The sequence below is a fragment of the Pseudoalteromonas sp. M8 genome, from assembly GCF_018141365.1.
Taxonomy (GTDB): Bacteria; Pseudomonadota; Gammaproteobacteria; order Enterobacterales; family Alteromonadaceae; genus Pseudoalteromonas.
This window is the reverse complement of the sequence record NZ_CP047240.1, coordinates 3,213,042-3,270,712: the sequence shown is the minus strand read 5'-3', so window position 1 is coordinate 3,270,712 and position 57,671 is coordinate 3,213,042. Positions and strand designations below refer to the sequence as shown.

52 protein-coding genes and 5 tRNA genes (2 of these 57 cut by a window edge) are annotated in these 57,671 nt (G+C 43.7%); 32 read left to right on the top strand and 25 right to left on the bottom strand.

Annotated features, from left to right (window positions below; all coding sequences use genetic code 11):
• The 7 genes in view from mrdA to leuS are tightly spaced (at most 52 nt apart) and all read right to left on the bottom strand, a layout consistent with a single transcriptional unit that may run on beyond the window.
• Nucleotides 1-554, bottom strand: the start of a protein-coding gene (gene mrdA, locus GSF13_RS19565) for a penicillin-binding protein 2 (protein ID WP_206472260.1). The gene continues 1,315 nt to the left of window position 1, outside the view; the window shows 554 of its 1,869 coding nt (coding positions 1-554); it begins with the start codon at nt 552-554; the stop codon falls past the left edge of the window.
• A gap of 2 nt (nt 555-556) precedes the next feature.
• Complete coding sequence (gene rlmH, locus GSF13_RS19560; RefSeq protein WP_010372039.1) at nt 557-1,027, bottom strand: 23S rRNA (pseudouridine(1915)-N(3))-methyltransferase RlmH; 471 nt, start codon at nt 1,025-1,027, stop codon at nt 557-559.
• A gap of 1 nt (nt 1,028) precedes the next feature.
• Nucleotides 1,029-1,346 (bottom strand): ribosome silencing factor, encoded by a 318-nt coding sequence (gene rsfS, locus GSF13_RS19555; RefSeq protein ID WP_088532235.1) that lies wholly within the window; start codon nt 1,344-1,346, stop codon nt 1,029-1,031.
• 52 nt (nt 1,347-1,398) lie between these two features.
• Nucleotides 1,399-2,034, bottom strand: coding sequence for a nicotinate-nucleotide adenylyltransferase (gene nadD / locus GSF13_RS19550; protein WP_211866775.1), 636 nt, complete (start codon nt 2,032-2,034; stop codon nt 1,399-1,401).
• Nucleotides 2,031-3,074 carry a DNA polymerase III subunit delta gene (gene holA / locus GSF13_RS19545; protein WP_130163569.1) on the bottom strand — a complete coding sequence of 348 codons (1,044 nt, stop codon included), beginning with the start codon at nt 3,072-3,074 and terminating at the stop codon, nt 2,031-2,033. The genes nadD and holA overlap by 4 nt, the downstream gene beginning before the upstream one ends.
• Nucleotides 3,074-3,586 carry an LPS assembly lipoprotein LptE gene (gene lptE, locus GSF13_RS19540; protein ID WP_010606155.1) on the bottom strand — a complete coding sequence of 171 codons (513 nt, stop codon included), beginning with the start codon at nt 3,584-3,586 and terminating at the stop codon, nt 3,074-3,076. The genes holA and lptE overlap by 1 nt, the downstream gene beginning before the upstream one ends.
• Complete coding sequence (leuS, locus tag GSF13_RS19535; protein ID WP_206472266.1) at nt 3,570-6,158, bottom strand: leucine--tRNA ligase; 2,589 nt, start codon at nt 6,156-6,158, stop codon at nt 3,570-3,572. The genes lptE and leuS overlap by 17 nt, the downstream gene beginning before the upstream one ends.
• A 281-nt stretch (nt 6,159-6,439) precedes the next feature.
• Here leuS and GSF13_RS19530 point away from each other — a divergent pair, with 281 nt between their 5' ends.
• The 5 genes from GSF13_RS19530 to GSF13_RS19510 all read left to right on the top strand — a co-directional run bounded on the left by GSF13_RS19530 (nt 6,440) and on the right by GSF13_RS19510 (nt 13,356).
• A complete protein-coding gene (locus GSF13_RS19530; protein WP_248298705.1) occupies nt 6,440-7,483 on the top strand; it encodes a PepSY-associated TM helix domain-containing protein in 1,044 nt (347 codons plus the stop codon).
• Nucleotides 7,484-7,663: 180 nt separating this feature from the next.
• On the top strand, nt 7,664-9,799 hold the full coding sequence (locus tag GSF13_RS19525; protein WP_029215847.1) for a TonB-dependent receptor: 2,136 nt from the start codon (nt 7,664-7,666) through the stop codon (nt 9,797-9,799).
• A gap of 134 nt (nt 9,800-9,933) precedes the next feature.
• The gene (locus tag GSF13_RS19520; RefSeq protein ID WP_017216346.1) at nt 9,934-10,392 is read left to right on the top strand and encodes a hypothetical protein; all 459 of its coding nucleotides are present in this window, start codon (nt 9,934-9,936) and stop codon (nt 10,390-10,392) included.
• A gap of 71 nt (nt 10,393-10,463) precedes the next feature.
• The gene (locus GSF13_RS19515; protein ID WP_211866773.1) at nt 10,464-12,890 is read left to right on the top strand and encodes an ATP-binding protein; all 2,427 of its coding nucleotides are present in this window, start codon (nt 10,464-10,466) and stop codon (nt 12,888-12,890) included.
• A complete protein-coding gene (locus GSF13_RS19510; RefSeq protein WP_211866771.1) occupies nt 12,877-13,356 on the top strand; it encodes an FKBP-type peptidyl-prolyl cis-trans isomerase in 480 nt (159 codons plus the stop codon). The genes GSF13_RS19515 and GSF13_RS19510 overlap by 14 nt, the downstream gene beginning before the upstream one ends.
• Before the next feature lie 98 nt (nt 13,357-13,454).
• Here the strand turns inward: GSF13_RS19510 and GSF13_RS19505 are convergent, their stop codons facing one another.
• From GSF13_RS19505 to GSF13_RS19470, 8 genes are all read right to left on the bottom strand, one after another.
• Nucleotides 13,455-13,781 carry a hypothetical protein gene (locus GSF13_RS19505; RefSeq protein ID WP_211866769.1) on the bottom strand — a complete coding sequence of 109 codons (327 nt, stop codon included), beginning with the start codon at nt 13,779-13,781 and terminating at the stop codon, nt 13,455-13,457.
• Nucleotides 13,778-14,416, bottom strand: a complete 639-nt coding sequence (locus GSF13_RS19500) for a DUF4178 domain-containing protein (protein ID WP_211866767.1) — start codon at nt 14,414-14,416, stop codon at nt 13,778-13,780. The genes GSF13_RS19505 and GSF13_RS19500 overlap by 4 nt, the downstream gene beginning before the upstream one ends.
• A 65-nt stretch (nt 14,417-14,481) precedes the next feature.
• Entirely contained in the window at nt 14,482-15,171 is a 690-nt protein-coding gene (locus GSF13_RS19495) for a PspA/IM30 family protein (protein ID WP_211866765.1), read from the bottom strand.
• Nucleotides 15,172-15,186: 15 nt separating this feature from the next.
• Nucleotides 15,187-15,600 carry a DUF2170 family protein gene (locus GSF13_RS19490; protein WP_010606165.1) on the bottom strand — a complete coding sequence of 138 codons (414 nt, stop codon included), beginning with the start codon at nt 15,598-15,600 and terminating at the stop codon, nt 15,187-15,189.
• 81 nt (nt 15,601-15,681) lie between these two features.
• Nucleotides 15,682-17,334, bottom strand: coding sequence for a polyamine aminopropyltransferase (locus tag GSF13_RS19485; RefSeq protein WP_238536732.1), 1,653 nt, complete (start codon nt 17,332-17,334; stop codon nt 15,682-15,684).
• Nucleotides 17,335-17,421: 87 nt separating this feature from the next.
• Nucleotides 17,422-18,321: a DUF350 domain-containing protein gene (locus GSF13_RS19480; protein WP_010606167.1), complete on the bottom strand. Its 900-nt coding sequence runs from the start codon at nt 18,319-18,321 to the stop codon at nt 17,422-17,424.
• 23 nt (nt 18,322-18,344) lie between these two features.
• Entirely contained in the window at nt 18,345-19,283 is a 939-nt protein-coding gene (locus GSF13_RS19475; RefSeq protein ID WP_010606168.1) for a hypothetical protein, read from the bottom strand.
• A gap of 289 nt (nt 19,284-19,572) precedes the next feature.
• Entirely contained in the window at nt 19,573-20,355 is a 783-nt protein-coding gene (locus GSF13_RS19470) for a sporulation protein (RefSeq protein ID WP_211866763.1), read from the bottom strand.
• Nucleotides 20,356-20,641: 286 nt separating this feature from the next.
• Here GSF13_RS19470 and GSF13_RS19465 point away from each other — a divergent pair, with 286 nt between their 5' ends.
• Nucleotides 20,642-21,583 carry a sensor domain-containing diguanylate cyclase gene (locus GSF13_RS19465; RefSeq protein WP_249122712.1) on the top strand — a complete coding sequence of 314 codons (942 nt, stop codon included), beginning with the start codon at nt 20,642-20,644 and terminating at the stop codon, nt 21,581-21,583.
• A 241-nt stretch (nt 21,584-21,824) separates the two neighbouring features.
• On the top strand, nt 21,825-23,183 hold the full coding sequence (gene yegD, locus GSF13_RS19460) for a molecular chaperone (RefSeq protein WP_211866751.1): 1,359 nt from the start codon (nt 21,825-21,827) through the stop codon (nt 23,181-23,183).
• Between the two features lie 55 nt (nt 23,184-23,238).
• On the opposite strand, the gene GSF13_RS19455 is transcribed toward yegD, so the two are convergent.
• The 3 genes from GSF13_RS19455 to putA all read right to left on the bottom strand — a co-directional run bounded on the left by GSF13_RS19455 (nt 23,239) and on the right by putA (nt 28,456).
• Entirely contained in the window at nt 23,239-23,697 is a 459-nt protein-coding gene (locus tag GSF13_RS19455; RefSeq protein WP_102057321.1) for a methylglyoxal synthase, read from the bottom strand.
• 16 nt (nt 23,698-23,713) lie between these two features.
• Nucleotides 23,714-24,349 carry a LysE family translocator gene (locus GSF13_RS19450; protein ID WP_211866749.1) on the bottom strand — a complete coding sequence of 212 codons (636 nt, stop codon included), beginning with the start codon at nt 24,347-24,349 and terminating at the stop codon, nt 23,714-23,716.
• Between the two features lie 303 nt (nt 24,350-24,652).
• The gene (putA, locus tag GSF13_RS19445; protein ID WP_211866747.1) at nt 24,653-28,456 is read right to left on the bottom strand and encodes a bifunctional proline dehydrogenase/L-glutamate gamma-semialdehyde dehydrogenase PutA; all 3,804 of its coding nucleotides are present in this window, start codon (nt 28,454-28,456) and stop codon (nt 24,653-24,655) included.
• A 406-nt stretch (nt 28,457-28,862) separates the two neighbouring features.
• Here putA and GSF13_RS19440 point away from each other — a divergent pair, with 406 nt between their 5' ends.
• The 4 genes from GSF13_RS19440 to GSF13_RS19425 are packed head-to-tail and all read left to right on the top strand — an operon-like array spanning nt 28,863 to nt 31,183.
• A complete protein-coding gene (locus tag GSF13_RS19440; protein WP_010606176.1) occupies nt 28,863-29,351 on the top strand; it encodes a winged helix-turn-helix transcriptional regulator in 489 nt (162 codons plus the stop codon).
• A gap of 27 nt (nt 29,352-29,378) precedes the next feature.
• Nucleotides 29,379-30,125: an SDR family oxidoreductase gene (locus GSF13_RS19435; RefSeq protein WP_102057318.1), complete on the top strand. Its 747-nt coding sequence runs from the start codon at nt 29,379-29,381 to the stop codon at nt 30,123-30,125.
• A gap of 6 nt (nt 30,126-30,131) precedes the next feature.
• Nucleotides 30,132-30,581 carry an adenylyltransferase/cytidyltransferase family protein gene (locus GSF13_RS19430; RefSeq protein WP_010371961.1) on the top strand — a complete coding sequence of 150 codons (450 nt, stop codon included), beginning with the start codon at nt 30,132-30,134 and terminating at the stop codon, nt 30,579-30,581.
• On the top strand, nt 30,578-31,183 hold the full coding sequence (locus GSF13_RS19425) for an SDR family oxidoreductase (protein WP_010606178.1): 606 nt from the start codon (nt 30,578-30,580) through the stop codon (nt 31,181-31,183). The genes GSF13_RS19430 and GSF13_RS19425 overlap by 4 nt, the downstream gene beginning before the upstream one ends.
• A 9-nt stretch (nt 31,184-31,192) precedes the next feature.
• Here GSF13_RS19425 and GSF13_RS19420 read toward each other — a convergent pair whose 3' ends face one another.
• Together GSF13_RS19420 and GSF13_RS19415 are read right to left on the bottom strand one after the other, a co-directional pair.
• Entirely contained in the window at nt 31,193-31,810 is a 618-nt protein-coding gene (locus tag GSF13_RS19420; RefSeq protein WP_211866745.1) for a GNAT family N-acetyltransferase, read from the bottom strand.
• On the bottom strand, nt 31,794-32,021 hold the full coding sequence (locus tag GSF13_RS19415; protein ID WP_174169882.1) for a helix-turn-helix domain-containing protein: 228 nt from the start codon (nt 32,019-32,021) through the stop codon (nt 31,794-31,796). The genes GSF13_RS19420 and GSF13_RS19415 overlap by 17 nt, the downstream gene beginning before the upstream one ends.
• Nucleotides 32,022-32,414: 393 nt before the next feature.
• Here GSF13_RS19415 and GSF13_RS19410 point away from each other — a divergent pair, with 393 nt between their 5' ends.
• From GSF13_RS19410 to GSF13_RS19400, 3 genes are read left to right on the top strand one after another with little or no spacing between them, the layout of a single operon-like run.
• Entirely contained in the window at nt 32,415-32,726 is a 312-nt protein-coding gene (locus tag GSF13_RS19410; RefSeq protein ID WP_010371949.1) for a 2Fe-2S iron-sulfur cluster-binding protein, read from the top strand.
• A gap of 4 nt (nt 32,727-32,730) precedes the next feature.
• Nucleotides 32,731-34,137, top strand: a complete 1,407-nt coding sequence (locus tag GSF13_RS19405) for an NAD(P)/FAD-dependent oxidoreductase (protein ID WP_211866743.1) — start codon at nt 32,731-32,733, stop codon at nt 34,135-34,137.
• On the top strand, nt 34,124-35,329 hold the full coding sequence (locus GSF13_RS19400; RefSeq protein ID WP_174169884.1) for an FAD-dependent oxidoreductase: 1,206 nt from the start codon (nt 34,124-34,126) through the stop codon (nt 35,327-35,329). The genes GSF13_RS19405 and GSF13_RS19400 overlap by 14 nt, the downstream gene beginning before the upstream one ends.
• A gap of 370 nt (nt 35,330-35,699) precedes the next feature.
• On the opposite strand, the gene GSF13_RS19395 is transcribed toward GSF13_RS19400, so the two are convergent.
• Nucleotides 35,700-36,689 (bottom strand): rhomboid family intramembrane serine protease, encoded by a 990-nt coding sequence (locus GSF13_RS19395; RefSeq protein ID WP_211866741.1) that lies wholly within the window; start codon nt 36,687-36,689, stop codon nt 35,700-35,702.
• A 306-nt stretch (nt 36,690-36,995) separates the two neighbouring features.
• Here GSF13_RS19395 and GSF13_RS19390 point away from each other — a divergent pair, with 306 nt between their 5' ends.
• The 3 genes from GSF13_RS19390 to GSF13_RS19380 all read left to right on the top strand — a co-directional run bounded on the left by GSF13_RS19390 (nt 36,996) and on the right by GSF13_RS19380 (nt 40,622).
• Nucleotides 36,996-38,030: a S66 peptidase family protein gene (locus tag GSF13_RS19390; RefSeq protein WP_211866739.1), complete on the top strand. Its 1,035-nt coding sequence runs from the start codon at nt 36,996-36,998 to the stop codon at nt 38,028-38,030.
• Nucleotides 38,031-39,644: 1,614 nt separating this feature from the next.
• On the top strand, nt 39,645-40,196 hold the full coding sequence (locus GSF13_RS19385; protein ID WP_010606187.1) for a hypothetical protein: 552 nt from the start codon (nt 39,645-39,647) through the stop codon (nt 40,194-40,196).
• A gap of 81 nt (nt 40,197-40,277) precedes the next feature.
• Entirely contained in the window at nt 40,278-40,622 is a 345-nt protein-coding gene (locus GSF13_RS19380) for an energy transducer TonB (protein ID WP_211866737.1), read from the top strand.
• Nucleotides 40,623-40,860: 238 nt separating this feature from the next.
• On the opposite strand, the gene srmB is transcribed toward GSF13_RS19380, so the two are convergent.
• Nucleotides 40,861-42,087 carry an ATP-dependent RNA helicase SrmB gene (gene srmB, locus GSF13_RS19375; RefSeq protein ID WP_010606189.1) on the bottom strand — a complete coding sequence of 409 codons (1,227 nt, stop codon included), beginning with the start codon at nt 42,085-42,087 and terminating at the stop codon, nt 40,861-40,863.
• A 67-nt stretch (nt 42,088-42,154) separates the two neighbouring features.
• Here srmB and GSF13_RS19370 point away from each other — a divergent pair, with 67 nt between their 5' ends.
• Complete coding sequence (locus tag GSF13_RS19370) at nt 42,155-42,859, top strand: methyltransferase (RefSeq protein ID WP_206472292.1); 705 nt, start codon at nt 42,155-42,157, stop codon at nt 42,857-42,859.
• A gap of 129 nt (nt 42,860-42,988) precedes the next feature.
• On the top strand, nt 42,989-44,587 hold the full coding sequence (locus tag GSF13_RS19365) for a response regulator (RefSeq protein WP_211866735.1): 1,599 nt from the start codon (nt 42,989-42,991) through the stop codon (nt 44,585-44,587).
• A 49-nt stretch (nt 44,588-44,636) separates the two neighbouring features.
• Here GSF13_RS19365 and fldB read toward each other — a convergent pair whose 3' ends face one another.
• Nucleotides 44,637-45,161: a flavodoxin FldB gene (fldB, locus tag GSF13_RS19360; protein ID WP_010375981.1), complete on the bottom strand. Its 525-nt coding sequence runs from the start codon at nt 45,159-45,161 to the stop codon at nt 44,637-44,639.
• Nucleotides 45,162-45,241: 80 nt separating this feature from the next.
• On the opposite strand from fldB, the gene xerD reads away from it, so the two are divergent.
• From xerD to GSF13_RS19300, 12 genes are all read left to right on the top strand, one after another.
• Entirely contained in the window at nt 45,242-46,165 is a 924-nt protein-coding gene (xerD, locus tag GSF13_RS19355) for a site-specific tyrosine recombinase XerD (protein ID WP_211866733.1), read from the top strand.
• A 97-nt stretch (nt 46,166-46,262) separates the two neighbouring features.
• Nucleotides 46,263-47,000, top strand: a complete 738-nt coding sequence (dsbC, locus tag GSF13_RS19350) for a bifunctional protein-disulfide isomerase/oxidoreductase DsbC (protein WP_010606194.1) — start codon at nt 46,263-46,265, stop codon at nt 46,998-47,000.
• A 101-nt stretch (nt 47,001-47,101) separates the two neighbouring features.
• On the top strand, nt 47,102-48,832 hold the full coding sequence (recJ, locus tag GSF13_RS19345; RefSeq protein ID WP_211866731.1) for a single-stranded-DNA-specific exonuclease RecJ: 1,731 nt from the start codon (nt 47,102-47,104) through the stop codon (nt 48,830-48,832).
• Between the two features lie 173 nt (nt 48,833-49,005).
• A protein-coding gene (gene prfB / locus GSF13_RS19340) for a peptide chain release factor 2 (RefSeq protein ID WP_099030198.1) occupies nt 49,006-50,104 on the top strand; the annotation gives its coding sequence in 2 pieces (ribosomal slippage) (nt 49,006-49,080 and nt 49,082-50,104; 1,098 coding nt in all).
• A gap of 27 nt (nt 50,105-50,131) precedes the next feature.
• Nucleotides 50,132-51,682 carry a lysine--tRNA ligase gene (gene lysS / locus GSF13_RS19335; protein ID WP_010375973.1) on the top strand — a complete coding sequence of 517 codons (1,551 nt, stop codon included), beginning with the start codon at nt 50,132-50,134 and terminating at the stop codon, nt 51,680-51,682.
• 238 nt (nt 51,683-51,920) lie between these two features.
• Nucleotides 51,921-52,103 carry a hypothetical protein gene (locus tag GSF13_RS19330; protein WP_010375970.1) on the top strand — a complete coding sequence of 61 codons (183 nt, stop codon included), beginning with the start codon at nt 51,921-51,923 and terminating at the stop codon, nt 52,101-52,103.
• Nucleotides 52,104-52,222: 119 nt separating this feature from the next.
• Nucleotides 52,223-52,315: transfer RNA gene (locus GSF13_RS19325), tRNA-Ser, on the top strand.
• A 21-nt stretch (nt 52,316-52,336) separates the two neighbouring features.
• Nucleotides 52,337-52,413, top strand: a tRNA-Arg gene (locus GSF13_RS19320).
• Nucleotides 52,414-52,550: 137 nt separating this feature from the next.
• Nucleotides 52,551-52,627 (top strand) — tRNA-Arg (locus GSF13_RS19315).
• A 136-nt stretch (nt 52,628-52,763) separates the two neighbouring features.
• Nucleotides 52,764-52,840: transfer RNA gene (locus GSF13_RS19310), tRNA-Arg, on the top strand.
• 136 nt (nt 52,841-52,976) lie between these two features.
• Nucleotides 52,977-53,053 (top strand) — tRNA-Arg (locus GSF13_RS19305).
• Nucleotides 53,054-53,682: 629 nt separating this feature from the next.
• Entirely contained in the window at nt 53,683-54,843 is a 1,161-nt protein-coding gene (locus tag GSF13_RS19300; protein ID WP_211866723.1) for a DUF1343 domain-containing protein, read from the top strand.
• A 55-nt stretch (nt 54,844-54,898) separates the two neighbouring features.
• Here the strand turns inward: GSF13_RS19300 and GSF13_RS19295 are convergent, their stop codons facing one another.
• A complete protein-coding gene (locus GSF13_RS19295; protein WP_174169897.1) occupies nt 54,899-55,747 on the bottom strand; it encodes a MurR/RpiR family transcriptional regulator in 849 nt (282 codons plus the stop codon).
• A 212-nt stretch (nt 55,748-55,959) separates the two neighbouring features.
• On the opposite strand from GSF13_RS19295, the gene GSF13_RS19290 reads away from it, so the two are divergent.
• Nucleotides 55,960-57,336 (top strand): Na+/H+ antiporter NhaC family protein, encoded by a 1,377-nt coding sequence (locus GSF13_RS19290; protein ID WP_010606198.1) that lies wholly within the window; start codon nt 55,960-55,962, stop codon nt 57,334-57,336.
• A gap of 13 nt (nt 57,337-57,349) precedes the next feature.
• On the opposite strand, the gene GSF13_RS19285 is transcribed toward GSF13_RS19290, so the two are convergent.
• Nucleotides 57,350-57,671, bottom strand: the 3' portion of a protein-coding gene (locus tag GSF13_RS19285) for a hypothetical protein (protein WP_206473240.1). 284 nt of this gene lie beyond the right edge of the window; only the last 322 of its 606 coding nucleotides appear in the window; its start codon lies beyond the right edge, outside the window; the stop codon is at nt 57,350-57,352.

The following is a 57,671-nucleotide window of genomic DNA, read 5'->3' as shown; positions in this document are numbered from 1 at the left end:
TTATTGAGCTTTGCGACATAGCCTAGAGCGTGTGTGAGGGTATCGCCATAAGGATAATAACGGGACAATCGAGCTTCAACGCTAAAGCCTGGCAAACGGTGTTGGTTAACCGACAAAATTGCGACTTCTTCTTCATTCAAGCGGCCCTTTAGTACTTGACTTTTGAAGCGGCGGTTATGCTTGATTTCCTTTTTGAAATCTTCTACTTCTTGCTCAGAAATCTTGATGAGTTGACGTACCGCAGCTAATGAAGCTTCGAGATCTTCAACATCTTCTGGGATCACTTCAAGGTTGTAAACAGGGCGGTTTTCGGCGAGCAAGACACCATTGCGGTCGTAAATCAGACCACGATTAGGGGCGACCGGTATGACTTTTATACGGTTATCGTTGGAGCGGGTACGATAGGTCTCGTGCTCAGTCACCTGAAGTTTGTAGACATTGTGAAACAAGATCCCAACAATAATAACGACAAAAACAAAGCCGACAAAGGCCCGTCTCGCAAAGAGGTTAGCCTCGGCAGAATGATCCCTAATCGTCGGCCGTTTTTTTATCATTATTATTCTCTGTGGTAAGGGTGATTGTTATTTAAACTCCAGCCACGATACAAGCTCTCGGCAACCACTATACGCACCAAAGGGTGGGGTAGGGTTAAGTTTGATAATGACCATTTTTGTTCAGCCGCAGCAATACATTCTGGTGCAAGCCCTTCAGGGCCGCCAATCAGTAAGCTAACATCGCGACCGTCCAGCTGCCACTTTTCCATATTGCTCGCAAGTTGGTGTGTATCCCATGGCTTGCCAGTCACTTCTAAGGTTACGATCCGATTGCCTTTTGGAATAGCGGCTAAGGTTTTTTCACCTTCTTGTTGCAAAATGCGTTTAATATCTGCGTTTTTCCCCCGTTTGCCAGCGCTAATTTCAATTAACTCCAGTGGCATATCTTTGGGAAAGCGTCTTTGATATTCAGTGAAGCCAGTTTCAACCCACTTCGGCATTTTGGTACCTACTGCAATGAGTTGGATCTTCACATCAGCCCCACAGCTTTTCTAAGTCATAAAAGTCGCGGGTTTGGTCTTGCATCACGTGTACAACAACGTCACCCAAATCAACCAATACCCACTCTCCGATGTCTTGACCTTCTTGGCCAATCGGTGTTTCTCCAGCATGACGTGCTTCTTTTGCGACATGATCTGCAATTGATTGTACATGGCGTTTTGAGGTGCCTGTACAGATCACTAAGTAATCGGTGATTGAAGAAGTTTCGCGAACGTCGAGCTTTACAATATCACGCGCTTTCATATCATCTACTTTGTCTAGCGCGAAATCTAATAACTGTTGTGAATCCAAGTTTTTGTCTCTGTATTTCAAATAATCGGCAATTTTAACATGCTTTATGGGGTTAATCAGCATACAAGCCATGGCTATTTATATAATCTATGACAGAAGCGGGCAGCCAATGTTCCAAATATTCTTTATCTCGCTGTGCAATTGCAGCTCTTATTGTACTCGATGCAATGTCTTTTTGCTCACCGTGAAGGAAATAGCAATGTCCAGCCTTGGTGGTTTGGAGCTTATTTAAGTTATCTGTGCGTGCTTTGGCTAAATAAGCCGAGACTTTAGCATCTGGTGAGCAATGTTCTTTTGGGCGTTGATACACCACCAGATGACACAGCTTTGTGATTTCTTGCCATTGATACCAAGTGTGCAGGCTATTAAATGAGTCCATACCCATTAAAAATAAAACTGGCTGATCCTGATATTCGTTACGCAGCTCTTGCAGTGTTAGCAGGCTGTAAGAAGGTCCTTGTCGGTCAAGCTCACGTCTATCAATAACCAGCTTTTGTTGCCCTGCTAGCAAATTTGCAAGCATCGCTAGGCGATGCTCGTCACTGATGCTGGGCTTTTGTTTATGAACCGGTATGGCACAAGGTAAAAACTTTAACTCAGCCAGACTTAGCTCGTCGACGCAGCGCATCGCCATATTTAAATGGCCTAAATGCGGAGGATCGAAAGTACCACCAAACAAAGCAATCATACATGCTCACTCTGGCTAATTGGTAACGGCATTGCGATGGGGGTGGCAAAGGCCAGCGCGATGTGTGCTAGAGCTTGATATGGCGCAGTGAGCCTTGCTTCTTTATATGCGGTATCAAAGTCTGCCATCATACAGAGCAACTGTTTCATCTGCTCTAGCGTTAATCTGTCTAACGCTTGTTGCGTAATGGTTTGCTGATTTTTCCAGACATTATGCTTTTTATAGGCATCCGCAAGCGTAGTGCCGGTTTGCCACAAGGTTTTAACACCCAGTAGGGTGCGTGCTTGGTTTTGCAAGGTCCAGAGAATACTCGCGGGCTCTACATTATCGCTGGCGAGCTTATTCAATACTTTGATGATTTGTTTAGGGTTGCCACTTAGCAATCCGGTATTTAAATCAAAAATATCGAACTTAGATTGATTTAATAAGCCGCTCAGCAATTGCTGTTCATCAACCGGGTTTTTACCAAATAGTAAGGAGAGCTTTTCGAGCTCCTGATGCGTTGCAAGCAAGTTGCCTTCTGTGGCGACGAGGAGGGCGCGCTTGCCTTGTGGTGACACAGACAGCTTCAGCCGCTTACATTCATCATCAAACCAGCGCTCAAGATGACGGCCCGTTAACGCATAGCAAGGGACGAACAGGCCTTTAGGCTCTAATGCTTTGAACCAAGCGGTTCGTTGAATGTCTTGACCCGCGCCCAGCCCTTTAAAAATAACAACGACATCTGGATTGACCTGTTCGGCCAAAGACTTTAAAACCGCAACACCTTGGGTAGGAACTTTTTGCTCGTTAAAGTCGAACTCGATGAGCGTACGTGCACTGAACAAAGACATACTGTTGTACTGTGCACTGAGCTCTTGCCAGTCAAATCCCGGAAGTAGAGCAAATTTAATGACTTCGTCAAAGCCTTGTTGCTTGGCTGCGGTTCGTATGGCAAGTACACATTCGCCTTGCTGAAAGGGTTCTTCACCAAAGACCAGATAAAAAGGGGCAAGCCCTTTACTTAGGTAATTGGAGAGTTGATTGGCATAACAACGCATTACAGTTGCGACAACTCTCGAATAATACGTTGGCTTGCAAGACGGCGCATCTCGGTTAGGATCAGCTCAAGCTCTTTTGCCTTTGCTAGCGCGTTGTCTGGGTCGTCCTGATAGTTACGATACAGCTCGAACATTTGTTTAACGGGTTCTTGGCCCGGACGACTCAATCGGTACGACACGCGATACGCCAGTTCATACTGAGCAACCTGACCATTTTTGAACAAACTGAGTGTTTGACGTTCAAGTGAGTCATTGTACAAGTACAACTCAGCAGCTTGTTTGGTATTTTTTGGTGTAAGGGATACCTGAGCGCGCTGAAGATCGGACTGTAGCTGTTCAAACAAGGCTGAACGCTTGTCGTCACCGCTTAAGGTGATTTCTTTTAGATCGTCAGGAAGGTAAGAGGCTTGCTTGAGGTGAAAACCGCAGCTCGCCACGAAGAAGCAAGCTAGCAAAACTGCTAGCTTGCTGGTGTGCCAAAATAGGCTACGCATCTTAGTTTGCAACCACATTAAGTAGCTTACCAGGAACATAGATCACCTTACGGATGGTCTTGCCGTCAGTAAACTTAGTGACGTTTTCTTCGCTAAATGCAATCGCTTCAACTTGTTCTTGCGTTGCATCTGCCGCCACGGTGATTTTAGAGCGCAGCTTGCCGTTGACTTGTACAACGATAAGCTTTTCATCTTCAACTAGTGCGCTTTGGTCGATAACAGGCCATGCCGCATCAAGGATATCGCCAGCTTTGCCAAGCTCAGCCCATAGCTCGTGACACATGTGCGGTGTGATAGGTGCAAGCATGATCACCATGGCTTCTAGTGCTTCGTTGGCTAGTGCAATGTCCTGCTCATCGCTCAGTGGCGCTTTGATAAGCTTATTTGAAAGCTCCATCACCGCCGCAATTGCCGTGTTGAACGTTTGACGACGTTCGATATCGTCTGTCACCTTTGCAATGGCTTTGTGGATGTCGCGACGTAGCGTCTTTTGCGCTGCATTTAGTTTGCTTAAATCAAGCTCGGCAGTACCTGCTTGCTTTACGTCAACCGCGTATTTCCAAATACGACGAAGGAAACGGTGCGCACCTTCAACGCCTGAGTCAGACCATTCAAGCGTTTGTTCTGGTGGAGCCGTAAACATCATGAATAAGCGAACGGTGTCAGCGCCGTATTGCTTGATAACCGTTTGCGGGTCAATACCATTGTTCTTCGACTTAGACATTTTGCTCATGCCTGCAGAGAATACCGGCTCGCCGTCTTCTTTATGCCACGCTTTAGTGATGCGGCCTTTGTCGTCAGTCTCAGTTAATACGTCAGTTGGTGCGATCCAAATATCGCCGCCTTTCTCGTCTTTGCGGTAGTAAGTGTCCGCAAGTACCATGCCTTGACATAGTAGACGCTCAAATGGCTCATCAGAATTCACTAAACCGAAATCACGTAGCAACTTGTGGAAGAAGCGTGAGTACAACAAGTGCAAGATAGCATGCTCAATACCACCAATATATTGGTTTACTGGTAGCCAGTAGTTTGCAGCACCTGGTTCAAGCATACCTTCATCGTAGCGTGGGCTACAGTAACGTGCATAGTACCAAGATGATTCCATAAAGGTGTCGAATGTATCGGTTTCGTGGAATACCGCTTCACCGTTTATTGTTGCTTTTGCCCATTCAGGATCTGCTTTAATCGGTGAAGTTACCCCATTCATGACTACGTCTTCAGGTAGACGAACAGGGAGCATGTCTTCAGGTGCCGCAAGCTCAGAACCATCTTCTTTGTTTAACATTGGGATTGGCGAACCCCAGTAACGCTGGCGGCTCACACCCCAATCGCGAAGACGGAAGTTTACTTTGCGCTTACCTACGCCAAGTGATTCTAATTTAGTCGCGATGGCGTTAAAGGCGCCTTCAAAGTCTAGGCCATCGAACTCGCCAGAGTTGATAAGCGTGCCTTTTTCGGTAAACGCTGCTTCAGCCAGATTGGCTTCTACTTCTGCGCCGGCTAGAGGCTGAATAACTTGTTTGATCTCAAGGCCATAAGCGGTTGCAAACTCATAGTCACGTTGGTCGTGACCTGGTACTGCCATCACGGCACCTGAGCCGTAATCCATCAGTACAAAGTTAGCTACCCAAATTGGCACCTCTTGTCCTGTGAGTGGGTGGATAGCAGTAAAGCCTGTCGCGATGCCTTTTTTCTCCATCGTTGCCATATCCGCTTCGGCAACTTTGGTGTTCTTGCACTCTTCAACAAAGCGAGAGATTGCTTCGCTGTTTTTCGCCGCTTCTTGAGCGATCGGATGACCTGCCGCAACTGCCACATAAGTCACGCCCATAAAGGTATCAGGGCGGGTAGTGTATACGGTGAAGCTTTCGTCGTTGTCGGCACGTTTAAAGTCGATTTCAACGCCTTCTGAGCGACCAATCCAGTTACGCTGCATGGTTTTAACTTGCTCAGGCCAGTGGTCAAGCTTGTCTAAGTCATCCAGTAACTCTTGTGCATAATCGGTGATCTTAATGAACCATTGTGGAATTTCTTTTTGCTCGACAATGGCACCTGAGCGCCAACCACGGCCGTCAATTACCTGCTCATTTGCCAGTACCGTTTGGTCAACAGGATCCCAGTTTACCGTTGACATCTTTTTGTATACTAAGCCTTTTTCGTAAAGCTTAGTGAAGAACCACTGTTCCCACTTATAATATTCAGGGTGACACGTTGCGATTTCACGATCCCAGTCGTAACCAAAACCAAGTAACTTAAGCTGGTTGCGCATGTAGTCGATATTTTCGTAGGTCCATTTCGCCGGTGCGGTATTATTTTTAATTGCCGCGTTTTCAGCTGGAAGACCAAACGCATCCCAACCCATAGGTTGCATAACGTTTTTGCCTTGTAGGCGTTGGAAACGAGAAACCACATCACCAATGGTGTAGTTACGTACGTGACCCATGTGGAGGCGACCACTTGGGTATGGGAACATTGAGAGACAGTAGTACTTCTCTTTACTTTCGTCTTCGACAACTTTGAAGGTATTGTTTTCTTCCCAGTACGACTGTACTTTGGCTTCGATATCTTGCGGGTTATATTGCTCTTGCATCTAGGTTTCCAAACATCTGGCAAAATTAATAGAAAATTGCTCGATAGCATACCCGAAATTGGCCAGCAATCACAGCACCTAAAGTGGAATTATTTTAGTCGATTGCCGCGGACTAAAGGTGGTGTCGAAGTGGAGATAAACTACGCGAAGATCTGCAGCGGTAAAAGGGGAAATTTTGTGCTGTTGCAAGTAAGAGTTATTATCACTTACTATTGCTAAATATCGAAAGAAGTTTGAGAATTCCCTTGATAAAATTGTGGTTACGCCGTGCTCACCTAGTAATGGCGCTAGTGGCTGGTGCATTTATTATTTGCTTAAGCTTAACTGGGGCACTGCTTATATATGCCAAAGATATTCAATATCTTACTCAGCCTCAGTTGTGGCGAGTTGAGCCACAGTCTGAGCCTCTTGGGGTAGAGCAAATAGTAACCTTTATTGAATCTACAACCGCTGAAAAAGTTTCACTGTTTATGCCTGAGCAGCAACCGGATTTGGCGTGGCAACTGAAGTTGTCTAGCGGTGATTATGTTAGCGTTAACCCCTACAGTGGCGAGATCCTTCATCGCTACGAGTATTATTCTACGATATATGGCTTTACGATGGCGCTACACCGTTGGTTGTTGTTTGAAGATGCTGACAACAAAAAGCCGCTTAGAGACTGGGTATCTATTTGTGCACTTGTACTCATTATTGAGTTAGTGTTGGGCTTTTATCTTTGGGTAAAGCCTAAAAATTGCTTGAAACGGTTAGTGATAAAACCAAAAGCTAAGCTAAGGATCCTACTTTATCAGTTACACACCGTATTGGGGGTATATTTGCTTTTACCTATACTGCTCATTGCCTTCAGTGGTATGGCGTTTAACTGGCAGCCGCAAACTAAGGCTGTGGTTGAGTGGTTAAGCTTTGATGAGGTCGAAGTAAGGCCAAAACCACCCACTATTGCGGTTAATTTTCACGGCTTACCCTACGATTTAAATAGCGCTACAAAGCGCGTAAAATCTATCTTCCCAGACGGTCAGTTGTTCCGTATTTACATGCCTGACAAAGCGTCCGACAGCGTCGCTTATAGAGTTCAAAACCCTGGTGAAAGTCATGCCTACAGCTGGGTTTGGGTAAATCCTTATAATAGTGAGGTGGTAGCGCAATATGATGCATCAAAAGCCGGAGTCGCTACGCAAATATGGAACTTTAAGTACAAGTTTCATATTGGTGATTTTGCCGGTCCCATCGTGCAATTTGTTTGGTTAATGCTTGCCTTAGTTCCGACTTTTTTCACGGTATCCGGCCTGTATTTTTGGCTGCAACGTCATCGTAGGAAGCGGTAATTAACTTCACTCTAAGTTACTGTTATGTGTATATAATTGCAAAAATCGATGTAAAGTAAGGTGGTCTTGCACTAAAAGGTAATGCAAACCATTCACATTCATCTTGTTTTTACTGAGGTTTGGCAATATTATATTGCCGCTTTTTACATCATTATTATTCTAAATCCAGCAAGGATAACCATGTTAAAAACTACTCTCAGTATGGTAGCGTTGGCTGTTAGCGCAGCAGCCATTGCAGACGATACCAATGTTAAAGATCTTCAAGCTGCAGATATGGAGCATATCGTGGTCTCGGGCAGTCGTGTGTTTGAAAGCATCGATGAAGTGCCTGCCTCCATTACGATTATTAATCAAAAGCAAATCGAAGATCATTTAAAAGTAAATCCAGAACTACAAAGTTTGTTATCTCAAATTGTTCCTGGTCTTGCTCCGGATACGGGTAGTTCAAGTAATACTGGGCAATCGTTGCGTGGACGTGCGCCTCTGGTGATGATTGACGGTGTACCTCAGTCTACACCACTGCGAAATGGTTCTTTGGGTGTAAAAACACTCGATCCAAGTGCCATCGCTCGTATAGAAGTTATCAAAGGGGCAACCTCAATTTATGGTAATGGTGCTTCAGGCGGGATCATTAACTACATCACCAAGCAGGCTAAAAGCGATGGCAAACCAGAAGGTGAAATTAGCCTATCTAGCCGCTTTAGCGCAGTAAAACTTGCAGAGAGTGCGGGTGCTCGAATTGCGGGCGCGATTAATGGTCGCGTTGACCAATTTAGTTATTTAGTCACGGCAAGCTATGAAGAAAATGGTGTTCAGCGTGATGCAGAAGGTGATATTCTGGGTTTACAGTATGGTCTGTCGGATACCGTGACAGAAAACTACTTCACTAAGCTGGGCTATGACTTTGACGAAGACAAGCAACTGCAATTTAGCTATAACTTCTACAGTTCACAGCAAAAAACGGACCTAGGTGATGTATTTGGTAACATCAATTTAGGTGAAAAATCTTACGCTATTCACGTGCCACCAGCTCAGCAAAAACAAGGTAAGCCACAAGGTCCTGAAGGTAATGAAAACATTACTTTGAAATACACCGATATAGAAGTTTTTGCTAATACACAAATGACGCTTGATGCGTATATGCAAGACATTGAGAACGTGTTCTTCTTCTCTCCAAGCTTAGCAAACCCTGATGAAGGATACACTGGCGGTCAATCTATCATCCGCTCTGAAAAAAAGGGCGCGCGTGCGACATTTAATACCTTGGTTGATTTTGACAATGTCCAAGCTACCTTCATTTATGGTATTGATGCGTTGAATGATGTGACCTCACAGCCACTTGTTGATGGTCGTATTTGGGTGCCGGAAATGGACATGGAAAGCATCGCAGGTTACCTACAGACCAAGTGGATTGTTGCCGATGACCTAGTGTTAAAAGCGGGAGTGAGACAAGAAAGTATTGATCTTGCGGTAGCTGATTACCAAACACTAAAACTTTGCCGCTCAGCGGATCAGTGCTCTGTGCCACTTAACGTGAAAGGTGACACCATTGACTATGACGCCACAACTTACAACGTGGGTATTAAATATAACGCAAATGAAAAGTTCAGCCCATTCGCCAGTTACTCGCAAGGCTCTGATATCTCTGATATTGGCCGTCTGCTGCGCAGTGCAACGGTAGAAGACATTGGTCAAATTCAAACAGAAGCATCAATTGTTGATAACTACGAAATCGGCTTTAATTCTCAATTTGAGACGCTACGATTTGAATTTGCGGCATATAGAAGTACATCTGAGTTTGGCACAACGAATAAATTCAATGAAGTAACCGGAGTTTATGAGCCTGTTCGAGCACCACAAAAAATTTGGGGTTATGAGGCACTTGTCGATTACAAGATCAACGACACGCTAAAACTTATTGCGACATATAGCTATGTAGAGGGTAAAGATACCGAAGCCGATACTTATCTTGGCTCTAGACAAATTAGCCCACCAAAGCTTACGGCAAACCTAAATTGGCAGCCAGTTGATGCGTTATCGATGACATTAAGCTGGTTACATGTCGGCGACCGTAAACGTTTCGAGCGAGACGATAAAGGCAACTATGTTGGAGATCAAGGTCCAATTGACAGCTATAACGTGGTTAACTTTAGTGGTCAATATCAATTCGGCCAAAGCTGGCAAGCGTTTGTTGGTATTGAGAACTTATTTAATTCAGACTACTTCCCAGCTCGCGCACAAGCCTATACGTACGGTGGCTACAATATTAAAGGCCTTGGCACGACGGCAACCGTTGGCGTGAAGTATCGTTTTTAAGCTAATAGCAATGACTTTTGGCTTCATAATCTGAAGCCAAATGGGTTTGCTGAGCACCAAGTTCAGCAAACCCTAATACAATGAATGGTATATCTGGTCTACACTTAATCTATTGGCGAAACAGGAGTGTAGCAATGGCGGATTATCAAAAATGGCTGGATCAATTTTCCGATTGGCTCAAAGACGTCAAAGAACATGAAATTGACGATTTATCTAAACGATTCTGGGAAGCGCAGAGCGCACTGAAAGACTACACCAAACAAACCTATGATGATTATAGTTACTATTTAAAACGTGACTTGGAACATCTTCTCGAAAACAAATCCTTCTATGATGAAGCGGCTTGGAGTGAGCTCAAAGCCAACATCTTATTTGAAATATCCCAATTAGAAGATAGAACTCAACTTGAGTGGTCCGCACTTTTAAAAGATTTTGAACACCAAGGCATTTATAAAGAAGGTGAATGGATAGCTTTGGGACAATTAGTGTGTAAGAATTGTGGCTATAAATTAGATGTTTATTATGCCATCAAGATCCCAGCTTGCAGCGAGTGCGGGCATGGGGAATATACTAGAAAAGCATTAGCGCCCTAAAGTGTGGGCGCTCAGCTTGGAAGCACCAAGCTGAGTAGACTAACGTATGCGAATAATACAAAGAAGTTAGAATGACCAAATCTAAATTGTCGTCTGAAAAAGCACTGCCTGCGAGCCAGCTCGCGCCATCAGTTTCGTTGACTCACATAGAAAATTGTATCCAAAACCCTTACCCAGAAGCGCTGCCATTTATTGGCCAGCAGCGCGCTCAAACCGCCCTAGACTTTGCCTTGGGAATGGAGCTTCCCGGTTATAATGTGTATGTCATGGGAGAAGCGGCGCTGGGTCGTTTTACCATGGTGAAAGACAAGCTCGAGGCGCACAGTAAAACTAAGCCAACGCCCAAAGAATGGTTGTACGTTAATAACTATGACGACCATCGTGAGCCTATCGCGCTATTTATGCAGGCGGGCGAAAGTAAGCAGCTTGAGGCCGATATTGACGCCTTTATTGATGAGATCTTAGATACTTTTCCTGCAGCTTTTGACAACCCGGGTTATCAACGCAAGAAAAAGTCGCTAGATAAAGAGTTCGAACAAAAATACGATGCTGCGATCACCGCTGTTGAGCAACAAGCTATGAATATGAGCGTTGCACTGATAGAAGATACGGGGACAGTTGGCTTTGCTCCTGTGGTCGATGGTAAACAGCTCAGCGATACGGAGTTTTCGGCACTAGACGAGCATGTTCAGGCACACTTCTTAACGGCAATTGAAACATTAGAAGATACTCTCATTGAGTCGCTTATTGAACTGCCAAGGTGGAAGCGTGAATCTTCTGAGCGCTTGCGTAATCTTAAAAAAACCACCATCGAAGTGGCGACCAAACCGCTATTAAAAGCACTTGAGCATAAGTATGCTGCACACATTGGCGTGCTGCGTTATCTTAAAGATCTTAAGGTTGAAATTGTCGATGCGGTATTAGATTGGCTAGACGACGATAGTAGCAACGAAGAGAACAAAGATGACTTTGACTCAAAGGGAATGCTCACGGACTTTTTTGCGCCCAATATTCTGGTTGAGTTTAAAGAGGACGACCCTGCGCCTGTGGTGTATGAGCCAAATCCGACCTTTGGTAATATCTTTGGTAAGGTGGAATATGCAACCTCTCAAGGTAATTTGATCACTAGCTATCGCTCTATTCAAGCCGGTGCATTGCACCGCGCCAATGGCGGCTATTTGATCATGGATGCGGAAAAGGTCATGGCTAACGCCCAGGTGTGGGATGGCCTTAAACTGTCGTTAAAAACCCACCAAATTAAAAATGACCTACCGTACCAAGATAATTCGGTGGGCAGCAGCTTTACCTTAAAGCCGCAGCTAATTCCGTTGGATGTCAAAATTATTCTTTTGGGTTCGCGAGACCTGTATTACACCATTGGTGAATACGATGAAGAGTTTGCAGAACTATTTAGAGTGCTGGCCGATTTTGATTACTATTTACCAAGCTCGGACAAAATGCAGTACCAATTTATCACTAAGGTGATGGAATACTGTAATGATACTTTGAAGATTGAGCTTAGCTCAGCTGCGCTGGCGCGTATGCTTAAATTTAGCTACCGCCAAGCGGAGCATCACAGTAAGCTTTCAGCGCGCTTTGCTGATGTTTTGGAGCTGGTAGCAGAAGCCAGTTTTTATGCCAAGCAAGATGGCGTAAACCAAATTGCCGCTAATCACATCGATGAAGCGATAGCTGGAAAAGAATACCGGACAGGGCAGTTAAGTGAAAACATGCTCAGCGATATTCAAGAAGGGCATACCTTGATTGCAACTGAAGGCACCGCAATTGGTAAGGTAAATGGCCTGACGGTACTGCATATTGGTGACACCGCATTTGGTACGCCTGCGCGTATTACCTCTACGGTATACGCAGGTGCTGACGGGGTGATTGACGTTGAACGTGAGGTAGACTTAGGTAAGTCAATTCACTCAAAAGGTGTGATGCTGCTTACCGGTTACCTAGGTAACAAGTATGCGCAAGACTTTAGCCTGACACTCAGTGCAAATATCGCCATTGAACAAAATTATGGTTTTATTGACGGTGATAGCGCATCACTTGCAGAGCTTTGTGCGCTGCTATCGGCGGTGACGCAACTCCCTGTGGATCAATCTTTAGCGCTCACCGGCTCAATAAACCAACACGGTGAAGTACAAGCTATTGGTGGTGTAAACGAAAAAATCGAAGGCTTCTTTAAACTCTGCAAAATGCGAGGCCTCACAGGTAAGCAAGGGGTGATCGTCCCTGAATCTAACAAGGTCAACTTAGTGTTAGATGATGAAGTGATTGCAGCTGTTGAAAAAGGCTTATTCCATGTCTATGCCGTTGCCACAGTAGATGAAGCGCTTAGCTTGTTAATGGATAGACCAGCAGGAGATCTAAGTGATGAAGGCTATCCCGAAAACAGTATCAATGCAGTTGCAATGGCGAAACTTGAGCGTATTGCAAAAGTAGTAAACGGCGATGACGACAAAGGAGAAGAAAGCCATGACGACCACTAATATTATCCTCGTTATTGTTGCACTGGTGATTGCGGTGGTGTTTTTTCGAGGTGGTCAGAAACAAAAGCAGCTTGCGCAGTTTAATCGAATTCAAGCGGCAGACTTTTTGAAAGAAAACGAAAAGCGCGCAGAGGTACATAAAACTGACTCAGGTCTTCAGTACGAAATAATTACTCAAACTGACGGTGGCAAACAGCCAAATGCAACGAGCAAAGTTAAAGTGCATTATCATGGCACTTTACTTGATGGCTCCATATTCGACAGCTCGGTACTGCGTGACCAACCTATCAGCTTTGGACTTAATCAAGTGATCCCTGGTTGGACCGAAGGTGTGCAGTTGATGAGCGAAGGGGATAAATACCGCTTTTGGATTGGTCCAGACTTAGGCTATGGTGACCGTGCTGCAGGTAAAATCGAACCGGGTTCGTTATTAGTGTTTGAAGTTGAGCTGCTCGCGGTAGAGTGATCGGTGTTATTGTTGTGTAGGGCGCTACGGCATATAGCTTGAATAAACGTAGCGCCATACGCAGTTAATGGAGTAACAACCTACATAAATACAGCCAATTATTTTCCTTTATTTTCTGTATAGCGACTAAGTAGCATATTGGCGACTTGTTGCTTTACAGCCCGTTTGTCATTAGGGTCAACGCCAAAACGTTCCGCCAGTAGCGCGATTTCTTCATCGGTTAGATTGAAGGATAAGCGTTGCCGAGTTTTCTTCGATTTAACTTCTAAATCAAGGATCTTTCTTATCATATCGGATGGCGTTAGCTCTTCGTCTATCGCCTGTTTTTTAATGTTTTTTTGTACTTCCGTGGTTAAGTCGAAGGCCATTTGTGTGGCCCTCAAAGCCACTTCTTGACGTTTCCACTTGTCTTCTCTTGTGGTCACGAGTTAGCTCCAGGAAATAGGTCAACAATATCGCTCAGTGGGCGACACATGGTTAGTGACACGTCAGTTTCCCCCCCATCCCAGATCTCGATATTGATAGCGAACTTTTCGTCAGGACTAAGTAACTCGATAACTTCACATACTTCGCCACTTTCATCTTGATAGCGTGGCAAGGCGCGACCGCGATAATCGCTATCGTAAAAATAGCAAACGTAGGGCGCTTCATTTTGTTGATAGCTTTTACCTAAAAATCGCTCGAAAATCTCTGGAGTAGCGTGGGTGTCGATGTGGGTCAGTGCTTCTTCATCGAAAATACGCGCAAATTCATCAAGCGTAAAAATAGCGTCGACGTCTTCTCTTTGGATTTTGATAGAAAAATTCGCATATTCCTCACCGTCACTTTGTTCAATTTGCAAAAAAGTAATGTTACCTGAATCACTTTCGAGAACAAATTCATATGCAGCGCTGCGCTCAAATTGGTAAGTTTGTACGCCAACAACTTTTAGGGTTTGCCCCTTGAGCCAGCTAGGGTAAGCAAATGAATCAATGATGGTGAGCATATCCCCAACTTTCAGATCTTTTGCATGAGTAAGTTGTCGCTCAGGAGTTTTTTTTGATTTAAAAAAGCCAAACATAATGCACCTACATAATCAAAAAGGGTAAAAAGGAGGCGAGGCCTCCTTTTTCTATTCGGCAAATATTAGTTGCTTTGTTTCGCTCTAATACGTTCAAGAATATCATTACTCTTTTGCGTAGAGCCAATTCCAGCTTCTGCCATTTTGGCTTTTAGATCTGCACCCGTTGCAGCGGCTTCAAGCTCTTTTGCTGCAGCCAGTTGATCTTGCCTATCTTGCTGGCGTTGCTTGATACGCTCAAGCGACTGACGTGCATTTACCATAGATGACGTATTGGTATTTAGCGTACTGTTTACTGCCATGGTTGCTTTTTGAACGCTGTCTGTGGTTTTTACCATTGTTAGTTGGCGCTGGTTTTCTTTAATCGTTTTTTCAGCTTCTTTAATTTGCTGTTTTAACAGGATCACATGTTTACTAAAACCGTCTAGCACTTGCTGGTGCTCTGCGCGCTCAACTTCAAATTCACCGATTTTCTCTGCAATTTCTACCGCTAAAGCTTCGTTACCTTTTTCCAGCGCTTGTCCAGCATAGTTTTCATGCTCGATAATGCTTTCGTCAAGTGCAGCTAATTTGCGTTTTGTCTGCATCTCTTTCGCCATTACTTCTGTTAAGTTCTTTTTGGCTTTAGCTAATGCGTTTTGTGCGTCAGTAATTTCTTGCTCAAAAATACGAATGCCATTTGCGTCAACAATTGACTCACCAACTTCTCTAGCGCCACCACGAACAGCAGTAAATAATTTCTTTAAAATACTCATTTCACAACTCCAATATTATTCATTCAAATACACAGTCACGGCTTCCAATGCTTCGATTGCATTGTCCGCGAGGGTGACCAGTTCGTGCGTGATCTCATCAATTGAGGAGGAAACGGCTAGAGCACCAAATATCGCATACTGCTCATCAATTTTAGCAAACGCACTCAGCGGGATCGGCACATTCAGTTTTAATAGTGCTTCATTTAACTCGTTTAGCAACTCAGGCTTTACCTCATTCTCTTTAAATAGGTAACTAATGCATACAAGTTGTTCTTCAGTCTGAGTCACAAAAATTGGTAATTCGTCATTTCCGTCAACAATCACTTGCAATACATCTTGCTCGCCTTCATTGGCGATTAAGAAAGATTCGAAGTTAGCACCTTCTGTTTCAAATGATGCTAATTTGATTGATAGTTCATTTAATTCCATCTTCATTTACCTTTTTTATTTTGACATATTATGTCTGAGTTAAGAGTTGCACGTAAGACATAATATGTCAATGGCCGTGCGCTAATTTTTATACAACTCATCTTCTGTTTGCCATGCTTGACGATAATAATCGTATAGTCTGCCCGTTCCTAACTGGTTGACTTCAATATCTTTTGCTCCGTCAAAAAAGCGATTTGGGAAAGCGAAAGTAGCAAGTAAATACTCTTTATTTATCCAGTTACTTGGGACTGGTAAAGACTCGACCGACCGGATCCTAGCACTTGCCGATTGTCCTGCTCTCGTTGCGATTGTCCATCCCCACTGGCCAAATGAGGGAATATTCTGTTGGTATTGCTCAACATGCGTAAACCCGGCATGTTTTACCGTTTTAGCTATGCTAATAAACGCTTTTTTGGCGTGATAGGGAGACGTTGACTGAATAGCGAGTGCACCATCAGGTGCCAGTAATTGACGCACATGATTATAAAAGTAATCGCTATATAGCTTATTCAAATCAGGGTGATTAGGGTCAGGTAAGTCGATAATAATAGTGTCAAACTGTCTACCTTGGTCGAGCATTTTTTCTACTTCTAAAAATGCATCTGCAACGATAACCGTTGCTCTTGGATCGTTTAAGGCGTTGCCATTCAAGCGGGTTAATTGACTGGTGATATGTGGTCTAGCTGGGTAGGGCTGCCCTTGTAATCCAAATAACGAAAGTAGTTGTCCATCCAAATCGATTAAGGTTGCATTTTCAACAGGCCATTCCAGTACATCTCGAAGTGCCAGACCATCTCCGCCGCCAATGATTAATACCTTTTCGCGCCGGTTAGAAGCCAGCATTGCAGGATAAACGAGCATAGTGTGATAGATCTGTTCATCTACAGATGAAAACTGTAATCGACCATTTAAGAATAAATCGTTAATTGGCATCGGTTGTGCGCGGCTCAATCGCTCAGTGATGACAACATGTTGATACTTCGTTGACTCTGAATAGATCACCTTGTCTTTGTATAGCACATTGCTGAGGTCTTTCATCCAAAGAGAGCCATGGCTCAAGATGACAAAAAAGATACCAAGTAGAACAAAGTGGCAAGCAAACAGCAGCTTAGCGAAGCGGACATGAGCATGGTAACGCCATAGGAAGATAAGTCCTGCAATGATATTAAATAGCGCAGTCCACGCTGCTGCTTGCATTATTGGCAGCGCAAGCATAATCGTGACCCAAATGGCAGCACCAACACCTGCACCGATATAATCTGCACCGTAAATGGTACCTGCGTTATTTTCAAGGAAGCGGCCATACACTTGTTGACGGATCCTAGCAATCAGCGGAATTTCCATGCCAATTAAAATGCCTAGGATGAGGCCGAAAACATAAGGTAAAAATCGGGCAAATGCTTGTAATTGCGCAAATGGCATGCCATCTAAGACACTATCGGGAGGCAGACTGTAAAGGCTAGAAAGCGTATGGGGCAGGGTATAGGTAAGTGCAATAACACTGGCGATCACCAAAATACTGCTCATGCCGAGTAGTGCGATTAGGCTTTCAAGCCATGCAAAAGCGGTAAAGGGATCTTTAAACCAGCGCGCTAAAAATGCGCCAATGCCCATGGCCACGATCATAGTGCCTATCATGGCATAAATCGCGCTTTCTACAGAGCCTAAAACGCGGCCAGCATAATGGGAGAGCAAATATTCGTAGATTAGGCCGCAACCGGCCAAAATGGCCATGACGCCAATAAGTAGGGTGTCGTGACCAAACAACGACCAGTTGCCGGTCACTCTTGCTGAAGTTTGTGGTGCAGATGCGCTCAAGGGTTATGCACCTAACAAACTTGCCATAGTCGTACCAATCGCAAAAGAAAGCGCGGCTGAGATAGCAGCAACACCAATATTCTTTTGTCTGTTCACTTCATCGGAAATATCTTTACCCGCCAGAATAATTTTTATCATGACGAGGTGTAAGACGATGAAAAGCACAATGCTACCCAGTGCCGCAATACTCCAGTACAGTAGGCTTGAGTTAATGTTGTCCGCTACATACGGCGCTAAACCGGACGCTGCAGTCAGTGCCAGTGCTGAGCCGATTAAAAAGCCCGCGTAGCGGATCCCAACCGCGATATTGTTGTCTTTAATTGCCTGCTGTAAACAGTCGCCACTTTTGTTGGTGCGCTTGAATAGTTGTACTCGGTATTGGCTCACAAGCAGCATACAAATATTACCAATAATGAAGGCTGCAACCACAATAGGTAAGCCATACCAGCCTTCTGTGAGTACCCAAAGTAGAGCTGAGCGGATCACAATGGCAACGCTCACCACATGGCCAAAGTCAATCAGTGCTGAGGTGACATTACCTTTAACGATTTCGTCATGGAGGTTTACTTTGCGTAGCGCGACTTTGTCTTGGAAAAAGTGACCGAGCTTGATAAGGATGATACCAACGATACCATAGCCCGTCATTTGTAGCGCTTCTTGAGCTAAAGAACTGGCAAAAGCACCACTTGAAATACCTGAAATTACAATGGCCAGACCTGCTAAACCACCAGCAAAACTGAGGCCAAATGCAAAGTTGTCTTTTTCTGTGATTTCATCATTTGCATGAAGGTTAGATACCCAACCTTTGATGTATTTTAAGCTAACAAATAACGCGACGATCACCGCCATATCTATTAGCAATGCTTGAAAAGTCCAAGCTGTTAATCCGTTAAATTGGTACATGTGTTAACTCCGCTATATATGCGCTATTTGCCCCGGCTTACGCCACGGGAGGTTCTACTTGAGCTATTGCGAACAGAGCCGTAGCTTGATGTTCGAGAATAGCTGCTTCGAGTTACTGCTGATGGGGTGTTACTACTTCGACTTAACCCTGACGCGCCAGACTTTTTCTTGGCATAGGGACTGGTAAACTGTTTGCCTTGGCGTTGATACGATTGTTGAGTACGTTTGGCGAGCTCAGTTTGGCGTTTGTAGCCTTTATAACTGGTGTATCTGTGGCGGCCATAGTCGCTGTAGTAACTGTATCTGCGATGTTTACTCCAGCGGCCATATTCCACATCACCGACAATATCTCCAAGCATGCGATACATGCCATACCACATCCAAAAGCTAGTGCCGTTAGAGTTAGTCTGCCATTCGCCATAGTTGGCATTGCCAACAAGCTGATTGCCGACACTGGTCTGACCGTTTGCCGCTTGTTCCGCCTGCTGACTAATAGCGCCAACTCGCGCTAGCTTGCCATCTGACATATCAGCTAAAACATTGATTGGATCTGTCAGCGCATCATTGAACAAACTGATGGAAGCGGCTTCTTTTAACAACACTGCTTGGTTGATAATGTCGTCGCTGTTCATACTTGGAGCGGGGGACTTGAGGGACTGATAACGAGTCAATAAACTCTGATATAAGGTTCCACTGCTTGTTGCGTCTTGGGCAATAATTTGCGCAATTTCACTGAGCTGAGGTTTTTGCTGACTAAGTACTTTGCCATACTCAGTCAAAAGGTTGGCATTTCTCACCTGCTTTTTATCAAGGGCGGTTCCCAGCGTATTTATCGCTGTTGAAGCTTCTTGAAGTGTATGTGTAATGGTTTGCTGGATACGTTCTTCTTTCGATTCGCAGCCCAGCATTAGGCTCAAAACACACAGTAGGCTAACCAGTTTCCAAATTCTAAAGTTGGACATTCATTGTCACCTAATCTACCTTGACCGTTCATTTAAATGTGCTGTTTTATTGAGCTTAAGTCAACTCAAACGTGCCGTGATTGGCATGTTAAATGGGCTTAAATTGTAACAATAAATCAGTCTAGAGAGTTATTATCTATACACCTTAACATTTGTATTAATATAAACCATAGCGTTAGGTGAACTGGGATAATAATAGAGTTTGTTCATATAGAAGTTGCATTCGTATGAATGCAACGATCACCAAAGCATCAATATAAATCTATCGATACTACAAGGTTAATATACCTTAGCAATTTGCCTCTAGAATGTCATAAATAGCATCTTCTAGGTCTTCTAAATCAGTTTCATCTATCAGCAATCTGGCTTTTGATTCATCAAGGTCTAGCGCCTCCGCAAAGAAGCCTTTAAAGCCTCGCGCTTTGCGGTCAATCTCAAAGATAATTTCTAGTTGCTCACCGCGATTAAAGAAAACCACTTCCACTTCATCAAAGCGACCATGGAAGTCACCTGTGATCGTTTTAAACTCTAGCTCTTGTACGAATGGGAGGCGTGAGAAAGATACTTCATCAATACCTTCACAGTCTGATTCATAGAGTTTAAAGCCAAGCGCTTCCATCGCATCGATAGCCGCTTGTTGTAGCTCGGTAGGTACTATGTGTAAATAGTCCCTATCTGACTTGTCGAGCGCCATATCAATATCAAGGTTGGTAGCAATCCAAGTTTTGGATTGTCCAACGGTAAGCGGGGTTTCTTCAGCGAGGTCAAGCGCAAATGGAATGTGCTTTTCATCACCGGGTTCGATAGTAAATCGTTCGTTGATTTGAAATTTAGCAAGGGTGTGGTTTTTAGTGATGGTCGTTGTTTCACCTTCACTGTCTTCTGTTTCAACCGTGTAGTTACACATTACGTTAAGATCTATTTTGTTGATCTCTTGAGCAACTTTGCCACCGATGATTTTAACCGTTCCAGAAATTTCTTCGCCAGGAGAGGCGTGATGGGTCTCTAAAATGGTATCTACTTTTGCTGCACCGATACCGACTGCGCCAAGGGCTTTTTTGAAAAAAGACATAGTCATCCTTATATATCTTGTGACCTTCCATCATGGAAAGCGCTGTTGTGTCGATTATAGGAATTATTATCTATTCGTCAATTGCTTTTCTCTTTCGAAGCCAATGACTTGAAAATATTTTCTTTGATACAGTCGGTAATTAGTCATTATTCGTGAAATTGGTATATTATTTTATAACGATAGCCGTAGATGAGCTGTGTTCATTGGCATGTTTCAAATTGCAAAGTTCAAGTTTATAGAATTATGGAACAGGATGTTGCAACGCCTCATGGTCAAGGATCGTCGTATGGCTCGCACTCAAGCTTTGGCGCAACCGAGCTATGAGGAATTGGCGTCGACATTAAGTGCGATGCCGGACTTGATGTTTGAACTAGACGAAGAGGGGCGACACTGGGACGCCAGAATACTCCGCCCTGAGTTGTTAGTCGCGCCTGCAGAACAATTGATTGGCCATACGGTGACTGAAGTGATGCCAGAGCAAGCCGCTAAAATAGTGATGCGGGCATTACAGGAAGCAAAAGTTAACGGCTATTCACATGGTAGCCATATTCACTTGTCTACGCCTGTTGGCGAGCGTTGGTTTGAAGTCTCTATCGCCCGTAAGATTGTGACTGCAAGCGATAATCATGCTGAAACACGTTTTATCGTGTTATCTCGGGATATCAATGATCGTAAGTTGGAGTATCTTGAAGCCGAGAAGCTGGCGTATCATGATCAATTAACCGAATTACCGAATCGCCATGTTCTCCAACATGGGTTGATGGAGCAACTCCATGCCGGGCAGCTGTTTGGTAGTTACAGCGCAATCTTGTTTTTGGACCTTGACGATTTTAAAAAAGTAAATGACTTGCATGGTCACCATGTGGGGGATCAGTTACTCAAGGCGGTTGCTCAGCGTTTGAGTGCTAGCGTACGTGAGGGTGATGTGGTGATCCGTTGGGGAGGTGATGAGTTTGTGATTTTAATTACTCATTTATCTCCACAACAGCCTCAAGCCGAATCTCATGTGGTTGGGATCTGCCAGCAAATAATCAACAAGGTAGATAAACCATATCTCTTTGAAGGCAATAAACTAAGTTGTCGGATTAGTATCGGTGTCAGTCTGTTTAATAACCTCGACATCGAGACTGGGATCCAACAGGCTGATTCCGCTATGTATCAAGCCAAGCAATCTGACAGTGTGCGCTATGCTTTCCACAACAAACCGATTAAGGATGTTGGAACCTAGATAAATTCATCTGACAATAACGACAACCATAATACACGGCGTGACTTTTCAGCAGTTTGAGGTAGAGAATGAAAGTCGGGTTTGATTAACTAAGCTCTCATTGTGCTATGCCTAGTGTGTTATGCACAATGGTATCATTCCACGATGAGCCTATTAAAGATGTGAGAACCTAGATAAATTCATCTGACAATAACGACAACCATGATACACTTCGCGACTTTTCAGCAGTTTGAGGTAGAGAATGAAAGTCGGGTTTGATTACGGAAGTTCTAATTGTGCGATGGGTGTCATGCAAAATGGTGAAGTGGACTTACTGCGTCTCGAGCAAGATAAATATTACCTGCCTTCGACTATGTATGCGATGCACAATGCGTTAATTCCTGCATTTGTTAATCGTCATCTCAATGAGCCAGATCCAGTCTACACGCAGTCTCGCCAAGGTCTGCTAACGGTAGCACAGCAAGCTAAGCGCGATCTTGATTTAGAAGCACATGAAGCGGGCGTTTTTTTTGGTCAAGCGGCAATTTCTGAGTATATCGAATTTCCCGAAGAAGGTTTTTTTGTTAAATCACCCAAGTCCTTCTTTGGGGCGGTTGGACTTAAACCTCAACAAATCGCCTTCTTTGAAGATATTGCTGCGGCGATGATGGTGGAGGTTAAGCGTCGTGCCGAGTCGCAGCTGCAACAGTCCATTACCGACACTGTGATTGGTCGACCTGTTAATTTTCAGTCCGTCGGTGGAGAGGAAAGCAATCAACAAGCGGTTAATATTCTTACCACCGCTGCAAAAAGAGCTGGGTTTAAGGAAGTGGATTTTCTCTTCGAACCGCTCGCAGCGGGAATTGAGTACGAAAGCCGTCTTCAGCAAGATAAACTTGTGCTGGTGGTTGATATCGGCGGTGGTACTAGCGATTGTTCGTTTGTCCGAATGGGGCCAAGCTATCGCAATAACACACAACGCCAGCAAGACTTTTTAGCGCATACAGGCAAACGTATCGGCGGTAACGACTTAGATATTGCGCTAGCTTATCACCAATTAATGCCGTTGTGTGGTCTTGGATCTAACATGAGCTCAGGTTTGCCGATGCCTAGTCAACTCTATTGGCAGGCATGTAAAATCAATGATATTCAGTCTCAACTAGACTTCTACAGCGATAAATTAACGCGAGAATTGCAAAGCATGTTGCGAGATGTCGCTGAGCCGCAAAAGCTGGCGCGTTTACTTCATATTCAACAGAACAAACTTACCCATCAGGTGGTTCGTGAAGGTGAACTCGGCAAGATTGCACTCTCTGAGCAAGCAAAATTTAATGCCGATCTTGGTTTTATTGAGCCACAGCTAACCTCTGAATTTACGCAGCAAGATTTTGCCGAATCGGTCATGTCGAACATAGAACAGATGGGCACGCTTGCGAAAGAAGCTATCTATCAAGCAGGCTCAAAACCCGATGTAATTTATCTGACTGGCGGTAGCGCGCAATCACCGTTACTCAAGGCAACGCTTGCACAGCAAATTGGTGATATTGAAATGGTGAACGGGGATAACTTTGGTAGTGTTACTGCAGGCTTGACTAAGTGGGCGGATAAAATATTTAAATAATCGAAGTCAAAATCAAAGAAGCGGTCACAAACCGCTTCCATACTCATCTATTTTATCAATCTAAGCGACTAGCAAGGTACTGCTCATAATCAGGTAAATGCCTTGCGATTGGCTGGTTCATTTTATCGCACGCCATCAGTAAATCTGCCGTCGCTTCATTACAGGCAACGGGAATATTCCAAACAGCAGCCAGTCTCAACAGTGCTTTTACATCCGGATCGTGAGGCTGTGACGCGAGCGGATCCCAAAAGAAAATCAAGACATGAACATCTTGCTCCGCGATTTTGGCACCAATTTGCTGGTCGCCACCCATTGGCCCACTAAATAGTTTGGTGACTTCTAAACCAGTATGCTTTTCTATCAGATTACCCGTTGTGCCCGTGGCGTAAAGCTTGTGCTGCTTAAGGCTATCTAAGTGAGTCTGACACCACTCAAGTAGGGCTGGTTTCATGCCATCGTGTGCAACTAAAGCAATATGCTTTTTTGCTGGTAGTGGCTGTGAACGTTTTTGCATGTGTGCTGCTCCCTGTTTAGAGTAATAAATTGACTGCCAATGCGATAAAAATTAAGCCTGAAATTCGATCAATCCACACCGGCGCTGCTGGATGCTGCCTAAAATAGCCCGCGATTTTATCACCACCGTAGATGTACATGCAGTCGATGGGAAAAGCTAAAATAGGATAAAGTAAGCCAAACATAGCCAGTTGCATCGTTGTCGAGGTCGCCAAGCTACTATCGACAAACTGAGGAATAAATGCAATAAAAAACAGGGCGACTTTGGGATTTAAGACTTCCGTCATCATTGCTTGGAACATCACGTTTTTAGGCTTTTTGGTGCTCACGTGCGGTTTTTCCTCGCAAGCTATCTGCGCCTTTCCAAGCGTTTCTTTGATAGTCATTACACCTAGATAAGCTAAGTAGGCTGCGCCGAGATATTGCACTGTGGTATAGGCGGTCTCTGAGGCTTTTAGGAGTGCCGACAAGCCAACAACGGCAAAGAGTGTGTGGATCACCCCTCCGAGCGCAAAGCCTAATGCGCTTTGCATGCCAGCTACGCGGCCATTAGTAAAGGTCTGCGCCATTAAAAATGCATTAGATGGACCTGGAGCTACGGCAATCACCGTGCTAGCAATTAAAAATGAGAATAAGTATTCAAGGTTTAACATTTTTCTTTTCGTTATTGGTTTTTATATCGTTTTTGTGAATAGCCAACATGCATGAAATTGGTATTATTGTGGTTATTTTATACTTTGAAATTCTAACATTATTATGCAGAGCAACAATATTAGTGGTCTTTTCACCGTGATTAAATCATCTTTTTTGTATTGTGGCTGTTTCCTCTGAGTTGAGCAATTTTTAAAGTTGCTATTGTGTATGGTAGTTAGCCCTGATTTTTACTATAAAAAAGCCAGCTTACGCTGGCTTTGTTCGATAAAACCGCTATGTCTAGCATAGCGATTTATATTCTCTTACTCTTCGTCTTCAACAAGCGTCATCAGTGAAGTGTTACCACCAGAAGCTGTGGTATCGATACTGATGGTTTTCTCAGTCACTAGACGATTGATAAGCGTATCGTAGTACTCTGCACTGATCACCGGCAGGATAGCACCTTTACGCTCTGCAAGTTGCTGTGAGAAGTAACCAAGGCGTGAAGAGCGCGCAGCCACAACAGCACCTGCAAGGTGAGGGTGTGCCAAAATTGCTTGTAGCTGGTTTTGCTTCGCTACTTGGAATACGCCTTCAGCAACGCCAGTTGAGATGAACTTATCTCTAAATGCCAATGCTTCTTCATAAAACAAGTCAGAGGCTACTGTGATCACTGTGTTACCGGCAGCAAGTGCTGTGATAATTGAAATCGCCCAGAAGTTGAACGACGTACTCTTATCGGCATATACCACTACACAACCACGCGCTTCTAAGTGCAGCGTGTTCGATTCACCAGTAGGTCCTGGTAGCGTTGTGTAAGTACGCATACGCTTTTCTAAGCGGTTTAGCTGAGCACGCGCATCAGAAAGCGTTAATGACAAATCATCCGCCAGCTCGTCAATGATGTCTACTGTTGCCACTTTAGCAAGTAGCTGACGCACTGCCGAAACACGGTCATTAAGCGCAGTACGACGCCAGATCTTCTCATCACGCTTAGAGTTTTGCATCAGTTTTTCAACTTGCTCAACGGCACCTGGGAAGTGGTGGATCTCTAGCTCATCAGGCGTCAGATCTGTCATTTGTACGTTGTCTGGTGACGCTTTTTCTTTCACAAGGCGAAGTAGGTAGTTTGGACCACCTGCTTTTGGACCTGTACCAGATAGGCCACGACCACCAAATGGTTGAACACCAACGATCGCACCAATCATGTTACGGTTCACGTATACGTTACCCGCACGCGACATCTTAGCTAGGTATTCGCAGCGCTCTTCGATACGTGAATGAACGCCCATCGTTAGACCGTAGCCCGTACCATTGATTTGGTCGATCACATTATCAAGTTGATCTGCTTTGAAGCGTACAACGTGGACTACCGGACCGAATACTTCACGCTTAAGTACGGATAGATCAGAAATCTCATATAGACGAGGCGCGAAGAAGTAAGCACCGTTCTCGCTGTTATCAGGGATCTTAGCTTCGAATAGGAGCTTACCGTTCGACTTCATGTAATCAACATGCTTAGTCAAAGTGGTCAGCGCTTTTTCGTCGATTACTGGGCCTACGTCTGTAGATAGTAGCGATGGGTCGCCGATATGTAGCTCTTTAAGCGCACCTTGGATCATTTCAATGATACCGTCAGCAACATCTTCTTGTAAGAACAACACACGAAGTGCTGAACAGCGTTGACCGGCACTTTGGAAACCTGATGAAATAACATCGTCAACCACTTGCTCTGGTAATGCTGTTGAGTCAACGATCATACAGTTTTGACCACCAGTTTCTGCGATCAGAGGAACCTGAATATCGTTACGCTCAGCAAGAATTTGTGAGATAAGCGTACCTGTCTCTGTTGAACCTGTGAACATAACCGCTTGGATACGCTCGTCAGGCACGATGTGTTTACCCACTTCGCTACCGCGTGCGATAACCGGTTGTACTACGTGCTCTGGTAAACCAACGGTATGCATTAATTCAATACAACGCAGGGCAATCATGCTGGTTTGTTCAGCAGGCTTTGCAATAACGGTATTACCCGTCACGATAGCAGCAGCTACCTGACCTAAGAAGATCGCAAGCGGGAAGTTCCACGGGCTGATACATAAAATCACGCCACGAGCTTCAAAACGCTCATCTTTAGAAAGCTCTTCTGCACGCGCTGCATAGTAGTGACAGAAGTCAACGGCTTCACGTACTTCATCGATGCTGTCTTGGGTTACTTTACCTGCTTCTTTAATACAGATAGCAACAAGTTCATCATGGTGACGCTCAAGGATGTCAGCAGTGCGGCGTAGTAAGTTTGCACGCTCTTCAACTGAGGTTTGAGACCAACTTTCAAAAGCCGCATCAGCATTGGCAAGCACGCTTTGCATGTGTGCTTCATCGTGTAAAGGTAAAGATCCAATCACTTGTTTGTGGTTCGCAGGGTTACGAACAGCAAGGTGACCTTCTGGTACTTGGCTTTCATCAATTAGGTGTTCATTAAACCAGTTGTCTAGGTTTTCTTTAAACGGTGTTAAATCGTTGATGTCCGTAAGGTCTTTACCTTTTGAGTTTGGACGCTCATCGCCATAAAGCTCGATAGGTAGCTTAATCTGCGTATTGTAACGGTTACGTAGGCCTTGCAGTGTTTCTACAGGATCTGGAAGTAGTGACTCAACAGGCTTCGTAGTATCAACAATTGCGTTTACGAATGATGAGTTTGCACCATTTTCAAGTAGACGGCGTACCAGATAAGCAAGTAGGTCTTCGTGCTGACCAACTGGCGCATACACACGACACTGAATTCCTTCGTTTTCAACGATTTGGTCGTAAAGTGATTCACCCATACCGTGTAGGCGTTGGAACTCGAACCCTTTGTTATCGCCTTTGGCCACTTCTAGAATGGTTGCTGCGGTGTAAGCATTATGCGTCGCAAATTGCGGGAAAAGTACATCGCGTGCTTCAAGTAGCTTAATAGCACACGCTTTATAAGAAACGTCAGTCGTTGCTTTACGAGTGAACACAGGGAAGTGCTCAAGACCATCTTGTTGAGTGGTTTTGATTTCTGTATCCCAGTAAGCACCTTTAACTAGACGCACCATCAGTTTACGGCCTACGCGACGAGCAAGTTCAGCTACCCATTCCACAACGAAAATGGCACGTTTTTGATATGCTTGTACTGCAAGACCAAAACCATTCCAGTCGCCAAGTGCGTCGTCTGAGAATACCGCTTCGATGACATCTAGTGAGATATCTAAACGATCCGCTTCTTCCGCATCAACCGTGAAACCGATATCGTATTCTTTCGCAGCAATCGCAAGTTCTTTTAGCTTAGGTACAAGCTCGTCCATCACGCGGTCACGATGTGTGAATTCGTAGCGCGGGTGGATAGCAGAAAGCTTCACTGAAATACCTGGGCTCTTAATTGGGCCACGGCCTTTCGCTGCTTTACCGATCGCGTGGATAGCGGTCATATAGCTTTGGAAGTAACGATCTGCATCTTTCATCGTACGTGCGCCTTCACCTAGCATGTCGTACGAATATACATAACCTTTTTGTTCTTTATCAGCGGCGCGATCGATAGCATCTTGAATGGTTTCACCCATTACAAACTGCTTACCCATGATCTTCATTGCATAGTTAACGGATTTACGGATAACTGGCTCACCAAGACGACCAATTGTGCGTTTTAGCACGCCAAATTGTTCTTCTTTATTCTTGTCCGAATAATTAACCATTTTACCAGTAACGAGTAGACCCCAGCTTGAAGCGTTAACAAATAACGAGTCGCTGCTGCCTAAGTGTGAACTCCAGTCGCCTTGTGCGAGCTTGTCACGGATTAGGCTTTCTTGCGTTGCTTTGTCTGGTACACGAAGTAGCGCTTCGGCCAAACACATCAGTACCACGCCTTCTTCGGTAGAAAGAGAGAATTCATTTAAAAGCGCGTCGACACCGTTTTGACCATCTTGATCTCTACGAATGTTCAATACCATTTGACGTGCACGTTCCCATGCTCGGCTTCGAGCTGTAACGCCTACCTCAGCTAAAGGTAAAATATGATCAATTACTGCGTTCTCATCGATGCGGTAAAAATCACGGATCTTTTGTCGGATAGGACAGTTAGTTGTCAAATCGCCGTTATAAAGCATAAGCAACCCTCAAAAATTGGAGTCAAAAATACATGTAATTCGCGCCTGCCTATGGAATCACACACCTTAATGTGTAGATTACAAAACTACATCTGAACTGATGCCAAACTATGCAACCAAAGGTTGAAAGTGTAGTTTAATTTGTATAGGAAGCCTCAATTACGACAAAATGATGCAGTCACATTGCTAACCATAACACACCCATTTGGGGGTTCAAATTTTAGCCAGAATGCATAATCTAAATGTTCGAACAAAGTTGCGTTAAAGGCTGAAACAAGCCGCTTTGTTCTTTATCGTTAATTTCGCGGGCATTCTATCGAAAAGACAGCAGAATATGCTGTTTTATTTTCAACGAATACGGTAAATTTGCGGGTAATCTCAAACCCTCACAAAATTTTATGCTGATATGACGACTTCCATTAAAACTCGGGTATTAGATCGCATCGACTTAGCAATCTTAGACGCGCTTCAGCGCAATGCTCGGATCTCTAATGTAAACTTGGCGAAAGAGGTAAACTTGAGTCCGAGTCCTTGCCTCGATCGAGTAAAAAAACTCGAGTCCGAGGGATATATCGAAGGATATACGGCAAGATTAAATGCCGCGAAACTTGGCCAGCATTTGGTTGCGCATGTGGAGATCACCTTGAAAAGCTCGACCGAAGTGGTATTTGAGGTGTTTAAACAGCACATTGTAAAAATCCCCAACGTCGTTTCTTGTGATATGGTAGCTGGTGGTTTTGATTATTTAGTTAAGATCCGAGTCCAAGATATGCGTCAATATCGAGAGGTATTAGGTCAAATCGTTGAAATACCTGGAGTTGGCACAAATCATACCTATATGGTGATAGAACACGTCAAAGAAGACATGGGTGTAGAAGTGCTGAACTATCAGTAACTGTTGACCCAGTTTAAGGAATAATAGATGCAAAAAGTGGTACTTATCACCGGTGCGAGCCGTGGGATTGGTGCGGCAACGGCTCAACTGCTGGGACAACAAGGATTTACTGTTGTTATAAATTACAAGCAGAACGTGCAAGCCGCAGAAACGGTTGCTGATACCATCCTAAGTAATAATGGTAAAGCGCATTTGTTACAAGCAGATGTCACAGACGAAAAATCTGTAGAGGCAATGTTTGACAAGATAAAGACCGATATTGGCATGGTAACGCATTTGGTCAACAACGCTGGCGTGCTGAACGTGCAGACTCGAGTTGAACACATGACCGCAGCGCGCATCAACAATATGCTTACTAATAATGTTACGCCGTATTTTATTTGTGCTCGCGAAGCAATTAAACATATGCGTTTGAGTGCCAATCCAGCACAGTGCGCAATGGTGAATGTATCGTCGGCAGCTTCTTATTTAGGTGGGGCTAATGAGTATGTTGACTATGCGGCTGCAAAAGGTGCAATAGACAGCTTCACTAAAGGTTTATCTCTGGAATTAGCCGCTGAACAGATCCGCGTGAACTGCGTGAGACCGGGCTGTATTTATACCGATATTCACGGCGACGGTGGCGAACCAAACCGAGTTGATCGTCTAGCCGATTTTTTACCGCTGAAGCGAGGTGGAACCGCGATTGAGGTTGCCAATGCCATCGCTTGGCTTTTAAGTGACGAAGCAAGCTTTGTTACAGGAACTTTTATTGATTTAGCTGGAGGGAAATAGCAATTTATGAAAAATAAAATTGTTTATGTCTCAGGAACATTTGATTTATTTCACAGTAATCATTTAAAAATGATTAGTTATGGCCGAGGTTTAGGGGACACGTTGATCGTTGGTGTAAGTACCGATGAACTTGTTTGTTCTTATAAAAAGCCACCAGCAGTGCCATTTGAAGAGCGTTTGGCGATTATCGAAGGGTTAAGAGACCCAGATCTTGCTATTCCACAACGTACTTTAGATCATCGTGAAACGGTGAAAAATCTAAATATTGATGTGTTCGTGATTGGCGATGATTGGAAGGGAAAATATGATTATCTGAAAGAGCTTGGGGTTCAGGTATTTTACTTTCCTTATGGTGCTGGCGTTAGCTCTAGTAACTTAAAGCAAAAAATCTACGATCAGTATAAAAAGCTGATTGAGCAAAGCGACAATCATCCAATCCCAGAGCCACAGAAATGAAAGTGTTAATAACGGGCGGACAGGGTGGTCTTGCCGCTTATTTAAGCGATGAACTGAAGCGCTTAGGACATGAAGTGGAAGCGCCATCGCGCGCGCAGCTTGATGTTTCTAAACCAGCTGAAGTTGAGCGTTTTTTTGACGACAAATCTTATGACTGTGTAATCAATGCGGCAGGAACGCTTTACTCAAGTTTAGTGGCAGACTCTGACCCAAGTCTTTGGATCCGTGACATCGAAGTAAACCTAATCGGCACTTATTTAATTTCTCGTGCTGCAATTAAAGCAAACAAAGCGGTGCATTTGATCAATGTGGCGTCGACGGCGGCATTTAACAGTTACAAAGATTGGACGTCTTATTGTGCGGCGAAAGCGGGCGTGGTGACTCTATCTAAAGGTCTTCACAAGGACGGCTACAAAATAGCGGTACTGTGCCCCGGGGCAATAGATACTAAACTGCGCGATGGTCTTACTATCAATAATCCCAATGTGATGAGCATACCACAAGGCGCCGCGCCAATCTTAGAGGCTGTAACTACACCACAGCACATCGGTAAGCTGTTTTTTTATCGCCTGAACGAAAGTCGTAGCGAGTCGCTTGATTAGACTGTTTTGCTAATATTCATTGGCATAATGCACTAGAGCTACGTTCTCAATACGATTGCGCAAGGTCGGTGCAAGCAGTTTGTAATAGTATGTGGTGGCATGGAAGTCACCGCGCTCATCACTGACAAAATGAGGGATTTGCCCAGCAACTTTAAAGCCCAAGCTCTGATATAAGATTTCTGCGTCCGAATCCGATTGTGTGTCAAGGACGAGTAACGATATCTGCTGCCGTGTAGATTCTTGCTCTATGGCTTGCATCAGCTTTGTTGCTACGCCTTTTCGTCGGCTATTCGGATGAACTAATAGCTTTTCAACTTCAGCCCGGTGCTGAGCATTATCTTTTGTTGCCGGCGAGAGTTGCACACAACCTGCCATTACGCCATTAAGTTCAGCGATAATAAGCGTCTTTTGCGACTTGATCACAGCATCGAATACCTGCCACCAGTAGTTTTGTATTGCTCTGCTAGAGGAAGAGGGCAAAAAGCCGATAGAGGCGCCAAGATTAATACAGGCTTGCGTCAGCGCACTGAGCTGTTTTACCCAAAGCTGACAATCTAAGCGATTGTATTTCAAGCTAGGCGCCTGAATAATGCGAAGCTGCATAGCGGTATTAGACAAACTGTTCATGCAGTTCCTTATTTATCCGAGCCAGACTTTGCTCAAGCCTTGCCTTTTCATGCATTAATTTCTGCCATCGAGTTTGCTGCTTCTCTTGGGAGCGTCGCAGTGCTTCGTAAAGTGCTCGCTGCGACACATGATAGGCTTTTGCAGCTTGTGATGGGGTGAGCATATCGTTCATTACTGCGTGTACTGCAGTTTCTAGTTTGCCAAGTGTCATTGCGCTTCTTCCTTACCATCTACAGGGTTTGTTGCTGTATCGTGCACAGGCCAGATACTCACATCCAAATGCCAAAGTAAGTACATCGTTTGATATAAAGTGTACATAATTACGCTCCTTTCATCCGTCGTGTCGTTTAATAAGGAAAAACTGTGCCAGAAATTAAAACTATTTAATATCAATAGGATGCGGTTTTTGTTGGTCTGTAAATACGTTCATATTGCACTGCTTTAGTGAGGTGAGTGCAGCATTTGCACCGAATTGAACAGAATTAGCGCGAGAGTGCTTAAAAGTTAATTTGGATCAAATTAAAGTGAATAAAGTAAATAAAATGTTTATTTTTAATATTTGGATAGTAGGCTTTGTGCGACTTTATTGAAGGAGCATTTTTTCATGTCTGAATTATCCAGAACGCAAGATATTACAGACCCTGAGGGGTTACAGTTCCAAATTCAAATCGACGACATTGCGGTTAACGCATGCGACGGTGAAACCGTGTTGTCTGTTTTGCTTGCGGCGAACTACAAGCAAATTATGGAAAGCGATCGAGAAGCCGTATCTGGTGCTTATTGTGGTATGGGCGTTTGTCATTGTTGTCAGGTAACGATAAACAAGCAACATAAACAAAAGGCTTGCCAAACCTTAGTACAACCCAACATGCAGGTTGAAACTAAACAAAATCGTTTCAAGCAGGTTGGAGTATAGTGTGATGTCTAATTGTCAAAAAGAAAAAATCGTTATTGTTGGTGCAGGGCCTGCTGGCGTTAGCTGTGCAGCTGAGCTGGCTAAATATGGCATTACTAGCACCTTAGTGGATGAAGCACCAAAAATTGGTGGGGTGATCTATCGCGGGCCACTTCGACAAGCAAGTAAGCTTCCTCATTTAGATGAAAATCTTAAACGTGCGATGGCTGCACTAAAGGTACGCTACGAACATCATAAACAAGATATAACACTACAACTACAAACCAAAGTGCTTGGGCCTGAAGGCGAAAGCGGTTTGTTGTTGCAAACACAAAATCAGTTAACACAAATAGATTACACCAAGTTGGTTCTGGCAACTGGTTGTCATGAGCGCAGTGTGCCATTTGAAGGATGGCAGTTACCTGGTGTGATGTTAATGGGTGGGATGCAACTTCAGCTTAAAAGTGGGTTAGTTCGACCAGGGAAAAAAGTGGCGTTAGTCGGAACTGGACCATTATTGCCACTGGTTGCTTGCCAGTTACATAAATCCGGTGCACAAGTGGTTGGCGTATATGAAGCGAGTCGCTTTAGTGAACTGGCGAAAGAGACCGTGGCGCTGCTCAATAAACCTAAGCTTACGCTTTCGGGATTGAGTATGTTGGCGTATCTCAAAAAGCATAATATTCCGTTCAAGTATGGTTATGGCATTGTGAAAGCAGAAGGCCAAGAAAAACTCTCTAGCGTTACCGTAGCGCCTTACGATGAGCATTGGCATGCGGACTTGTCAAAAGCACAGCATTTAGCCGTGGATAGTTTGGGAGTTGGCTATGGTTTTGTTGCCCGCACCCAGCTTGCCATGCTACTTGGGGTTTCTCATCAGTACACCACCACGAATGGTTATGTGCCTTTATTAGATGACAATTTACGCAGTAGCTTAAATTCAATTTTTGTCTGTGGTGATACCAATGGTTTGCTAGGCGCAGAAGCGGCTATCATTGAAGGGAAAATGGCCGCAACCATGCTTGCCTATGAGCAAGCCTGTTTAAGCGAATCGACCTTCCACACGCGGATGCGCAAGCTCAAAACTAAGCGTAAGCAAGCACAGAAGTTTAGAGCCGGATTTGACCGCTTCTCGGCGCGCCGAGAGGGGCTGCTTGCGTTAACCCAGGCAGATACCGTGGTGTGTCGCTGCGAACAAGTAAAACGCCAGCAACTCGATTTAGCATTGCAACAAGGTGCAAAAGATTTATCTAGCGTAAAAATGAGAACTCGTATTGGCATGGGAGACTGCCAAGGAAAAATGTGTTCTAGCTATGCGTTAGATCGACTGCATGCGGCAGGGCACTTAGGTACGCTGGGCGTGATAAGACCAAGATTCCCACTTGACCCAATTCCATTTACTTTACTGGAGAAAAACCATGAAGCAGTATGATGTCATTATCGCAGGTGGCGGTGTAATAGGCGCTGCTTGTGCCTATTTTTTAAGTCGCGATACCAACCTAAAAATCGCGTTAGTGGATTTAAAAAAGCCGGGTAACGCGTCTCGTGCATCTGCGGGTGGATTATGGGCGATTGGTGAGTCGGTCGGACTTGGCTGTGGTGTGATCTTCTTCAAAACCTTGTCGAAGCTCCAAAGTGAAGGCGATACCGAAGCTGCGGAAACATTGCGGCCGCATCAATTACCAGAATGCTTTTTTGAACTTGCGCTCAAGTCAAACGAGTTATATCCAGCACTGCATGAGGAAATGCTGACCAGACACGATGTCGACTTTAAGTTTGAACGTACCGGTCTTAAATTCATTATGTACAATCGCGATGATGAAATATATGCAGATAGTATAGTGTCTGGGATTCCCAATTTGTCTTCGCAGATCCGATGGTTAGACCAACAGCAATTACGTGCAGAGGAACCTTACATCACCCCAGATGCAATTGGTGCAATAGATTTTATTTGCGACCATCAGGTAAACCCATACCGGTTAGTTGATGCGTATACCGAAGGTGCACGCCAAAATGGTGTTGAGTTATTTTTGAATACCGAAGTGCTAGAGGTACTGCGTGAAGGCAGTAAGGTGATAGGCGTGAAGACGCAAGATCAAAGCCTGCATTGCGAGACTCTAATTAATGCCGCTGGTGCCTGGGCGGATGACATTTACCATCAGGCGACAGGTAAACACATGCCTGTTTACCCTGTTAAGGGTCAAATAGTGCTGTCTGAGCGTATGCCGAAAGTATTAAATGGTTGTATCAGTACCAGTGATTGCTACATTGCACAAAAAGACAACGGCGAGATTTTAATTGGCTCATCAACGGAGGAAAAAGGCTTCGATACCACCAACAGTCTAGATAAAATCACCGAGTTGTCACAAGGTGCTATGAAATGTTTGCCAGTGCTAAAAGAGTCGAGTATTAAACGTTGTTGGGCAGGACTTAGACCTGGTACACCGGATGAGCTGCCAATTTTGGGCCCCGTTGATGGCGTGGAAGGTTACATTAATGCGTGTGGGCACTTTAGGACGGGGATTTTAATGTCGGCCATTACTGGCACGCTTATTACTGAACTCATGACAGGCAAACCTACCTCTGTTGATTTAGCTCCGTTTCGCGTTGAAAGGTTCGAATAAGTATTTGATTCTGTTGTCTTAATGGGATATATCTAGTTGCTGATGAATATTCCATTAAGGCAAGATAGACGGTGCAATTACGCAAGCCTAAAAAACTAAACCGAGGTGATACCCTTGCGATTGTATCACCTAGCTGGGGTGGCCCAGGTACATTTCCTCACATCTTTGAGGAAGGGTTAGCAAACCTGCGTTCGCTTGGTTTTAATATTGTTGAAATGATGTGCTAAGCTCAAACTGTCACCTAAGTTAACTCGAACTTGTTAAATTAACATATATATGTATCGTTAGAATATCTAATTGACAGTCTGAGTTGTTTTTTAAGTTAGTCTGAACTTTACAAGGTGATAAATATAAATAGTGAAGTATTCCACTATTTATATTTGTCTCGGTGTTTGCACAAGAATGCTAGTAAAACCCCAGTAATAAATCCTGATATATGTGCAGTATTGCTAATCGAATGTGATAGTAGTGCGCTTAAAGCGGTGCTCATAAATAAAAAGTTAACTATTGATATGTGCAGGTTTCCAGTTTTTATATTTTTGTTTTTATATGAGTTAATGGTGATGTAACCAAGTAATGCATATATTCCTGCAGAAATTCCGCCATATGCGTCAGCAGAGGTGAGACCAAAAAAATACAAAAAATATGCAGATATAGCTCCAGTGATACAACCTGAGATAAAAACAAATAACCCTGTTCTTCTCACTAATGCTATAAATAATGGACCTGATAACAATGCGAAAGCAAGATTACTAAACCAGTGGGTTAATCCAGAGTGAAAGAATGATGCTGTGATAATTCGCCACCACTCACCTGCCATAATTAACTTATAAATCCCACCATATCGATACGCTGCTTCTTCAAACCCACCTGCTAAGTAGTTTACAAATACTTGAATTAATCCTATGGCTAAGCATATAAAAAACCATTTTTCAGCATGTTTTTTATACCTGTGTGATAGGTTGGAGATAAACACATTTCTATCAGTTAGGCTCTGCAGATTATTTGAAATTGTGATGTAGTCAATTGTTAAGTATAGCGTTACTATTAGTCCTGATAAGGTAAGGTTTAGTAGTTTTTCATTTTTTGTATATGTGAATAAAAGTAATGAGACTAATGTGGCGAATATTGAGTATATGATGATGAACTGAGATTTTTTCTTGTTAAATTTAAATGCGCTTTTCTTAAAGCCATCAACAAGCATAACCGGTTTAAAATCTTGACTGTATGGTAAAGCTATAAAAAGTGGTGAGAGTATATGCCATTTAGAAATAGCTCTGTTTACGTTTGACTCACCTGAAAATATCTTACCATTTCCAACTTTAGCTCTAACTTCCTCTATAGATGCAGTCTTTTCCATCTTACCTCGCTTTATTAAGTGATAAGTTGCAACAAGGCTGAACATGTAGCCTTGTTGCTTATCCTAACTAAAAAAATTAAGAAACGAAATACAAGGCTGCTGCAATTGGTATAGCAAATCCAAGTGTAGCAGGGTTACTTATTTTTAATCATTATTGTCATGCTTATCTCTTGCTAATGAAAGGCAAGGCCACATCTGTTTATTTAGTTCCGTTTCGAGATGAAAGCTTGAGTGAGTATTTGATTTTGTAGTCTTAATTGGATATATCTAGTCGCTAATGAATATTCCATTAAGGCAGGATAAACGGTGCAATTGCGCAAGCCTAAAAAACTAAACCGAGGTGATACCCTTGCGATTGTATCACCTAGCTGGGGTGGCCCAGGTATATTTCCACACATCTTTGATCAAGGGCTGGCAAACTTGCGTTCGCTTGGTTTTAATATTGTCGAAATGCCGTCGGCTCGAACGGCTGCAGACGTACTCTTTTCACAGCCGCAATTACGTGCAAAAGATATTAATGATGCCTTTGCCGATCCGAATATAGCCGGGATAATTTCTTCTATTGGTGGTTCAGATTCCGCGCGGATCCTACCTTATTTAGATAAATCCGTTATCTTGAATAACCCTAAGTTTATGATGGGCTATTCTGATTTTTCCACGCTGACCACACTGCTGAACCAATGGGGATTAGTCACTTTTAACGGCCCATCAGTCATGGCCGGTTTCTCCCAGTACCACAATGCTAGTGCTGAATATCAAGCCTATTTAGTGCAGGCGCTGCTAGGTGAAGTCCATTATCCAATATTCAAAGCTTATTCTCATGGCTATCCGGAGTGGGCAATACCAGAAAACGTCGGTAAGCTGCATCCCGCAATTGCGACAAATGGTCCAAAAGTACTGCAAGGTACTGGGCAAGTGGAAGGGCGGCTATTTGGCGGCTGTTTTGAAGTGATGGAGATGCTAAAAGGCACAGAATACTGGCCATCGCCGTCATTTTGGCAAGACAAATTGCTATTTTTAGAAACCTCTGAGGATAAACCTAGTCAAGATTATATTCGCTTTTGGTTACGTAACTATGGGGTGATGGGGGTGTTTGAAAAAATATCCGGCTTAATGATTGGCCGTGCACGGGATTACAGCGAGCACGAGATGGCTGCGCTTGATGAGGTGATTTTATCGGTTGTACGTGATGAGTTTGGCTGTGACAGTTTACCTGTAATAACTCGGCTTGATTTCGGCCATACCGATCCGCAGTGGATTTTGCCGTTAGGAATACAGCACCGCTTGGATCTGGACAACTTCAGTCTAAATGCGATAGAGCCGGTATTTGATTTGTTGTAATGGTGTGATGAGGGAGACATACTGTGCTGAAAAGTTTTTTGGTGAGTGCAGGCAAATTTGCTGCTTTGAGAGAAAAACTAGAGCTCGTAGTCAAAACTAATCCCCTTAACCACACCAGAAGAGCATAACTTCTCGGCGGGTGAACCGCCTCCCACAAAACTATTTAGACTGTGGGGTAGGAGGCTGCGCTGATAGTCTTTGCAATGCTTGCAAGCAGCTTAATCATAAAAATTGTAGAAGATCTCACAAGCAACGTATTCCCCCTCCATCACACCCGAAAAGCATAAGCTGATATGCAATGTGCCGACAGGATGTCGGCCAAGTCTTGTCTGGCATAGGGATGTGCCTTACAAGGCGGTTGCACTATATCAGCTTAGGGTTTGAGGATTGAGTGTGATGCTGGGGCGACGTTTTCTTGGTTCGTTCTTTTTCGTCGTTTAAAAAGAATGAACGAGAAGCGCATGGATGCGCTTTGATATTAAACATGGAGGTTTATGTTGCTAACGACTGGTAGCTCGAAATTTACCGTAAAGTCAGCCCGTCCTCCTGACGGATTTCGACACCCATCCATGGACTACGACTTACTTTTCTTTGATGGCCAAAGAATCGTTGCGCAAAAGAAAGGGCACTCCCAACATCACACTGACTCCTCAAGTAAATTGCCAATATGAACGTCACCGCGGTGTAAGGGCTATCCTTGGCCCTGTCACCGCTTTTCACGCATCCATGCGTTGAAATGACTCATTGGCAATTCACTTTCGGGTGTGATGAGGGAGGAAAACGGTGCTGATAGTTTTGTTTGGTGCTTGCAGGCAAATTTGCTGCTTTGAGAGAAAAACTAGAGCTCGCAGTCAAAACCAATCCCCCCTCCATCACACCCGAAAAGCATAAGCTGATATGCAATGTGCCGACAGGATGTCGGCCAAGTCTTGTCTGGCATAGGGATGTGCCTTACAAGACGGTTGCTACCAATTGTATTAGGTAAATGAGCAATTTGAAGCGGAGAAATAGCTTTAGTAGCTAGGCAAAAATTTTGCTATTTAGTTGTTCTAAATGAGAAATTTTTAACGACGCTAATATGGTATTTCACCCTTCAAATTGATTGGAGACTTAGTGCAATTGGTATTATATATCGGCTTGGGATTTGAGGATTGAGTGTGATGCTGGGGCGACGTTTTCTTGGTTCGTTCTTTTTCGTCGTTTAAAAAGAATGAACGAGAAGCGCATGAATGCGCTTTGATATTAGCCAAGGAGGGGATGCTTGATTATGGCTGCTTTGTAAAATCAAGTAATTAACCTGCTTAATTGCTCAAGCTAGCGGCCTCTGTACGCGTAAAAAATATAATTGCTTCTTAAGGCAAATGTAGGTGTAATGAATACATAATAAGCGCTGAGCAATGCAGGGAAAGCTTACATAACACTAGCTAAACTGATTACACTAGCTAGGAAAGTGAAAGCCTCCAAAAAGCCTATTTTTTCTAAGTAAGCCATAGCATAAACAACACCAATTCTGACACACCTAGCTGCTCAGTCCAACAAGCGATTATGCAACACAAACTGCATGTCGCATAAATACTAAAATGTTATGTTTTCAGAGAAGGAGCCTAAATCACCATGGAAAAAGTTATAGCGGGTGCGCTCATCGCCGTTACGGGTTGGCTTGTAGCACATTTTAGCAAACTGCATTTTGAGAAAAGGTCAGCGCAACTCGCTCGAATTAACGAACAATTAGAAAATCTATATGGGCCACTAATGGCAACATTAACGGCAAGCCATGAAACTTGGGTTTCTTTTACTAAAAAACATTGGCCTAGTCATGGAATGCCAGGGTATTTTGGAAAAGGTGAAGACCAACTTTCAGAAGCTGAATTGCTAAAGTGGAGGACATGGATTGTAAATGTATTCCACCCTCTTAATGAGAGAGTTGAATCAATAATAATCGAAAATATACATCTCATTGAAGGAGATGAAATTCCTGAAGCATTCACGCTGGCGCTATCCCATGTTAGTTCATATCGAGCAGTTATAGCTCAATGGGAAAATCAGGACTTTTCGGAACATGTATCTGTGAATAATTGGCCAACGAAGGGTTTAATGGATTCAGTAAAGCCAGTATTCGATGAATTAACCCGAAAACAGTCAGAATTATTAGGTAAAAAAACATAACAAGCAAAGGCAGCATCGCCACTACGTGGCTGGACACGCTAACGCGCGCCGCTGCTTTGGGCGCTATACAAAAGGGGTTTTATGAAATATTCAATTTTGGTGTCATTAGCAATTACTTTACTAATGGGGTGTGCTTCAAAACCATTACCTGATAGAGCTAATGCTACCCTACAAGAAACAGCAAATCCAACATATCCAGCTTATGCTGCTCGCAATAGAATCGAAGGCTATGTTCAAATGAGTTTTGATATCAGTGAAAGTGGAAAGCCTATTAACATTCAGGTACTAAAGTCTGTACCTGAACAAGTCTTTGATAAAGCTGCAATCAAAGCTCTCTCCAATTGGAAATATGCCCCTAAAGTAGAGAATGGTGTTGCCGTTATTCAAAAAGATCTTAAGGTACAATTAGACTTTACATTAGGTTAAATGTATAGCTAACAAGCATGAAAAATAAGTCACACCCATCACTATTAACATCAAAGCTGAGGAAGTGAAGTAAATACTTAAATGCGGCGTTACCACAGCCTGCTATTGGCGCATATACGACCGTTAGATTTACTAAGTTTTATCAGCCAAATCTAACAAAGTAAGCTAAGGTTTACTCATATTAGCACTTGCTCAAATTAGCATAAAAAAACCAGCGTACTGACGCTGGTTTTTTGGGTTACTTCTTCTTTTTAACCTTGGCGGCTTTCTTTTTCGCTTTGATTTTCACCGGATCTTTTTTCTTCTTCGGTGCTTTTGCTTCTTTATGTTTAGGTTCAAGGCCTTTAATTACACGGCGCTTAAGTTTTTGGTCGGTGTAACGCTCAACCTTACCTAAAATCTCAACATCGTGGGCTTCAACCAAGGAAACCGCGGTCCCTTTTTTACCTGCGCGGCCTGTACGACCGATGCGGTGTACATAAATATCTGCGGTGCGTGGCATATCAAAGTTAAATACGTGGCTGATATCCGCAACGTCGATACCACGGGCTGCAACATCTGTTGCCACTAAGATATTCGTCTTACCACTGTGAAAACTTGCCATCGCAGCCATGCGCTTGTCTTGTGGCATTTCACCACGCAGCCAAGTGGTTTTAATGCCTTTAGCAAATAGCTCGCCAACGAGTGTTTCTAGGCGTTCACGCGTTTTTACGAAGATAACCGCTTTGGTTACTTCTTCGTCATCTAGTAGTTGTGCGAGCAAATTGACTTTGTGCTCGTAGTTATCAGCAAGATGAACCCACTGATGGATTTTACCTTTTTCTTTACGTGATGGCGTGGCTTCAAGTAGTGCTGGGTCTTGTAATATACGTTCAGCAAACTTCTCAACGCTTTCGCCCTCAAGGGTTGCAGAGAACAAAAAGCATTGACGACGGTTAACTGCTTCAGAGCAAATACGTAGCATTTCTTTTCGAAAGCCCATATCTAGCATGCGGTCGGCTTCATCTAAGATCAGTAGCTCAACGTTTTCTGCGTGGAAGTTCTCGGTTTCAAGATATTCCATCAAACGACCAGGCGTTGCGATGAGAATATCATTGTTCTTTTCGAATATTTCTTTGTGACTGCCGTAATTAATACCGCCAGTTACCACGCCTATCTTAAGGTTAACACCCGCGGCAAGGAGTTCACATTGCTCGTGTATTTGATAGGCAAGTTCACGTGTTGGCGTCATGATAAGTACGCGGGCAAAGCCTGGCTCTTTGCGAGGGAAATCAAGCAAATACTGAATCGCAGGGATCAAGAATGCAGCGGTTTTACCCGTACCGGTTGGTGCGCTGGCGAGAATATCTCGGCCAATTAGCGCTTCAGGAATAGCCATCTGTTGAATGCTGGTGGGAGTATCGAAACCCATTTTTTTAATCGCACTAATCAGCTTGCTGTCTAAATCAAATTCAGTAAATTGCATATTGCATCACAAATAAAGGACAATAGCGGAATTATACGTTGCTATTGCATTTTCTCAAAGGTATAGGATGTCTCAGTTTGCATTTAAACAGTTTTCGGTGACCCAGCATCATGCGGCAATGAAGGTTTCGACCGATGGTATTTTGCTTGGCGCGTGGGTTCCGCTCGCTGAAGCCAACCGGGTTGTTGATGTCGGAACGGGAACTGGGCTTATCGCATTGATGTGTAAACAGCGAAGTCCAATGAGCACAGTCCATGCGGTTGAGATTGATGACGATGCGTTAAAAGATGCAGAGTTTAATATCAAGCACAGCCCGTGGCCTGATATTGAGCTGCATCGCTGTGCAATACAAAAGTTTGATAGCGAGCTGCGCTTTGACCTCATGGTATCAAACCCACCTTACTTCAACGCGAGTTTGAAAGGAGAAAATCAAGCGAGAAATAGAGCGAGACACACGGACAGCCTGAGTTTTGATGCGTTGCTTGATGCCTTCGAAAAGTTCACATCGGATGCTGGGCAACTTGCGGTAATTTTACCCTATCAAGAGAGTTTGCTCTTTTGTCAGCTTGCCAAAGCGCGAAATTGGTTTCTTGTTTCAAGCTGTGCGATTAAAACTACCCCGAGTAAATCTTACTCTCGCAGATTGCTACTGATAGGCAAACAAAACATAGCACAACCAAGTCATGAGCAATCGTTGGTGATATACGATGTAGATAACCAATATACGAATGATTTTGTTTCTTTATGTCATGAGTTTTACCTAAAAATGTGATGGATATTTTTTGCTTGTATCGTGATTTATCTTCTACACTTTAGCTGAGAAATAGTCAGAATCATCGTGTTAAAAGTGCAGTCTGATTTACGTGTACTTAGCTGGTTTAATTCGCTTGTGTAGGTGTCCATGAAAAAAGCCGAGATCCCAAATAACGAAGAGAATCGCCTCAAAGCGCTGCGCGAATATAAGGTATTGGATACTGCTGCAGAAGCAAATCTTGATGAAATTACGCAGCTGGTGTCAGAGATCTGTGAAACGCCTATCGCGCTTATTAGCTTGATAGATACAAATCGCCAATGGTTTAAGTCTAAAGTGGGGCTGGATGTGGATGAAACCCATCGAGATATCTCCTTTTGTTCTCATGCTATTTTGCAAGAAGATGTATTTGAGGTGCAAGATGCCCTAGAAGATGAACGCTTTTTTGACAATCCACTGGTTACTGGCGGTCCGAAAATCCGCCATTATTCCGGTGCACCGCTGATTAGCTCTGGCGGTTATAAGGTAGGCACTATTTGTGCTATCAGTGATAAGCCCAAAAAACTCACCGATTTGCAAAGGAAAACACTCGCCACCTTGGGGCGTCAGGTAATTCGGCAACTTGAACTGCGCAGAGAAGTAAACGTACTTAAGCTGCTCAATGATTCCAAAGACAGTTTTTTATCTGATATCAGCCATGAATTACACACTCAACTTAACGCCATCATTGGCTTTAATGATGTGGTACTCAACTCTGCTGAAGCAGAAGGGTTTTCTGAATCTACGACAAGCTACCTGCAAAATATAGAAACAGGAGGGAGTAAACTGCTTACTGTCATTGATTCCGTATTAGAGCTTGAGCTTATTGAAGGTGAAAAAGTTCAGTTTGAACCCATTCTTTGTTCATTATCCGATCTACTAAAGCAGTCAGTTGCTCGCTTTGCTACTGAGGCAAAACAACACGATATTACGATTACGCACTCTATTGCTGGTGTCTATAAAGGTGAGGCTTTGATGCTCGATAAGGATAAAGTGTCACGCGTTATAGAGACTTTACTCGACACTGCAATTCAGTGCAGCGAGGCTGGGCAAGAGGTGGTGCTCAGAGCATATGTCATTGGTAATGAAATACAGTTTATCGTAAAAGACAGTGGTAAAGGCCTTTCAGCGCTTGAGCAAAGTAATCTGTTTGACCGTTTTAGTATGTTTGAGGGCAGAGGAAACTTAGGGGTTGGGTTAAGCCTATGTGTAACTAAAGCACTTATTGATATTATGGGAGGGCGGATCAGTGTCTCCAGTCAAGAGGGCGAAGGAACTGAGGTGGTGTTTATTATTCCGTGCCGAAGTGAAAGTGGAGTAAAAGTCGCTTCGCCGCCAAAAACAGAGCATATTGCCATTTTCTATCATCAAATTGGTGTAATAGAAGACAATCCGCTTAATCAGCTACTGATCACTGCGATACTCGACAAACTGAATTGTAGTTATGATATTTTCGAATCTGCTGAAGCCTATTTTGAAGTGGCAAAAGAAAAACACTTTGACATCATTTTTATGGATGTGAATCTTCCGGGTATGAGTGGTACAGAGGCGGCACATTTAATCAAACAAGAAAATTCAAGGTTACCGATTTTGGCGATAACCGCTGATATTTTCTTAACTCAAGCTCAAAATGAAGTTTTTGATAATGTGATCCATAAGCCGTATAAGCTATCACAAATTGAGGCCGCATTGAGCCAGTTTTACAGATGATATTAGGAATGGGCGTTAACACTTTGGATTAGTGCTAACGCTTACTGCGCTAAACATCTAATTCGGCGTATTCCGTCATGATTTGCTCTATCCAAGTTGCGATACGCTCGTCGCTTTTGTCGTATTGACTGTCTTCATCTAGTGCCAGGCCAACGAACTGACTTTTATCTTCGGTCAGTGCTTTTGACGCTTCAAATTCATAGTCGTCTGAATTTGGCCAGTAACCTAAAAAGGTGACGCCTTGAGGGGCAATTTTTTCATGTAGCATGCCTAGTGCATCTTGAAACCATTCACCATAACCTTGTTGGTCCCCCATGCCGAATAGCGCTATGACTTTGTTGCTCAGATCAACGCTGTCGATATCGTCCCAGTGAGATTCCCAGTCTTCTTGAAGTTCGCCGAAGTCCCATGTTGAGATACCAAAAATGAGGAAGTCAAACTGCTCAGCTTGTTTTAGCGGCTCGTCCTTAATATTAAATAAGGTAATTGTGTCTTTGCCGATGATTTCTTGAATCTTTTCTGCGGCCATTTCTGTGTAACATGTTGTCGAGCCGTAAAATAACCCAATTTGCATTGTATTTATCACTTTCAATTTGACTGGTATTATAGGTGGCAAGTCTACATCATGACGTTAATAATTAATACAGGTACTCTGTGAGCGAACACCAAGCAACTTCCCATACACTGTCCGATCCGCAATATATAGAAGCCTTTTTAGATGCACTATTTTTGGAGCAAGGGCTCAGTGAAAATACCATTGCAGCCTATCGCAGCGACCTTGAAAAGTTTCTCTTATTCACAAAAGCAGAAACCTCGGTGTCTTCTTTACTGGCAATCACAAGTCAGGACGTCGAGGCTTATTTGGCACACAGAATAGACAAGGGCTTAAAAGCAAAGAGTAACGCGCGAGCCATCAGTGCATTAAAGAGATTTTATTTATATTGGTTGCGAGAAAAACAAATCGCGCAGTCTCCACTGGATACTATTGCGCAACCTAAAACAACACTGTCGTTGCCAAAAACCTTGTCAGAGCAAGAAGTTGAGGCCCTGTTAAATGCTCCTGATTGTGACGACCCTATGGGGTTGAGAGATAAAGCAATGCTTGAACTCTTGTATGCCACGGGGTTGCGCGTGACGGAGTTAGTCGGGCTAAGAATGGAGCAAGTCAACATGAGACAAGCTGTTGTGCTTGTGCGTGGTAAGGGAGGCAAAGAACGCTTGGTGCCGATGGGTGAAGAAGCATTGCATTGGATTGAACAATTTCTCAAAAAAGGGCGGGGCTTAATGATTAAGCATGCTACTGATTTTGTCTTTCCATCTAAACGAGGCATAGGTATGACGCGACAAACTTTTTGGCATCGCATAAAACACTATGCTATTTTGGCAGACGTTAAGTCGCCGTTATCGCCACATACGCTACGTCATGCTTTTGCAACACATTTATTGAATCATGGCGCTGACTTGCGAGTTGTGCAAATGATGCTTGGCCATAGCGACTTGTCGACGACTCAAATTTATACACATGTTGCCAGTGAACGTTTAAAAACATTGCACCAGCAGCATCACCCAAGAGCTTAATTTTTGTTGCTTGGGAATTATTTATGGTTACTCCGGTCTTAGTGAGTAACACAAAGGGGCGTGTGATCCCTCAAATAACAGGTTTAGAGAGAACATAATGAAAAAACTAATAGTTGCCGCTTCACTGGCATTGAGCTTTGGCGCTTTCGCTGAGCAAGTTGAGGGTCCTGTCGCACCAACAGCACAAGTAGACCCAATTACGACGCAATTTAGCGGATTGGGTATAACGGTTAAGCAAATCAAAGATAGTCCGCTTGCTGGCTTAAAAACAGTGATCACAGATAAAGGGGTGCTGTATTCAAGTGCCGATGGTAAATATCTGATTCAGGGCACTATGATTGATCTTGATAACCGTCGTAATATTACCGAAGACGCGTTGAGTGATGTACGCCAGAAAGGTATCGCTGAATACGAAGACTCAATGATCGTCTATAAAGCGGAAAACGAAAAACATCAAATCACGGTATTCACAGACATTACTTGTGGCTACTGCCGCAAACTGCACCGTGAATTAGAAGATTATTTAGCGGCAGGTATTACCGTGAAATACCTAGCTTTCCCACGTGGTGGCTTGCGTGGCTCAGGCTATGAAGATTTGAAAAACGTATGGTGTGCAAAAGACGCAGCAGCTGCACTTACTGAAGCGAAAGCTGGTGGTGCAGTGAAACCAGTTGAAAACTGCCACGCGCCAGTAGCTGAGCACTATCAACTTGGGCAAAGTTTTGGCATTTCAGGAACGCCAGCGATCATTCTTGAAGATGGTTCTATGATCCCAGGTTATCAACCTGCTGCAGCTATTGCACAAATGCTAGACGCAAATAGCCCTAAGTCATAATGACTCACGCTTAGCGATGGAGTTCGCGTTGAGAACTCGATAAGATAGCAAGATAAAGAATATAAAAGGCCATTTTGGCCTTTTTTGTTTTGTGAAAAAGTATGCATACAGAAATTAAACCAAGAGAGCGGGTTGATGACAGCCATTTACCGGCTTCACTGCATCCCGTGATCAAGCAGCTTTATGCTGCCAGAGGGGTTAAATCGGTCGTTGAACTGGATAATAGCGCCGCAACCTTACACGATTTTAAATTATTTAAAGACATCGAGCTTGCAAGCCAAATTCTGGCTGAAGCACTTTCTATGCAACAACAAGTGTTGATTGTTGGTGACTTTGACGCCGATGGCGCAACGAGCACCGCCGTATTAATGGAGGGTCTGCCTCAGTTTGGTTTTCAGCGTGTGGATTACCTCGTGCCTGATAGATTTAGCTTGGGGTACGGTCTAAGCCCTGCATTGGCCGAGCAAATCGTCGCCATAAAACCTGATTTGGTGATCACCGTAGATAACGGTATTTCTTGTATTCGCGGTGTCGAAATCGTGAAGCAGGCAGGTATTAAGGTGATTGTTACTGATCACCATTTACAAGGTGATGAATTGCCGATTGCTGATGCGATTGTTAATCCAAATCGTCTTGACTGCGATTTCCCGTCTAAGTCTATCGCGGGCGTTGGGGTTGCCTTTTATCTGCTGATAGCGCTGAGGTATTACTTACGGACGCAAAACTATTTTGTGGAACAAAACGTCGCGATGCCAAATTTGGCGACATTATTAGATATTGTTGCCCTAGGAACCGTGGCTGACGTTGTGGCTCTGGACGCGAATAACCGCACTTTGGTACATCAAGGGCTCGCCCGGATCCGCAGTGGTCAAACGCGACCAGGGATCCAAGCGCTTATCGAGGTTTCTAACCGTAATAATGCTAGATTAAGTGCCAGTGATTTTGGCTTTGCGTTAGCGCCAAGACTCAATGCCGCCGGGCGTCTTGACGATATGAGTTTAGGTATTGCTTGCTTGTTATCGAAAGACATTAACCAAGCTCGCCGTATTGCGTCCGAGCTCGATAGTCTAAATATAGAGCGACGCGAGATTGAGCAAAGTATGCAGCAAGAAGCGCAAGCGGTATTGGAGCGCTTGGTACTTAAAAGCCAAGAAGTACCAGATGCCTTGTGTTTGTATCAAGATGATTGGCATCAAGGTGTGATAGGTATTCTGGCGGGACGCTTAAAAGAAAAGTATCACCGACCGTGCATTATCTTTGCACAAGGCGACAACGGCGAGATAAAGGGCTCATGTCGCTCTATTGAAGGTCTACACATGCGCGACCTGCTGGAGTCAATCAATACCCAGCACCCAGAGTTAATTGTAAAGTTTGGTGGCCATGCGATGGCAGCAGGACTGACCATTTTAGAGTCTGAATTTGCGCGGTTTAAACAGATATTTGAACAAAACGTCAGTGCGACGCTGAGTGAAGAAGCAAAGCAAAGTATTCTGTTGACGGACGGTGAACTGCCGGGCGATTGCTTCACCATGGATTTTGCTTTTGAACTACAGCAGGCAGGTCCGTGGGGGCAGCAATTTAGTGAGCCGGTATTTCAGGATGTATTTGAGTTGGTGCAGCAACGTATTGTTGGCGACAAACATCTAAAACTTGTGCTTAAGCATCGCTCGGGTCGATTGGTTGATGCGATAGCATTTAACGTTGACGTTCGGGCTTGGCCAAATCTCCAGGCAACCCATGCTTTATTTGCTTATCAATTAGATATTAATGAGTTTCGTGGTAAATATAATTTGCAGCTCATTGTGCGTGAACTTCAGGCGCAATCGAATTAATAGAGATGTGCGTACTGAGTTTGTTAAAAAACTCCCAAAATTCTCACTTTAAGGGATGCTAAGCGCGGTTATTATTTGATACTATTGGTCGCTTAAATCTATGGTCTGACCCGTTGTCAGACCTGTTTGTGTGTATTCACAAACCGACAAATTTAGTTCTGGAGTAAAGGTAAATGTTTGAAGTGAATCCTGTGATTAACCAAATCAAGGAAATTCGCGAACGTACAGAGCTTCTTAGGGGGTATCTTTGACTACGCTCTAAAGCAAGAGCGTTTAGAAGAAGTTAATGCCGAATTAGAAGATCCCGCTGTATGGAATGAGCCGGAAAGAGCCCAAGCACTGGGCAAAGAAAAATCGAATTTAGAAGTGATAGTTGAAACCATCGACAATCTCGTGTCTGGTGCCGATGATGCAGAGGGTTTAGTTGAGCTCGCCGTAGAAGCCGAAGATGAAGAAACCTTCACTGAAGCAGAGCAAGAGGTCAACGGCCTTGTTGAGCAGCTGGAAAAACTAGAGTTTCGTCGTATGTTCTCAGGCGAGCAAGATGCCAACGATGCGTACATCGACTTACAGTCAGGCTCTGGCGGTACTGAAGCCCAAGACTGGTGTAACATGTTGCTGCGTATGTATTTGCGCTGGGCTGAGGCGAAAGGTTTTAAAGCCGAAATCGTTGAAGCGACCGATGGCGATGTTGCCGGTATTAAGGGCGCAACAGTTAAAGTTACGGGCGAATATGCTTACGGTTGGCTTCGTACAGAAACGGGCGTACACCGCTTAGTACGTAAGAGTCCTTTTGATTCAGGCGGCCGTCGTCATACTTCGTTTGCTTCTGTATTCGTTTACCCAGAAATTGACGACAATATCGAAATCGATATTAATCCTGCAGATCTTCGTATCGATGTATATCGTGCATCGGGTGCGGGTGGTCAGCACGTTAACCGTACAGAATCAGCGGTGCGTATTACGCACTTACCAACCAATACGGTAGTGCAGTGTCAGAATGACCGTTCGCAGCACAAGAACAAAGATCAAGCGATGAAGCAGTTAAAGGCGAAATTGTTCGAACTTGAACTGCAAAAGCAAAACGCTGAAAAGCAAGCCCAAGAAGATGCAAAATCTGACATCGGCTGGGGCAGCCAAATCCGTTCATACGTGCTAGATGATTCACGTATTAAAGATTTGCGTACAGGTATTGAAAATCGCAATACCCAAGCCGTACTAGACGGCGATTTAGACAAATTTATCGAAGCAAGCCTGAAATCAGGCCTTTAATCCACAAGCTAAACTAAGAGCTAAACAATGACAGATCACAATCAAGACGAAAATAAACTTATTGCTGAGCGTCGTGGCAAGCTAGATGCGATCCGGGAAAATTGCCCTGCGAATGGCCACCCGAACTCATTCCGCCGCGAAGACTACACACAAGATCTACAGGCTAAGTTTGGTGATAAATCGAAGGAAGAGCTAGTAGAACTTGATCATCATGTTTCTGTTGCGGGTCGTTTGCTTGCGAAACGTGGTCCTTTCTTAGTGTTGCAAGACATGAAAGGTCGTATTCAGGCTTATGCTTCAAAAGACGTACAAAAAGACCTAAAAGAGAAGTATGGTCAATTAGATATCGGCGATATCGTTGGTGTTAAAGGTCCGCTTCATAAATCCGGTAAAGGCGATTTATACGTCGACATGGTTGAGTATGAACTACTGACTAAGTCGCTACGTCCACTACCTGAAAAGTTCCACGGCCTGACTGACCAAGAAGCAAAATATCGTCAGCGTTATGTTGATTTGATCACTAACATGGACACACGCGAAACATTCCGTATTCGTTCAAAAGTGATTGAAGGTATTCGCCGTTTCTTAGCCGAGCGTGACTTTATGGAAGTGGAAACGCCGATGCTACAGGTTATTCCTGGCGGTGCCTCTGCACGCCCATTTGTAACGCATCACAATGCACTAGATATCGATATGTATCTACGTATCGCGCCTGAGTTATACCTTAAGCGTCTAGTGGTTGGTGGTTTTGATCGTGTGTTCGAAATCAACCGTAACTTCCGTAACGAAGGTTTATCTACGCGTCATAATCCAGAGTTCACTATGATTGAGTTCTATCAAGCATACGCGGATTACAATGATTTGATGAACTTGACTGAAGACATGTTACGCACCGTGGCACAAGACGTGTTAGGCACTACTACGGTTGTTAATACTGTGAAGAATGCTGAAGGCGAAGTGACAGAGACGATTGAGTATGACTTTGGTAGTGCGTTCCAGCGTTTGTCTATGGCTGATGCTATTTTACAATATGGCCCAGATGCTGAAGCACAAGCTGAAATCTTCAAAGATCCAGAAAACCACTTTGAAGCACTAAAAGCATACGCTAAGAAAGTTCACGTTAAGATCCCTGAAAATTGTGTATGGGGTCCAGGTAAGTTCCTATGTGAAATCTTCGAAGAAGTCGCTGAACACAGACTTATCCAACCGACGTTCATTACTGAATATCCTTGGGAAGTGTCACCGCTTGCACGTCGTAACGATGAAAATCCATTTATCACAGACCGCTTCGAGTTCTTCGTGGGTGGCCGTGAGCTTGCAAATGGTTTCTCTGAGCTTAATGATGCTGAAGATCAAGCTGCGCGCTTTGCTCGCCAAGTGGAAGAAAAAGATGCAGGTGACGATGAAGCAATGCACTATGATGCGGATTATATTCGTGCGCTAGAGCATGGTTTACCACCAACAGCAGGTGAGGGGATTGGTATCGATCGCCTTGTGATGTTATTCACAGACTCACCGACTATTAAAGACGTTATCTTGTTCCCACACATGCGTCCTGAAGTGCAAGCTGAACAGTAAGTATTTTCACGTAATCTGAAAGTACATCTAGAAAAGCGCCTTATGGCGCTTTTCTGTTATTTTCGTAAGATAAATCTCACAGCATTTTTAAATACTTAGTTTTATTATGTAGTTATTGCCAACTCCTACTCATCATAAAAGTTGTTTCTCTTTTGAAACTAGATTATCCCAATTTCCTAACTAGTCTTTTTCAAGTTCTAATGCTGCGTTAAAAATAACAAATAGGGAATCCAATAAGATGAGCAATAATGAGTTTGAAAATGTCGATGAGCACGAGCAAGCGAGAATTTTATATTATCGGGCTTGTATCGCTGAGTTTCAGCAGCTTGGTTATCAAGAAGCATTTTTGGACGAAGTTTTGCGTCAACAACGTGCATTAAGAAATACCTACAGCGATCCTAACCCCCTACAAAATGAGTAAAAATTGGTGTTAGTGCCGAGTAACTAAGCAGACTGCACAATCTATCACCATTCAGTGCTTTTTTACAAGAAAAGTATTTGACATATTTTTTCTAACCTATATTATACGCCCCACAAGACGGAGAGGTGGCCGAGTGGCCGAAGGCGCTCCCCTGCTAAGGGAGTATAGGGTTTGTAGCCCTATCGAGGGTTCGAATCCCTCCCTCTCCGCCATTTTTAATGGTTGTCTTGTACGGACGCATAGCTCAGCTGGATAGAGTACCTGGCTACGAACCAGGCGGTCGGAGGTTCGAATCCTCCTGCGTCCGCCACTTTTCCTTGAGTGGTTAAATAATAAAGGTAGGAAACAGGCAGTTGGAGGTTCACCTTCAAAAAACATGTCCTGAGTACAGCACTTTTCTTTAAGTGGTTAAATATTAAAGAAGTTGGAAAACTATACATTCGTAACGGACGCATAGCTCAGCTGGATAGAGTACCTGGCTACGAACCAGGCGGTCGGAGGTTCGAATCCTCCTGCGTCCGCCACTTCTCCTTGAGTGGTTAAATAATAAAGGTAGGAAACAGGAAGTCGGAGGTTCACCTTCAAAAAATACGTCCTGCATCCGGCACTTTTCTTTAGGTGGTTAAATATAAAGAAGTTGGAAAACTATACATTCGTAACGGACGCATAGCTCAGCTGGATAGAGTACCTGGCTACGAACCAGGCGGTCGGAGGTTCGAATCCTCCTGCGTCCGCCACTTCTCCTTGAGTGGTTAAATAATAAAGGTAGGAAACAGGCAGTCGGAGGTTCATCTTCAAAAAATACGTCCTGCATCCGGCACTTTTCTTTAAGTGGTTAAATATAAAGAAGTTGGGAAACTATACATTCGTAACGGACGCATAGCTCAGCTGGATAGAGTACCTGGCTACGAACCAGGCGGTCGGAGGTTCGAATCCTCCTGCGTCCGCCACTTTTCCTCAAGTGGTGAAATAAAGAGATAAACAAGCCGACGAAAGTCGGTTTTTTTGTGTCTAATATCCATGTAGGAGCAGGTTTACCCTGCGATTTTTTACAAAAGTTGAATATGACGAAAGTCGGTTTTTTTGTGTCTAATATCCATGTAGGAGCAGGTTTATCCTGCGATCTTTTACAAAAGTTGAATATGACGACGCTCGGAGGTTCACTCTCCACAACATACGTCCTGCATCCGCCACTTTTCCTCAAGTGGTGAAAGAATGAAGGTAAAAACAGGCGGTCGGAGGTTCACTCTCCACAACACACGTCCTGCATCCGCCACTTTTCCTCAAGTGGTGAAAGAATGAAGGTAAAAACAGGCGGTCGGAGGTTCACCCTCCACAATACACGTCCTGCATCCACTACTTATCTCAAGTGGTAAAATAAAGAGATAAACAAGCCGACGAAAGTCGGTTTTTTTGTGTCTAATATCCATGTAGGAGCAGGTTTACCCTGCGATCTTTTACGAAAGTTAAATATGACGACGCTCGGAGGTTCACTACTGCATGATTAAACTCCCGAAATACTTTTCATTTTTTTTCTGACTGATACCCTAATCGCGTATTTATTTAGAGAAAGCGTTATATGTTTCAATCACTCAGAATTTTATTACTACTTGTTTTTTGTTGTGTTCCTTTAACTGTTGAAGCGCTTACATTAGGTGCTGAGCGCGCAGAAGAGTATTTACCTGTGTTAAAAGGTAAGCGCGTCGGATTAATCGTAAACCAAACATCCCGCATTGACGACCAACATCTAGTTGATTACTTACTTAATAAAGAAGTGGATGTTAAAAAGGTCTTTGCACCGGAACATGGTTTTCGTGGTAATTATGATGCGGGTGCTAAAGTAGATGATGCAACAGATGTGAAAACTGGGCTACCAATCATTTCGCTTTATGGTAGTAATAAAAAGCCAAGGCCTGAGCAGCTCAAAGATATCGATGTGCTTATTTTTGATATTCAAGATGTGGGGTTACGCTTTTATACATACATCAGCACTATGCACCTCGCGATGGAAGCTGCAGCCGATGCAAATATTGAATTTTGGGTTTTTGATAGGCCAAACCCAAATATCGCATATGTTGATGGCCCATTATTAGAAAAACCATTTCAATCTTTTGTTGGTATGCATCCCATTCCCGTATTGCATGGCATGACCGTTGGCGAACTGGCGACTATGATTAAAGGAGAAGGGTGGTTAACCTCGCTAACAGCGCCACAGTTACGTGTATTTCCAATGCGAAATTATAGCGGTGCCACCGAATACAGATTGCCGATACCACCAAGTCCTAACCTACCAAACCAACAAGCAATCTACTTGTATCCATCTTTGTGCTTTTTTGAAGCGACACCTATTTCTGTTGGTCGTGGAACGGATTTTCCATTTCAAGTTTTTGGCTATCCAGATCCTAAATTGGGTGAGTTTCAGTTCACTCCCCGACCAGTACTAGGTGCGGCTTCCAATCCTAAATTAAATGGTGTGACTGCGTTTGGCCTAGACTTAAGAAACAGCAATGTACGAGGTTTTGATCTAACTTGGTTTGTTGCTGCATATGCACAGTTCAAACACGAGAATAAAGCGTTTTTTCAGTCCCCCGATTTTCTCGATAAGCTTGCAGGCACGGACAAAATCCGCAAAGCCATTGAATCTGGCCAATCGGCATCAGAGCTGAGAAAACTGTGGCAGCAGGATGTACAAGATTTTTTAAAGCAGCGGAAAAAGTATTTATTATACCCGAGACTGTAACGGGTTTTTGCTAGAGGTAAGCGGCAGCACGAGTCTGCCGTGAGTGGCTTAAGTCTTACTCGCTACGCAATACTTGCATGTTTTCATTGGCCTTATCCACGCGTTTTTGCCAATGCAGGTTTGATTGTGCAAGTGCCGTGAATAAAACGTCAATAAGGTAGGCTTGAGAAGTACGAGACAGCATACCTGAATGCTTAAGTGGCTCCCCTTCATTGATGCAATATAGTATCGCATCTACCATTTCCGCGAGTGAGTGGCTACCATAACGTGAAATGGCAAGACATTTACAGCCATTATCCAGAGCTTGATTAGTCAAGGTTAGCAAGCTCTTGCTGGTTCCTGTATTGCTGATCACAATAAAAAGATCGTCTTTCCCCATCGTTGCAATAAAGCTAGAGGCACTGATTTCATCGACCTGAGCAATTGCCGGAATACCAAGCTTTTGGAGTTTCCAAGTTAAATCTTGGGCCATAGTGAAGGTACTACCAAGTGCACATACGATGACTTTTCGTGCGTTTTTCACCAACTGAATTGCGTTCTCAAACTGTTTTGCTGAGTTAAGTTTTCGAGTTTCGGAAATAACATTTTGCTGTTTTAGTTGTAATTTATCTGCGATTAACTCGATTGAGTCATTACTGGAAATTAACTCATCAATTGCTGCGCTGGTATCTGTTTGCTCGTTGAGCGCATCAACGACGGCAAGTTTAAATGCTGGAAATCCTTTATACCCCAGCTTTTGGGCAAATTTTACGACGCTAGATTGGCTGACACCGGCTTCGCGTGCCAGCTCAACGGAGGAAAGCGCACGGATTTTATCGCCCGAGTTCAAGGTAAAGTCAGCAAGCTTTGCTTCACTATTTGAGAGTGATGGACGAAGTGCTTTTATTTTGACAAATGTAGACATACGATACTCAATCCGAACTAAATTAATCTGTCCATATTATAGGTTCAATTGGAACGTTACGATAGACCAAAAAGGAATATCATTGCACAAAACACACTCATTGTACCAGTATTGGGGTTAAATGTTGACTTAAATTTAATTTAGTCGCAAAGACTTGGTGTTTTAAACCGCTTAACTTAAGCTAAGTGTTTTGAATTTATAGACTAAACTATATGGCTTGGTACTCGATTTTGCCACCTTTGATTGCGATTGCAGTCGTGTTTTGGCGTAAAGAAGTGATTATCGCTTTGATTTTAGCGTTAGTTTCTTCCGAATTTTTATTGGCTGTACATGGCCAGCAGTCGCTAGTTGCTGGCACATTTGTAGGCAGTATCGAACGTGTTATTGAGGTTGCGACATCGGCAGGTAACAGCCGGATCTTGATTTTTAGCATTGTGATCGGTGCATTGCTTGCCTTCATCCGAGAGTCAGGTGGGGTTGCTGCAACGGTGAATATGCTGCTTAATCGAGGCGTCGCTAAGAGTAAGCGTCAGGTTGGCTTACTGACCATGTTTACTGGCACGGCTGTGTTCATCGAATCAAATATGAGTGTACTAACCTCTGGTATTGTTGCGAGGGGACTATTTGACAGGTTCAAAATGAGTCGGGCTCGTTTGGCTTATATCATCGATAGTACTAGCGCTCCTGTATGTATTTTGATTTTGCTTAATGGTTGGGGTGCTTATGTGCTTGGATTGCTGAGTAACTACGAACTTGAGCAGTCGGCAGTGAGTATTTTATGGGGTAGTGTCGCGTTTAACTTTTATGCGATTATCGCACTGTTAATTGTTCTCTATACGATTGTCTTTGATAAAGTTCATGGACCGATGAAGGCCGCGGAACAAGAGTTAAAACACCATACGGCTGAAATAAGTAGTGGGCCGAGTGCTACCAAGTCGCGTTATATGCTGATCCCTTTATTAACGCTGATTGTAAGTATGCTTGGATTTATGTTTTGGACAGGCAATGGTGTATTGGCAAATGGTAGTGGCTCTAAATCAGTACTTTATGCCACACTCTTAGCTTCAACGGTTGCATACTTGCTGCTTTTAACCGGCAAGAGATTTAGTCATCACGAGCTAATGGATGTTGGGTTTAAGGGAATGGGAGAACTGCTGCCATTGGTAAGTATTGTGTTACTCTCTTTGACCTTAGGTGCAAGTCTAAAAGAGTTAGGAACAGGGACTTTTGTTGCGTCTTTAGTTGGTGACTATTTGCCTATTTACTTGATAGTGCCTGTACTCTTTATTACAGGTGCAATCATGTCATTTACGACTGGTACATCATGGGGCACCTTCGCCATATTAATACCTATTGGTGTGCCACTTATTCAATCGCTAGGCCTGCCACCGTCGCTTGTGCTTGGTGCTATCTTAAGTGGCGGAATATTTGGTGATCACTGCTCGCCTATTTCTGATACCAGTGCGGTATCGGCACTGGCATCTGGATGTGACTTACTGACTCATGTTAAAACCCAGTTGCCTTATGCATTGGTGGGCGGGGTATTAGCAATTATCTGCTTCTTTATTGCCAGCCTTATTATGATTTAAGAGTAAGCGCCAGTTAGGGGCAAGCCAAAACTTGGTTGTGCCCCGTACTTTCAATAGCAATAATTTGTCCGTTGTTGGCGGTCGACAGTGCTAGCATAACTGGCGTATTAAAATTGATAACACTAGTTTTTGGCTGTGGCATCACGCTAAGTAGGCTTTGTTTTAACTCGATGAGGGTATGGGTATTACACTCTTCAATTAACCAAGCATCATCGTTAATTGCAACGAGTCGACCGTAACGCTGTTCTTGAACTTGTTGTTGCGCAGCCTCAAATCTAGCATCCAGCACTTTTTTCTGTTCATCTATACGGGCAAGATACTGGCCTTGCTGTAGC

Excerpts from the sequence above, each read along its gene's own strand:
- GSF13_RS19435 (WP_102057318.1), top strand. The coding sequence starts at position 29,379 with ATGCAAAAAGTGGTACTTATCACCGGTGCGAGCCGTGGGATTGGTGCG.
- leuS (WP_206472266.1), bottom strand. The coding sequence starts at position 6,158 with ATGCAAGAGCAATATAACCCGCAAGATATCGAAGCCAAAGTACAGTCG.
- GSF13_RS19470 (WP_211866763.1), bottom strand. The coding sequence starts at position 20,355 with ATGTCTTTTTTCAAAAAAGCCCTTGGCGCAGTCGGTATCGGTGCAGCA.
- GSF13_RS19490 (WP_010606165.1), bottom strand. The coding sequence starts at position 15,600 with ATGGAATTAAATGAACTATCAATCAAATTAGCATCATTTGAAACAGAA.
- GSF13_RS19530 (WP_248298705.1), top strand. The coding sequence starts at position 6,440 with ATGGCGCTAGTGGCTGGTGCATTTATTATTTGCTTAAGCTTAACTGGG.
- GSF13_RS19485 (WP_238536732.1), bottom strand. The coding sequence starts at position 17,334 with ATGGCCATTTTGGCCGGTTGCGGCCTAATCTACGAATATTTGCTCTCC.
- GSF13_RS19525 (WP_029215847.1), top strand. The coding sequence starts at position 7,664 with ATGTTAAAAACTACTCTCAGTATGGTAGCGTTGGCTGTTAGCGCAGCA.
- GSF13_RS19330 (WP_010375970.1), top strand. The coding sequence starts at position 51,921 with ATGAGCAATAATGAGTTTGAAAATGTCGATGAGCACGAGCAAGCGAGA.
- lysS (WP_010375973.1), top strand. The coding sequence starts at position 50,132 with ATGACAGATCACAATCAAGACGAAAATAAACTTATTGCTGAGCGTCGT.
- GSF13_RS19480 (WP_010606167.1), bottom strand. The coding sequence starts at position 18,321 with ATGTACCAATTTAACGGATTAACAGCTTGGACTTTTCAAGCATTGCTA.
- GSF13_RS19380 (WP_211866737.1), top strand. The coding sequence starts at position 40,278 with ATGAAATATTCAATTTTGGTGTCATTAGCAATTACTTTACTAATGGGG.
- nadD (WP_211866775.1), bottom strand. The coding sequence starts at position 2,034 with ATGATTGCTTTGTTTGGTGGTACTTTCGATCCTCCGCATTTAGGCCAT.
- GSF13_RS19465 (WP_249122712.1), top strand. The coding sequence starts at position 20,642 with ATGGCTCGCACTCAAGCTTTGGCGCAACCGAGCTATGAGGAATTGGCG.
- yegD (WP_211866751.1), top strand. The coding sequence starts at position 21,825 with ATGAAAGTCGGGTTTGATTACGGAAGTTCTAATTGTGCGATGGGTGTC.
- GSF13_RS19500 (WP_211866767.1), bottom strand. The coding sequence starts at position 14,416 with ATGTTTGGCTTTTTTAAATCAAAAAAAACTCCTGAGCGACAACTTACT.
- GSF13_RS19425 (WP_010606178.1), top strand. The coding sequence starts at position 30,578 with ATGAAAGTGTTAATAACGGGCGGACAGGGTGGTCTTGCCGCTTATTTA.
- GSF13_RS19295 (WP_174169897.1), bottom strand. The coding sequence starts at position 55,747 with ATGTCTACATTTGTCAAAATAAAAGCACTTCGTCCATCACTCTCAAAT.
- holA (WP_130163569.1), bottom strand. The coding sequence starts at position 3,074 with ATGCGTTGTTATGCCAATCAACTCTCCAATTACCTAAGTAAAGGGCTT.
- GSF13_RS19400 (WP_174169884.1), top strand. The coding sequence starts at position 34,124 with ATGAAGCAGTATGATGTCATTATCGCAGGTGGCGGTGTAATAGGCGCT.
- GSF13_RS19475 (WP_010606168.1), bottom strand. The coding sequence starts at position 19,283 with ATGTCCAACTTTAGAATTTGGAAACTGGTTAGCCTACTGTGTGTTTTG.
- GSF13_RS19415 (WP_174169882.1), bottom strand. The coding sequence starts at position 32,021 with ATGACACTTGGCAAACTAGAAACTGCAGTACACGCAGTAATGAACGAT.
- dsbC (WP_010606194.1), top strand. The coding sequence starts at position 46,263 with ATGAAAAAACTAATAGTTGCCGCTTCACTGGCATTGAGCTTTGGCGCT.
- GSF13_RS19370 (WP_206472292.1), top strand. The coding sequence starts at position 42,155 with ATGTCTCAGTTTGCATTTAAACAGTTTTCGGTGACCCAGCATCATGCG.
- fldB (WP_010375981.1), bottom strand. The coding sequence starts at position 45,161 with ATGCAAATTGGGTTATTTTACGGCTCGACAACATGTTACACAGAAATG.
- putA (WP_211866747.1), bottom strand. The coding sequence starts at position 28,456 with ATGCTTTATAACGGCGATTTGACAACTAACTGTCCTATCCGACAAAAG.
- GSF13_RS19365 (WP_211866735.1), top strand. The coding sequence starts at position 42,989 with ATGAAAAAAGCCGAGATCCCAAATAACGAAGAGAATCGCCTCAAAGCG.
- GSF13_RS19420 (WP_211866745.1), bottom strand. The coding sequence starts at position 31,810 with ATGAACAGTTTGTCTAATACCGCTATGCAGCTTCGCATTATTCAGGCG.
- GSF13_RS19440 (WP_010606176.1), top strand. The coding sequence starts at position 28,863 with ATGACGACTTCCATTAAAACTCGGGTATTAGATCGCATCGACTTAGCA.
- GSF13_RS19290 (WP_010606198.1), top strand. The coding sequence starts at position 55,960 with ATGGCTTGGTACTCGATTTTGCCACCTTTGATTGCGATTGCAGTCGTG.
- GSF13_RS19515 (WP_211866773.1), top strand. The coding sequence starts at position 10,464 with ATGACCAAATCTAAATTGTCGTCTGAAAAAGCACTGCCTGCGAGCCAG.
- GSF13_RS19455 (WP_102057321.1), bottom strand. The coding sequence starts at position 23,697 with ATGCAAAAACGTTCACAGCCACTACCAGCAAAAAAGCATATTGCTTTA.
- lptE (WP_010606155.1), bottom strand. The coding sequence starts at position 3,586 with ATGTGGTTGCAAACTAAGATGCGTAGCCTATTTTGGCACACCAGCAAG.
- GSF13_RS19405 (WP_211866743.1), top strand. The coding sequence starts at position 32,731 with ATGTCTAATTGTCAAAAAGAAAAAATCGTTATTGTTGGTGCAGGGCCT.
- recJ (WP_211866731.1), top strand. The coding sequence starts at position 47,102 with ATGCATACAGAAATTAAACCAAGAGAGCGGGTTGATGACAGCCATTTA.
- GSF13_RS19510 (WP_211866771.1), top strand. The coding sequence starts at position 12,877 with ATGACGACCACTAATATTATCCTCGTTATTGTTGCACTGGTGATTGCG.
- GSF13_RS19410 (WP_010371949.1), top strand. The coding sequence starts at position 32,415 with ATGTCTGAATTATCCAGAACGCAAGATATTACAGACCCTGAGGGGTTA.
- GSF13_RS19300 (WP_211866723.1), top strand. The coding sequence starts at position 53,683 with ATGTTTCAATCACTCAGAATTTTATTACTACTTGTTTTTTGTTGTGTT.
- GSF13_RS19395 (WP_211866741.1), bottom strand. The coding sequence starts at position 36,689 with ATGGAAAAGACTGCATCTATAGAGGAAGTTAGAGCTAAAGTTGGAAAT.
- srmB (WP_010606189.1), bottom strand. The coding sequence starts at position 42,087 with ATGCAATTTACTGAATTTGATTTAGACAGCAAGCTGATTAGTGCGATT.
- GSF13_RS19450 (WP_211866749.1), bottom strand. The coding sequence starts at position 24,349 with ATGTTAAACCTTGAATACTTATTCTCATTTTTAATTGCTAGCACGGTG.
- GSF13_RS19385 (WP_010606187.1), top strand. The coding sequence starts at position 39,645 with ATGGAAAAAGTTATAGCGGGTGCGCTCATCGCCGTTACGGGTTGGCTT.
- GSF13_RS19520 (WP_017216346.1), top strand. The coding sequence starts at position 9,934 with ATGGCGGATTATCAAAAATGGCTGGATCAATTTTCCGATTGGCTCAAA.
- GSF13_RS19495 (WP_211866765.1), bottom strand. The coding sequence starts at position 15,171 with ATGAGTATTTTAAAGAAATTATTTACTGCTGTTCGTGGTGGCGCTAGA.
- GSF13_RS19430 (WP_010371961.1), top strand. The coding sequence starts at position 30,132 with ATGAAAAATAAAATTGTTTATGTCTCAGGAACATTTGATTTATTTCAC.